The organism is Pseudomonas sp. MH9.3, from assembly GCF_034354675.1.
GTDB lineage: Bacteria > Pseudomonadota > Gammaproteobacteria > Pseudomonadales > Pseudomonadaceae > Aquipseudomonas.
In genome coordinates, this window is sequence record NZ_CP133785.1 from 3,551,921 (window position 1) to 3,609,591 (window position 57,671).

45 protein-coding genes (2 of these 45 running past the window's edge) are annotated in these 57,671 nt (G+C 62.6%); 20 read left to right on the top strand and 25 right to left on the bottom strand.

The genetic code is table 11. The annotated features are described in order from the left end of the window. A protein-coding gene (locus RHM60_RS15825) for an aminoacyl-tRNA deacylase and HDOD domain-containing protein (RefSeq protein WP_231422304.1) crosses the window boundary here: on the top strand, nt 1-266 show its 3' end. It extends 1,135 nt beyond the left edge of the window; the window shows 266 of its 1,401 coding nt (coding positions 1,136-1,401); its start codon lies beyond the left edge, outside the window; its stop codon occupies nt 264-266. A gap of 130 nt (nt 267-396) precedes the next feature. Here RHM60_RS15825 and RHM60_RS15830 read toward each other — a convergent pair whose 3' ends face one another. The 13 genes from RHM60_RS15830 to tagH form a co-directional block, all read right to left on the bottom strand. Next, a complete protein-coding gene (locus RHM60_RS15830) occupies nt 397-771 on the bottom strand; it encodes a hypothetical protein (protein WP_057006710.1) in 375 nt (124 codons plus the stop codon). Between the two features lie 124 nt (nt 772-895). After that, nucleotides 896-1,825, bottom strand: coding sequence for a type VI secretion system-associated lipoprotein TagQ (gene tagQ / locus RHM60_RS15835; RefSeq protein ID WP_231422303.1), 930 nt, complete (start codon nt 1,823-1,825; stop codon nt 896-898). Nucleotides 1,826-1,908: 83 nt separating this feature from the next. After that, nucleotides 1,909-3,621, bottom strand: coding sequence for a formylglycine-generating enzyme family protein (locus tag RHM60_RS15840; RefSeq protein WP_322212184.1), 1,713 nt, complete (start codon nt 3,619-3,621; stop codon nt 1,909-1,911). Next, on the bottom strand, nt 3,614-4,798 hold the full coding sequence (locus RHM60_RS15845) for an ABC transporter permease (protein ID WP_231422301.1): 1,185 nt from the start codon (nt 4,796-4,798) through the stop codon (nt 3,614-3,616). The genes RHM60_RS15840 and RHM60_RS15845 overlap by 8 nt, the downstream gene beginning before the upstream one ends. Further along, nucleotides 4,798-5,502, bottom strand: coding sequence for an ABC transporter ATP-binding protein (locus RHM60_RS15850; RefSeq protein WP_231422300.1), 705 nt, complete (start codon nt 5,500-5,502; stop codon nt 4,798-4,800). Before RHM60_RS15850 ends, RHM60_RS15845 begins: the two co-directional genes overlap by 1 nt. Beyond that, entirely contained in the window at nt 5,502-8,474 is a 2,973-nt protein-coding gene (locus RHM60_RS15855) for a serine/threonine-protein kinase (protein ID WP_322212185.1), read from the bottom strand. The genes RHM60_RS15850 and RHM60_RS15855 overlap by 1 nt, the downstream gene beginning before the upstream one ends. Next, nucleotides 8,471-9,190, bottom strand: a complete 720-nt coding sequence (locus RHM60_RS15860) for a PP2C family protein-serine/threonine phosphatase (protein ID WP_231422298.1) — start codon at nt 9,188-9,190, stop codon at nt 8,471-8,473. The genes RHM60_RS15855 and RHM60_RS15860 overlap by 4 nt, the downstream gene beginning before the upstream one ends. Further along, on the bottom strand, nt 9,191-9,844 hold the full coding sequence (tagF, locus tag RHM60_RS15865) for a type VI secretion system-associated protein TagF (RefSeq protein WP_322212186.1): 654 nt from the start codon (nt 9,842-9,844) through the stop codon (nt 9,191-9,193). It abuts the gene before it with no gap. Then, complete coding sequence (gene tssM / locus RHM60_RS15870; protein ID WP_231422296.1) at nt 9,841-13,341, bottom strand: type VI secretion system membrane subunit TssM; 3,501 nt, start codon at nt 13,339-13,341, stop codon at nt 9,841-9,843. The genes tagF and tssM overlap by 4 nt, the downstream gene beginning before the upstream one ends. After that, nucleotides 13,338-14,627 (bottom strand): DotU family type VI secretion system protein, encoded by a 1,290-nt coding sequence (locus tag RHM60_RS15875; RefSeq protein WP_231422295.1) that lies wholly within the window; start codon nt 14,625-14,627, stop codon nt 13,338-13,340. The genes tssM and RHM60_RS15875 overlap by 4 nt, the downstream gene beginning before the upstream one ends. A 6-nt stretch (nt 14,628-14,633) precedes the next feature. Continuing rightward, nucleotides 14,634-15,968: a type VI secretion system baseplate subunit TssK gene (gene tssK, locus RHM60_RS15880; protein WP_231422294.1), complete on the bottom strand. Its 1,335-nt coding sequence runs from the start codon at nt 15,966-15,968 to the stop codon at nt 14,634-14,636. 18 nt (nt 15,969-15,986) lie between these two features. Continuing rightward, nucleotides 15,987-16,496: a type VI secretion system lipoprotein TssJ gene (gene tssJ / locus RHM60_RS15885; protein ID WP_231422293.1), complete on the bottom strand. Its 510-nt coding sequence runs from the start codon at nt 16,494-16,496 to the stop codon at nt 15,987-15,989. 55 nt (nt 16,497-16,551) lie between these two features. After that, the gene (gene tagH, locus RHM60_RS15890; RefSeq protein ID WP_231422292.1) at nt 16,552-17,853 is read right to left on the bottom strand and encodes a type VI secretion system-associated FHA domain protein TagH; all 1,302 of its coding nucleotides are present in this window, start codon (nt 17,851-17,853) and stop codon (nt 16,552-16,554) included. 393 nt (nt 17,854-18,246) lie between these two features. On the opposite strand from tagH, the gene tssA reads away from it, so the two are divergent. The 14 genes from tssA to RHM60_RS15960 all read left to right on the top strand — a co-directional run bounded on the left by tssA (nt 18,247) and on the right by RHM60_RS15960 (nt 40,483). Continuing rightward, nucleotides 18,247-19,266, top strand: a complete 1,020-nt coding sequence (tssA, locus tag RHM60_RS15895) for a type VI secretion system protein TssA (protein WP_231422291.1) — start codon at nt 18,247-18,249, stop codon at nt 19,264-19,266. A 54-nt stretch (nt 19,267-19,320) separates the two neighbouring features. Then, entirely contained in the window at nt 19,321-19,827 is a 507-nt protein-coding gene (gene tssB / locus RHM60_RS15900; RefSeq protein WP_003231688.1) for a type VI secretion system contractile sheath small subunit, read from the top strand. Between the two features lie 2 nt (nt 19,828-19,829). Next, nucleotides 19,830-21,326 (top strand): type VI secretion system contractile sheath large subunit, encoded by a 1,497-nt coding sequence (gene tssC / locus RHM60_RS15905; RefSeq protein WP_057006334.1) that lies wholly within the window; start codon nt 19,830-19,832, stop codon nt 21,324-21,326. Nucleotides 21,327-21,497: 171 nt separating this feature from the next. Next, entirely contained in the window at nt 21,498-21,986 is a 489-nt protein-coding gene (locus tag RHM60_RS15910) for an Hcp family type VI secretion system effector (RefSeq protein ID WP_003231692.1), read from the top strand. 78 nt (nt 21,987-22,064) lie between these two features. Next, nucleotides 22,065-22,580 (top strand): type VI secretion system baseplate subunit TssE, encoded by a 516-nt coding sequence (gene tssE / locus RHM60_RS15915; RefSeq protein ID WP_322212187.1) that lies wholly within the window; start codon nt 22,065-22,067, stop codon nt 22,578-22,580. Continuing rightward, nucleotides 22,577-24,436, top strand: a complete 1,860-nt coding sequence (gene tssF / locus RHM60_RS15920) for a type VI secretion system baseplate subunit TssF (protein ID WP_003231700.1) — start codon at nt 22,577-22,579, stop codon at nt 24,434-24,436. The genes tssE and tssF overlap by 4 nt, the downstream gene beginning before the upstream one ends. Next, nucleotides 24,400-25,443 carry a type VI secretion system baseplate subunit TssG gene (tssG, locus tag RHM60_RS15925; RefSeq protein ID WP_322212188.1) on the top strand — a complete coding sequence of 348 codons (1,044 nt, stop codon included), beginning with the start codon at nt 24,400-24,402 and terminating at the stop codon, nt 25,441-25,443. Before tssF ends, tssG begins: the two co-directional genes overlap by 37 nt. Then, entirely contained in the window at nt 25,436-28,087 is a 2,652-nt protein-coding gene (tssH, locus tag RHM60_RS15930; protein WP_322212189.1) for a type VI secretion system ATPase TssH, read from the top strand. The genes tssG and tssH overlap by 8 nt, the downstream gene beginning before the upstream one ends. A 151-nt stretch (nt 28,088-28,238) precedes the next feature. Next, entirely contained in the window at nt 28,239-30,179 is a 1,941-nt protein-coding gene (locus tag RHM60_RS15935; RefSeq protein WP_322212190.1) for a type VI secretion system Vgr family protein, read from the top strand. A 14-nt stretch (nt 30,180-30,193) separates the two neighbouring features. Further along, on the top strand, nt 30,194-30,628 hold the full coding sequence (locus tag RHM60_RS15940) for a DcrB-related protein (protein ID WP_322212191.1): 435 nt from the start codon (nt 30,194-30,196) through the stop codon (nt 30,626-30,628). A gap of 12 nt (nt 30,629-30,640) precedes the next feature. Beyond that, a complete protein-coding gene (locus RHM60_RS15945; protein ID WP_322212192.1) occupies nt 30,641-35,071 on the top strand; it encodes an RHS repeat-associated core domain-containing protein in 4,431 nt (1,476 codons plus the stop codon). 2 nt (nt 35,072-35,073) lie between these two features. Beyond that, nucleotides 35,074-35,352, top strand: a complete 279-nt coding sequence (locus tag RHM60_RS15950; RefSeq protein WP_231422282.1) for a hypothetical protein — start codon at nt 35,074-35,076, stop codon at nt 35,350-35,352. A gap of 67 nt (nt 35,353-35,419) precedes the next feature. Next, nucleotides 35,420-39,814, top strand: a complete 4,395-nt coding sequence (locus tag RHM60_RS15955; protein WP_322212193.1) for an RHS repeat-associated core domain-containing protein — start codon at nt 35,420-35,422, stop codon at nt 39,812-39,814. A 33-nt stretch (nt 39,815-39,847) separates the two neighbouring features. After that, nucleotides 39,848-40,483, top strand: a complete 636-nt coding sequence (locus RHM60_RS15960; protein ID WP_322212194.1) for a hypothetical protein — start codon at nt 39,848-39,850, stop codon at nt 40,481-40,483. 114 nt (nt 40,484-40,597) lie between these two features. On the opposite strand, the gene RHM60_RS15965 is transcribed toward RHM60_RS15960, so the two are convergent. The 4 genes from RHM60_RS15965 to RHM60_RS15980 form a co-directional block, all read right to left on the bottom strand. Beyond that, on the bottom strand, nt 40,598-40,771 hold the full coding sequence (locus tag RHM60_RS15965; RefSeq protein WP_322212195.1) for a hypothetical protein: 174 nt from the start codon (nt 40,769-40,771) through the stop codon (nt 40,598-40,600). 96 nt (nt 40,772-40,867) lie between these two features. Next, complete coding sequence (locus RHM60_RS15970) at nt 40,868-41,143, bottom strand: HU family DNA-binding protein (protein WP_003213368.1); 276 nt, start codon at nt 41,141-41,143, stop codon at nt 40,868-40,870. A 191-nt stretch (nt 41,144-41,334) separates the two neighbouring features. Next, nucleotides 41,335-42,483: an NAD(P)/FAD-dependent oxidoreductase gene (locus RHM60_RS15975; protein ID WP_209986494.1), complete on the bottom strand. Its 1,149-nt coding sequence runs from the start codon at nt 42,481-42,483 to the stop codon at nt 41,335-41,337. Between the two features lie 36 nt (nt 42,484-42,519). Continuing rightward, the gene (locus RHM60_RS15980; RefSeq protein ID WP_003213373.1) at nt 42,520-42,687 is read right to left on the bottom strand and encodes a rubredoxin; all 168 of its coding nucleotides are present in this window, start codon (nt 42,685-42,687) and stop codon (nt 42,520-42,522) included. Between the two features lie 194 nt (nt 42,688-42,881). Here RHM60_RS15980 and RHM60_RS15985 point away from each other — a divergent pair, with 194 nt between their 5' ends. Then, on the top strand, nt 42,882-43,445 hold the full coding sequence (locus RHM60_RS15985; protein ID WP_322212196.1) for a chorismate--pyruvate lyase family protein: 564 nt from the start codon (nt 42,882-42,884) through the stop codon (nt 43,443-43,445). After that, nucleotides 43,445-44,335, top strand: a complete 891-nt coding sequence (gene ubiA, locus RHM60_RS15990; protein ID WP_322212197.1) for a 4-hydroxybenzoate octaprenyltransferase — start codon at nt 43,445-43,447, stop codon at nt 44,333-44,335. The genes RHM60_RS15985 and ubiA overlap by 1 nt, the downstream gene beginning before the upstream one ends. 120 nt (nt 44,336-44,455) lie before the next feature. Here ubiA and RHM60_RS15995 read toward each other — a convergent pair whose 3' ends face one another. Further along, the gene (locus RHM60_RS15995) at nt 44,456-44,833 is read right to left on the bottom strand and encodes a hypothetical protein (protein ID WP_209986504.1); all 378 of its coding nucleotides are present in this window, start codon (nt 44,831-44,833) and stop codon (nt 44,456-44,458) included. Nucleotides 44,834-44,988: 155 nt separating this feature from the next. Here RHM60_RS15995 and phoB point away from each other — a divergent pair, with 155 nt between their 5' ends. The 3 genes from phoB to RHM60_RS16010 all read left to right on the top strand — a co-directional run bounded on the left by phoB (nt 44,989) and on the right by RHM60_RS16010 (nt 48,666). Further along, on the top strand, nt 44,989-45,678 hold the full coding sequence (phoB, locus tag RHM60_RS16000; protein ID WP_003231714.1) for a phosphate regulon transcriptional regulator PhoB: 690 nt from the start codon (nt 44,989-44,991) through the stop codon (nt 45,676-45,678). A 91-nt stretch (nt 45,679-45,769) separates the two neighbouring features. Next, a complete protein-coding gene (gene phoR, locus RHM60_RS16005) occupies nt 45,770-47,056 on the top strand; it encodes a phosphate regulon sensor histidine kinase PhoR (RefSeq protein WP_231422327.1) in 1,287 nt (428 codons plus the stop codon). Between the two features lie 269 nt (nt 47,057-47,325). Beyond that, the gene (locus RHM60_RS16010; protein WP_057006318.1) at nt 47,326-48,666 is read left to right on the top strand and encodes a hemolysin family protein; all 1,341 of its coding nucleotides are present in this window, start codon (nt 47,326-47,328) and stop codon (nt 48,664-48,666) included. 321 nt (nt 48,667-48,987) lie between these two features. Here the strand turns inward: RHM60_RS16010 and RHM60_RS16015 are convergent, their stop codons facing one another. From RHM60_RS16015 to RHM60_RS16045, 7 genes are all read right to left on the bottom strand, one after another. Continuing rightward, nucleotides 48,988-49,884: a response regulator gene (locus tag RHM60_RS16015; protein ID WP_322212198.1), complete on the bottom strand. Its 897-nt coding sequence runs from the start codon at nt 49,882-49,884 to the stop codon at nt 48,988-48,990. Between the two features lie 170 nt (nt 49,885-50,054). Continuing rightward, nucleotides 50,055-50,816, bottom strand: a complete 762-nt coding sequence (gene phoU / locus RHM60_RS16020) for a phosphate signaling complex protein PhoU (protein WP_057006316.1) — start codon at nt 50,814-50,816, stop codon at nt 50,055-50,057. A gap of 115 nt (nt 50,817-50,931) precedes the next feature. Continuing rightward, nucleotides 50,932-51,765: a phosphate ABC transporter ATP-binding protein PstB gene (gene pstB / locus RHM60_RS16025; protein WP_003231719.1), complete on the bottom strand. Its 834-nt coding sequence runs from the start codon at nt 51,763-51,765 to the stop codon at nt 50,932-50,934. Between the two features lie 93 nt (nt 51,766-51,858). Next, nucleotides 51,859-53,529 carry a phosphate ABC transporter permease PstA gene (gene pstA, locus RHM60_RS16030; RefSeq protein ID WP_322212199.1) on the bottom strand — a complete coding sequence of 557 codons (1,671 nt, stop codon included), beginning with the start codon at nt 53,527-53,529 and terminating at the stop codon, nt 51,859-51,861. Nucleotides 53,530-53,544: 15 nt separating this feature from the next. Continuing rightward, nucleotides 53,545-55,578 carry an ABC transporter permease subunit gene (locus tag RHM60_RS16035; protein ID WP_322214630.1) on the bottom strand — a complete coding sequence of 678 codons (2,034 nt, stop codon included), beginning with the start codon at nt 55,576-55,578 and terminating at the stop codon, nt 53,545-53,547. A gap of 484 nt (nt 55,579-56,062) precedes the next feature. Continuing rightward, entirely contained in the window at nt 56,063-57,049 is a 987-nt protein-coding gene (locus RHM60_RS16040) for a phosphate ABC transporter substrate-binding protein PstS (RefSeq protein WP_015886581.1), read from the bottom strand. A gap of 166 nt (nt 57,050-57,215) precedes the next feature. Next, on the bottom strand, nt 57,216-57,671 hold the 3' portion of the coding sequence (locus RHM60_RS16045; protein WP_322212200.1) for an MFS transporter. It continues 834 nt past the right edge of the window; 456 of the gene's 1,290 nt are visible here — the last part of the coding sequence; the start codon falls outside the window, past its right edge; it ends in the stop codon at nt 57,216-57,218.

Consider the following 57,671-nt stretch of genomic DNA (forward strand, 5'->3'; position numbering starts at 1 on the left):
ACATGCCGGACGAACTGTCCACCGCGCTGCGCTTTCAGCACGATCCAGCCTATGACGGTCAGTACGCCGAATACCCGAATCTGGTGTGCCTGGCCGTGCGCCTGCTGCGCAGCCGGGGCGTAGGCTCCGGGCCGGATGAAGCGATTCCGGATGCGCTGCTGGCGCGGCTCGGGCTGAGCCGCGAAAAGGCGGAAGAGGTGGTGGGCAAGGTGCTGGATGCCGAGGTGCTGCTGCGTGAGCTGGCATCCCAGTTCAGCCAGGGATAACTCTGCCGACTTTCAGATAGCTATCGGGAGCAAGCCCCCTCCCACAGTCGACCGGGTTCCAGCTTTGGAATACGGCCCCCTGTGGGAGCTGGCTTGCCTGCGATGAATTCAACTCGATCTGTCCGAAACCCTACTTCTTTTTCTTCGGCCTCAAATACTTGGTCAGCCCCTGAAACCAGATCACCAGCGCCGGGTTGCCCTTGATCTGGATCGACTTGTCCTGAATCCCCGTCATAAACGCCAGCTGCTTGTTCTTCGCCTGCATCGTGGCAAAGCCGTAGGCGGCATCCTTGAACGCAATCGCAAACGCCGGCGCGGGGTGCACGCCCGAGCGGCTGGTGATGCGCTGGTCTTTGACGATGAAGTGACGGGCAACCTTGCCGTCGAGGGTTTGCAACTGGAAGGCCAGGTCTTTATCGCCCAGCTGTTGCTGGAAGGCAGGATTGGTGCGGCTGGCTTTGCCCATCATCAGGCCCAGCACCCACAGCAGGAGACGAAATTTCATGCACACGGCCTCGGTGTAATTATTGAGTGGCCGCAGCAGTTTAACGATTTGCCAAAAGAACGCCACCGATCTGCCGCAATAGCGGAAGATCGGCTGGCGTTTGACGCTTATAGCAGCATGTTGCTTAAACAGCCGGGCAAGGCACTGGTGCCCAATCGGCCAGGTTCGGATCGCGGCATGTGCCTTCAATCTGGGTTTTACCGGCGTTGGCCACCTGCTTGCTTTCAGCCTGCTTGGTCTGCACGGACTGGATGCTCTTCTCGGTGGTCACGGCTTCCTTCGGCACCACCGGCAGCGGAGGACGCTTGGTCACGGCTTTGCCGCCGGTTTTTTTCTTGCCTGAGGCCGCCGCAGGGGCCGTCGTATCGGCGGTCGCCACCGTCACCACGTCGTTACGCTGCACTCCCACTTGCTGCAGGTCTTTTTCGTAGGCCTGGGTGTAGTTGTTCAGGTCTTCACTGGCCTTGCCGTTGACCGCAACGATCAGGTCATTGGATTCCTTCAGGCCCGAGACGATTTCCGCCAGGCGCTTGCGGCCTTCGGTGTCGTTGACGGTCTTGGCCTTGCGGTCGGCCACCAGCTTGGTGAATGCGCTCTGGTAGCACTGTTGCGAAGCCTTGGCATAGGCGGTGCTGCGGTCGATGTCGGCGGCGCTTTTGTTGAAGTCGGTCGAGTACGACGCGATGCGCTGGTTGTCATCGCTGATCTGCTTCTGGCGCTCGGTGTAGTAACCCGCTGCGCCCCCGGCCAGGGCGCCACCCGCTGCGCCGATGGCGGCGTTACGACCACGCTTTTCCTTGTCGCCGGTCAGGGCGCCCAGCAGTGCACCGCCGGCGGCGCCGATGGCTGCACCGGTAACGACTGACCGCGTCATATTCGAGTCGGTGGCACGCAAGTGCTGCACCGGCTCGTAGCAGTTGGGGTAGTACTCGACCTTGGTGGTGGACGCGACTTTGCCGGCCGGCGACGTGGCGCAACCGGTGAGGACTGTGCTGAAACCGGCCGCGATCAGCAGCAGGTGACGCTTGGAGACCGCCTTACGGGAAAAAAGCATAGGTTGTGTTCTCTTTTAAGTTTGACATGCCCAGCACGGCCCAACGCCGTCTGAGTCCCTTCCAAGCTCGCGGCAACCAACGGTCAAGACCGCTGACCGCTCGCTGCGAGCAATTCCTTCAAGATCGCCGCCGGATCGGCCCGCTGTTGCTTGCGGTAGTTGCCGACATGGCGAACGAACAGTGTCGCGCGCGTCACCAGGCTCTTGCCGAGCACTGGCTTGCGATCCAACTCTTCCTTGATCCGTTGAAACTGCGCCTGGATCACCGCATCGGTGTAGCGCGTGCCGGTCGCCAGGTTATCGATGTAGATCGCCACCGCGCCGTCGAGGGCGCTGCGGCCGTTGGTGATCGCCATGGCCAACAGCTCGGCGCTGGCGGTGTCCTTGTTGTCCAGCGCCTGCTGACGGCTCTTCTGCAGGTTGGCCAGGCGGATGTTGTAGTTGCCGATGGTCTCGGCCACCAGCGCCGCCGACTGAATCAGGTTGCCCGCCGCTTGCTCGCGTTGCTGGGCGATCAGCGAGACGTTGCGCTTGAGCTCTTCATTGACCAGCCCCAGCTCGGCTTGCAGCTTGGGATCGACGCTGGTGGCGATGATGCTGTCCAGGCGCTTGGTCGGGTCCTGGGCGTCGTCGATGGCGTCGGTCAGCGAAGCCAGTCGGCCTTCTTTCTGCCACTGCGCAAACAGTTCCTTGTAGCGAGAACGCGGCGCCGACAGCGCGCCAATCGCCACGCGAAAACCCGTGGTCTCGTTGCTTTGCTCGGTGCCGTCGGCGGCAAACAGCGGGTATTCGCGGCGCATGCCGGTAAACAGCGTGCCCTCGCCTTCCAGGTAGTTGCCGCCCTTGACCACAAAGCCGCCATAGGTACCTTGGCGGCGGCCGGCGTGCACCAGTTGGAAGGATTCCTGGACCATTTCTGCCGCGTTGCCGATCACATCGAACAGACCGATGGGGTTGGGCAACTTTGTGCCGATGGGCATCAGCCGCGCAGCCTGGCCGGTGCCGCCGGCAACCTGATTGAACACCGCCCAATCGGCCAGCGGGCCATCGCTTTCGCTGCCTTCCAGGCGACGCGGAAACAGCCGCCCTTCCAGGTCCTGGCGACTCACCGCCTGGCCACCGCGTGCGGCGAACTCCCATTCCACTTCGGTCGGCAGCCGCACAAAGCCCAGGCCGCCGTCCTCGGCCGAGGTGCCGCGACCGCTCACCGGCAGCAGGTCTCGGTGGTATTTCATCAGCCAGGCGCTGTACACCGCCGAGAAGCGCTCGGCCTCAAAGCGCGACAGCTTCACCTTGGGCAAACGCCCGGCCATGCCGCTGGGCGCATCGCACGCAGGCGCCGGCTCGCCACTGGCCAGGGACTGCGCCTGGGCCATGACCTGGGCGTATTGGCGCGCGGTCACTTCGTACTTGCCGATGAAGTAGAGCATCGGCTTGAGCGGGGTCTTGGCGTCGGTCTTGGGCATCAAGGGCGCGATGACCTTGTTCCAACCCTGCGGCAAATCCTTGAGGGTGAACTGGCCGTTGATGAAGTCGCGGCGGTAGCCGGAGATAAACGACTGCTGGTAGCCGGCCTCGCCTTCGGCAAAGGGATAGCCGAGGCTGATCTCGCGGTCGTCCAGGGTGCCCTGGGCCAGCACGTAGGCGTAGCGGAACACCATGTTGCCGTCGCAGGGCAGCGGCAGGCTGACGTCGTCCGGCAACGGTTTTGGATTGTCGAGCTTGTCGCTTGCCTCATCGGCCCAGGCCAGCGAGGCCAGGCTCAGCGCCACGCAGGCGCCCAGTAACTTATACATCTCTGATTCCTTCAGAAGCCTGGATACGTGCCACTCGCCAACCGCCACAGGCCGCCGCCACGGCGCTTACGCCGAGCACGGCCACCAGTGCCAAGCCGTAATGCCGCGCCAGCAAGTAGCTGGCATGCTCGCCCGGCACCTGCACGAACAACCGATTCAAACCTGTCTCGGCCAGGCCATACAGCCCGGCACTGAGTACGGCGGCAATGCCTGCGCTGTACAGCGCCTGCACCATCACAAACAACAACAGCGCGGCGGTGGAAAACCCCAACAGGCGCAGTACCGACAATTCGCGCCGCTTACGCGCCACCGCCGCCAACGCACCGGCAAGAATCGCCGCAAACGCACCCGCCAGGGCCAACCCGGCGATGATCCAGAATACGATCGACAGGTTGCGGCTCAACGACTGCACCTGGGCAATGGTGTTCGCCTGGGTCGATACCAACAGGTTCTGCCCGGCGAAATACACCCGCAGCGACTCCACATCGGCGAGGCTGCGCGCGTACAGGCGGAACGCCGGATACACCCGCTGCTCGACTGCACTCACCTCATCACCCGGCCAACCCAATGCCGGCACCGCGCGGCCATCGCGGTAATCTTCCGCCGCTTCGAGCAAGGTCAGGTCGGCGAACAGACCGTCACGGGTGAATGCCTCCAGCGGCAACACCGCCAGCACCTGCACCCGTGTGCGCTGTTCTTCCACACGCCCCGCTACCTGACGTGCGAAGCGAGTTTCCAACAGATCCCCCGGCCGCGCCGCGAGCCTTTCGGCAGCGGTATGGCTCAACACGATCTGGCCCACACCTTTCGGGATTGGCAAACCATCCAACAATGGATCACCCGCTGCGGTCGGCAGCATTTCCAGCACCAGCGCGCCCACCTGCGCCGTCGCCGCAATCTGCCGCGTACGCGGGATGGCAAATGAAACATCGGGGCGCTGGCCGAGTTGCTCGATCAATGCGCTGCTGAATCGACCGCCACCCAGCGGAATAATTTCACGGGTGGAGGGGTCCGTCTCCAGGCGTTCGGTCAAACTGCTGACCAGTCCAAATTTCAGGCCGAACAACACCAGCAACGGCGCGATCACCGCCACCAGCGCCAGCACTGAACAGGCCGACAGCCAGGCGTCCCTGCGGTAGTCCTGCCAGGCGAGCGAGGCCACCAGAGCGATGCGCATCAGCAGGCCTCCCCGAGGGTTGCGGTGACGCCGCCATCGGCATCGCGCCGGCAACTGATGCGCCGCACCGGCAAGCCGCTGGCGCGGGCCAGCGGTTCGTCATGGGTGGCGATCACGCAGGCGGCGCGCTGTTCACGGGCCCGGTCCAGCAGCGCCTGCATCACCCGCTCGGCGTTCAGCGGGTCAAGCGAAGCGGTCGGCTCGTCCGCCAGCACCAATTGCGGCGCATGGGCCAGGGCGCGGGCGCAGCTCACCCGTTGGCGCTGGCCCACCGACAGCGCGGCCGGCGGCTTGCCCATCTGGTCGCTGATGCCCAGTTGCTCGGCCAACCGCGCCACGCTGCCGTCGTCCTCGAGCCCCAGCAGTTGCCGGGGCAAGGCGATATTGCCGCGCACATCGAGAAACCCGAGCAGGCCGCCGGTTTGCAGCACATAGCCCAGGTGACGGCTGCGCAGCGCGGCCAGGGCCGATTGCCGATCGGCGCGCCACAACCCGCCGATGTCCTGTTGATAAAATTGAAACTGGCCCACCTGGTCCGGCGCCAGCACCAGCGCCAGCAGGTCCAGCAAGGTGCTTTTGCCACAGCCACTGGGGCCCACAATCGCCACCTGCTCACCGGCGCGCAACGCCAGCGCCGGAATCAACAGGCTGTAGCGCTGGCTGCCGACGCCCCGGCTCTTGTGCACCGCGCAAAGGTTCAACATCACGGCAGCGTCGACAAAGGCACGCGGTACAACGCGTCGCCCGGCTCGGCATCGCCGAATCGAACCCAGTTCGCCACGTCATTGTGGAAGGTTTCGTAGAGGCGGATTTTCGAATCCAGCTCGTCGATAAAGTCTTCCTGCTCGGCCACGCTCAACGACAACCACAGGTCCTGAGTCATGTTCAGCGACTTGCTGCGATACGGCAGGCCCTCAAGGTATTCACCCAGAATGCCGCCGTCGGCCAGGTTGCCGCCCTTGCGCAAGGCTTGCGGGTCGCGGCTCATGTAGGCCGAAGCACTGGCGATTTCCTGGAAGAAGTCCCTGGGCGAGGTTTGGGTCTTGCGTGCGGCATCGACGATCAGTTTCAGCGACTGCTGCAAGTCGTTGAGCTGCAACTTGGTCAGCATCACGCACACCTGGAACGCCGGCAGCGCCGGGTTGGTGAGGTCACGGTCGGCGGTCCAGGCGCTCACCAGTTGCGGTGCCTGGCTCGCGGCCTTGCGGCCAAGGAAATCCATGTGCATCGCATAACCGACCGCTGCCGACTTGTCCGCCAGACTCGGCGCAGCGCTCAACAACGGCACCGGCTGCGGCGTGTTGCTGCGCACTTGGTGCACCAGGTTGGCGAACACCGTGCCGATCTCATCGACCCGCTCGCCCAGTTTGCGCACATCACCACCGGGCACCGGCGTATACAGGTCGCCGATCTGCGGGTTGGCGTCGGCTGTAAGGATGCGGTACTGGCTCTCGGCACCGGCATGGGTTTTCTTGCCAACATCGGTGCGCAGGTGCAGGGCGTAGACCTTGATCTGCTTGCCCAACGCGGCCTGGCGCACTTCGGCTTCGTTCATCTGGGTGGCGGCGAACGGATCGTTCTTGCGCAGCGCGCCCGCATCGGTCACCAGCAGGATGATGCGCCCGCCGTAACCGGACCAGTCCATGCCTTCCACTGCCTGCATCACCCCGGCAAACGCGTCTTCGTTGAACGAATGGCTCGACACAGTGGAGGCCTTGACCTGGCGCGCCATGTCGAGAAACCGCTGCGGGTCGCGGCCCTGATCGAGGCTGATCAGGGTCTTGGCCACGTATTCCAGGCCAGGGGTTTTCTTGATGCTGTTGCGAAAGCCCACCAGGCCAAAGCTGACGCTGTCCAGCTCGCCGCGCTCGGCGATGCGGGTTTGCAACTCGTGCACCACGTCGCGAATCTGGTCGATGTAGGGCTGCATCGACACGGTCGTATCCACCACCATCACCACCGCGGTGCGGAAAGCATCGGCCTTGATTGCAGGCGCGGCGGGCCTCGCCACGGCGCTGCTGCCGGGGTCGATGGACGCCACGTTGAGCAACTGCACCGGCTGGCCGTTTTCGTCGAAGCTCTCTTTGGAATCGAAGATCGGTAACAGGTAGAACTGGTTCTGCGGCACGGCGCTGGCGGCCGGTTCAAGAGCCAGCACCTGTTGATTGTCGTCGCTGTTTTTCTGCGCCCTGGCCAGTGCACTTTTCGCGGCGGACGGGTCCGCCAGCAGCTTTTCCACCTCGCCGGGCTGGCGCAGGAACATCACCGGCGCACGGCCCGAACGTTCGGTGAACTTGAGCACCAGGCTCTGTTTCCAGTCGCTGACCTGGGAGGCCGGCAACCAACCGTCGCTGCGTCCATCGGTGGCGGCGCCAACGCGCACCCAGGGCTGGCCGCCGGCCGTCTTGCGCTGGTACACGTAGAGCACGGAGAATGCCGGGAGCGCCTTGCCGGACGCACCGCCGGCGTCGCTTGCAAGCGTTGCCCCGGGCTTGCTGAGCACGCGCTGGAACAGGGTTTTCTTGCCGGCCATCAACAGCGGGCGCTGGCCGCCATCCACCTCGGCCACCGCCGCAGGTGCCGTGACGGCCTCGGGCACTGCGGCCGCTGGCGGCGTAGCCGGCTCATCGTTGCCGCTCAACCACCAGAAGCTCGCGCCGCCAATGGCCAGCGCCACGGCAACCGCCACGGCGGCCAGGGCCAACACCGGCCCACGGCGCTGCTCGGACACCGCGCGATGCTGGGTCGGCGTCACCACCGGCTGACGCACCGCTTGCGGCTGCGGCTTGGCAGTCGGGATCTCGATGGATTCGGGCGTGATGCCCGCCAGGTCGAAACTCATCGGCATCGGCAACGGCCGCACCAGGGTGGCCTCCGGGGAATCCATCGGCAGTTGATCGAGCGCAACCAGCAACGCCGCCGCATCCGCGAACCGCTCGGCCGGGTCCTTGGCCAGCAGCTTGCGCAGCACACCCTGATAACGCCCGTGGTGCACCGGCAATTCCGGCAGCGGTTCGGTGAGGTGCGCCAGCGCCGTGGAGAGTGCGTCGGTGCCGTTGTAGGGCAGCTTGCCAACGAGGATTTCGTAGAGCACTACGCCCAGCGCGTACAGGTCGGCGCGGCCATCGATCTCCTGGCCCCGCGCCTGCTCCGGGCTCATGTAGCTCGGCGTGCCCACGGCAAACCCGGCCTGGGTGAACTGGGTGCGGTCGTCGAGGGACTTGGCGATGCCGAAGTCCGACAATACCGCTGTGCCATCGGCGCGAAACAGGATATTCGCCGGCTTGACGTCGCGGTGCACCAGACCCTGGGCATGGGCATACCCCAGCGCCGAGGCAATCTGGCGGATCAGCGTCACCCCTTGCTCCGGCGTCATGCCGGCGGCGATGCGCTCCTTGAGCGTGCCGTTGGGCAGGTATTCCATGGCCATGTAATACAGCTCACCGACATTGCCGATGTCATGGATGGTTACCGTGTGCGGGTGCGACAGCCGCGCCAGGGTCTTGCCCTCGCGCAGGAAGCGCTCGCAGAAACTCGGGTCGGCCGCCAGTGCGGCCGCCATCACTTTCAGGGCGACCTTGCGCTCCAGCGAACGCTGGGTCGCCAAGTACACGCTGGCCATGGCGCCTTCGCCGATCTCGCCGTCGATGTCGTAACCCGGGATCAGGATGTTCATGCCGATACCTTCACGACGATGGCGGTGATGTTGTCCGGCGCGCCCCGGTTGAGCCCCAGGTGCACCAGGCTGCGCACGATTTCATCGGGTGCGTTGTGGCCGAGTACTTCGCGGATTTCATGGTCTTCGACGGTCTTGGTCAGGCCGTCGCTGCACAACAGGTAACTGTCGCCGGGAGCGATCAGCAGCTCCACCGCCGCCAGGTTCAACTGGGCCTCCACGCCCACGGCGCGGGTGACGATATTGGCGCGCGGGTGCGTGCGGGCATCGGCTTCGCTGAGCAGGCCGCTGTCCTGCAGGTCCTGCACGTAGCTGTGGTCGCGGGAGATGCTGTCGAGCACGCCGTCGCGCAGGCGATACAGGCGACTGTCGCCGGCCCACAGGCACACGCCGCGCAGGCCACGGGCGGCGAGCAGCACCACGGTGCTGCCCATCAGGCTGACGCCACGGTTGACGGTTTCTTCGCGCACGGCCGTGTTGATGCGGACCAAGTCGTTGCGCAGCGCCGCTGTGTATTCGTCGAGGGACCGGCCCATCGCCACACTGCGCAGGCTGTCGACGATCAGGCTGCTGACATAGTCCCCCGCCGCGTGCCCGCCCATGCCGTCGGCCACCACCCACAGGCGGTTTTCCGGCAGGTCCAGGCACGCGTCTTCATTGACCTGGCGCACCATGCCCACATGGCTTTTGCTCGCGGATTTGTACGTCGACCCCATCTACACCACACCTTCTTGTCCGAGCAAAAACTGCGCAAAATCGTCGGTGGCAGGCAAGCCCTGGCACCGTAATAAACCGGGGGCGGTCCGCTGCGAACCACGGCCCCACCACAGGCTGGCACCCTCGCAGGCCTGTTCGGCCAGCGCGGCCAGTCGCCCGTGGGGCGAGGTCGCGGCCACCCGTTGCAGGCCGGCGAAACGGCTGTCGACCGCACGCGGTTCGGTCGCCGGCACGCCAAGCCGGTCGAGCCCGGCATTGAAACCTTCGAAGGTGGCGCCGGCATCCAGGGTGCTCAGCAACAGTTCTTCGGCCTGTTCGAACCAGGCATCCGGCCCACCCACCAGCGAGGCCGGGTTGGTGTCGTGATCGAGCAAGGCCACCACCGCCAGCGGGAAATAGCGCCCCACCCGATCAATGCTGGGCATCACCACACCCGCCGCTGCATCCGGCCCGCACACGCCCGGCGCCAGCACAAAGCGCCACAGCGGGCTCACCAGGTAGACGTTGAGCCAGTCGCCGCCCAGGCTGTTCTGGCTCGCGAGCAGGCCCGCCGCCAGCCAGCTATCCCACGGGCCGACAAAACTCTGGGGCAAGGCGCGGCTGACAAAATCGCCACGGCTGGCCAACTTGCCGTAGAAGCCCAGGGTGGTCATAGCCGCTCCGGCAGGCTGAAGCCACTGAGTACGCGGCTTTTGAACGGGTTGAACGCACTGTTGGCACGCAGTTCGTAGGCGATGCTCGCACCGTCCACCCGCAGGCGCAGGTTGAAACGGTCCGGCGAGTTGCCGGCGGTAAGGTCCGATTGCTCCAGCAGGCGGAACCACGCCCACGGGCCGTCCAGCGTCACACCGGAGCGGCCACTGGCCGACGGCGGCATGATGGAAATGCGCACCACGCCAATGCTGCCGGGGTTCGGCCATTGCATCGCCACCGGGCGACTCGGACCGTGGTCGTAGCTCAATTGCTGGCCGTCGAGGTCGAGCAGGAATTGGGTGATCGTAGGGTCCATCGACACCGGCTTGAGTTCAAAGCGCACGATGGGCTGGGTGCCCCCCGCTCTAAAGAACGCGTCACGAATCGCCGCCGCACGCTGGAAGGTTTGCAGCACGCCCGGGGCAATCCCGAGTTTCTGCGCCGCGCCCGGCTGCCAGCGCCAGGTCTGGCTCGACGTGTCCACATAAGGCTGCAGGTACTTGCGAAAGTAGTTGTCCATCACCCCGCCCACGCCGAAGAACTGGCCGAAGTCATCCAGGGTCGCGTCGCGCGCGCTGCCCGGCGACATCGGATAGCGCCCGGCCAACGACTGGCGGTACACATTGACCACTTCGCTGGCCCAGGCCGCGTTCAGTTGATTACGCACCCCACCCATCATGCTGTTGGTAGTGGAGTTGACCACCGACTTGACCATGCCCTGCACCAGCGGCGGCTGGCGTTCGGCATTCAGGCTGACCCGCGTGGCCGCAGCAGCGGCCTGGTTTTTGGCCTCGCCGAGCAGCGCATCGCCGCTGGCGCCGACCATCGCACTGACCTGCACATACAGCGCGTTCATGTCCGCGAGCAGGCCGTCGATGGCAGCGGGTTCGCCTTCGTTCTTGCTGACGATGCTGTTGAGTTCAGCAAAATGCGCGGTTACCGGATCATCCACTGCCGCCGGGGTATTGGCGGTCGGTTGTTCCTGGCCGAGCAGGCTGCCCAGGCGCTCCTTGAGCTTGTCGACGCCGCCTTCCACCGGCACGCCCTTGGCCACCAGTTGACGCTCTTCGGCTTGCAGATCGGTTTCCCTGGCCACCGCCACCAGCAGTTTTTTCAGTGGCGATGTCGGCCCGGAGATCACCCGCAGCACATCGGCCGCCTGGGCCACGCTGGTGATCGGCACGAAGTCGATGTCCGCGAGCAACGCATCCCACTGGCGCTGGTAATCCTGGAAGTACAGACGGCGCACATCGGCGGCCAGGCTCACCACATTCTGTTGATCGGCCGGTTCATTGCCCAGTACCCATTGCTCTTCCGCCAGGGTGCCGGTCTGGTTGAGGCTGCTCAGCAGGAACGCCTGGCGATAACCCTTGGCGGTAAAAAAGCCGCTCAATGGCTCGCCCAACGGCTTGCCGCTCTTGCGGCTGAACACCAGCGCGGCATCCCGCCCGGCCGCCTCGTTGAGGCGAAAGTCAGGGATGCCGTCGGGCAGTTTCTGGCGCTTGACCCGGTCATACACGCGCTGGGCCACCGGCAGTTGCTGCAACTGGCGACGCAAGTCGTCGATCAGGCGCGGGTCCAGTCGCGCATTCGGCGGATGGCGGTCGAACAGCGCCTGCAAATGCCCGGCCAGCGCCTGGCGCTGATCGGCCGGCAGGTCCCGTGGCAGGTTGCGGTCCCAGTCCAGCGCGATCCAGGCCTTGATGAAGTCCGGATCGTAATGCTCGCTGTCAGCCAGCATCAGGTAGGCCTTGAGGCCTTCGTACAGGAAGTCCGAATTGCCGCCGCCGTGCAGTTGCTCTTCGATGCGCGTCACCAGACGGGGCGCAAACACGGCGATCAACAGCTTGCGGTAGACACTGGCGGATTCGGCTCCGAGCATGTCGCCCTGATACAGCCCCAAGCCTTCGGACCAACTGGGCGAGTCGCCCGCCAGGTTCTTCACCGCATTGAGCAGCGGCAGTACGGCGAGCACGTCACGCTGTGCCGGACTGAGGTTCTGCACGGTCTGGCCCAGGGGCTCGACCTTCTGGTCGACCTGGGCGATATAGGCCTGGTTGGCGCGATAACTCACCCACCACACAGCGCTGACCACAACGACCAGCGCCACGGTGGCCGCGAGAACGCCGCGCGCCAGCCATTTGCGCCGCCGCTCGACCTTCGGGTTCACGCCAACCAGTCCACGCTCGGCAAACGCCACGGCGGTAAAGAGTTTTTCGATGAAGTAGCTGCGCCCGGTGCCGCTCTGACGTGCCAGGTGCTGGCGGTCCAGGTTCATGCTCTGGGCCATCGCACCGATCAGGCGATCGATCGGGCTGCCTTCCTGAGTGCCGCTGGTGAAGTAAACGCCGCGCAACAGCACGCGCTCTTCGAACGCATTGGGCTTGAACACGCCTTCGAGGAAGCTTTGCAGGCAATCCTTCAGCGCACCGAACTGCTGTGGGAAGCCGTAGATCAGGTCGCGCCGCGCCGGGTCGCGCTCCTGTTGCAGGCGCTCCACCAGACGCTCGTTGAGACGCTGTTCCAGGCCGGCAAATTCGCTCTGCAGATGGGCCAGCGGGCTGTCGCTGTTTTTCCCCTCGTCCAGGGCAAAGGTCATGCCCCACACCTGGGCGCGTTCTTCCTTGCTCAGGTTGTCGAAGAACTCCATGAAGCCCGGCACCAGGTCGAGCTTGGTCAGCATCAGGTAGATCGGGAAGCGCACGCCCAACTGGGTGTACAGCTCCTGGATACGCAGACGGATTGCCGCGGCGTGGGCGGCGCGCTCGGCGTCGGTTCCGAGCAGCAAATCCGACAGACTGATGGCGATGAACGCACCGTCGATGGGGCGACGCGAGCGCTGTTTTTTCAGCAGGTCGAGAAAGCCCAGCCAGGCGGCCTTGTCCACCGTCGAGTTGCTGTCCTGGGTGGTGTAGCGGCCGGCGGTGTCGAGCAGTACCGCCTGATCGGTAAACCACCAGTCGCAATTGCGCGTGCCGCCGACCCCACGTACCGCACCGGCGCCGAGCTGGGCGGCCAGCGGAAAATGCAGGCCGGAATTGACCAGCGCGGTGGTCTTGCCCGACCCCGGCGGCCCGATGATCACGTACCACGGCAGCTCGTAGAGGTTGCGCCGCTCATCACCGCCCAGCTTGGCTTTTTTCAGCAACGCCAGGGCTTCGTCCATGCGCTGGCGCAGGGTCGACAATTCTTCGGCAGTGGCCACGCTGTTAGGGTCCGCCGGGGTGTCGGCAGCGAGGCTGCGCAGCACTTCGGCAGCCTGGCGGCGGGCCTGGATGATGCGCCACACGCGGTAGGCGACCCACACCGCAAACACCAGGATGATCAGCGCCCAGCGCCGGCCTTCGGGCACCAGCACGTCGAGCAACGGTCCGACGAACCAGATGATCAGGCTCAGGGCGATCAGGCCCAGCAGCGGGATCACCCAGCGAATCATGAAACTGAAAAACGCCTTCACTCGACGCCCTCCGCCAATACGGTGATTTCAACCCGGCGATTGCGGGCACGGCCTTCTGCGGTCGCGTTGGTCGCCAGCGGTTCGGTGTCACTGCGGCCTTCGGCACTGAAGCGCTCGGCCTGGCCGGTCTTGGCGGCGAGAATCTCCAGCACCGACTTGGCCCGTGCTTCGGACAAGGCCCAGTTGGACGGGAAGCGCAGCGTGGCAATCGGGCGGTTGTCGCTGTGGCCGGTAACACGCACCTGGCCCTTGACCTTGCGGATGGCGTCAGCGATGCGCAGCATCAACGGCTGGTAGTTGTCGACGATACTCGCGCTGGCCGAGGCGAACAGCTCGTCACCCTTGATCGTCACCACGGAGCGGTCGACCTTGTCCTCCACCGCAACGCGACCGGCCTTGATGTCTTCGGCCAGAAAGCCCGCCAGGCGCGGCCGTTCGATGACTTTGGGCTGCGCCACCGGACGGTCGATGGCCTGCACCGGGATCTCGCCCAGGGCGTGGATGTTCTTGAACACTGGCTCTGCGTCCGAGGCCAGCTTCAGGCGCAAGCCGAACAGCAAGGCCAGCAGCAGCGCCAGGCCAATGGCCACGGCGATCCACGGCGGCATGAACTGCGCCAGGCGATCGCGCGCCACGGTCACGCCGCGCCAGTGCGGCGACAGCTCGCGCTCATGCTCGCCACGGGCACTGCGAATCGCTGCGGCGGTGCGCTCACGTAGCGCTTCGAGCTGGCTGCGACCGTCGTTCATCACGCGGTAGCGACCTTCGAAACCCAGACACAGACACAAGTACAGCAGCTCCAGCAGGTACAGGCGTTCCCGTGGGCTTTGCAGGCAATGGTCGAGCAACTGGAAAACCTTTTCGCCGCCCCAGGCTTCGTTGTGCACGGTGATCAGCAAACTCTGTTTGCCCCAGTCGCTGGTGCTGCCCCACGGCGTGCTGAGCACGGCTTCATCGAGGGCGGTGCACAGCGCGTAACGCGCCAGCAGCACTTCGTTGCGCGGGGTGCCGGCGGCTTCAGCGCGCTCTTCGAACTGGCGCAGGTAGGCCAGCAACTGCGCGCGCAGACTGGCCGGCGCCGGGTGGGCGATCGTGTTGCGCAGGCGCGTCAGCAGCGCCAACAGCGGGCCGGCAGCACTTTCCAGTGGGTTGAGGCCCTGGCTTTTACCGGTGAGGATCGGCGCCGCCGGCATTGCCAACGGGGCAGGCTCGGCACGCGCAGGTTCCGGCGCGCGGCCTCCCGGGCGCGGCATGAACTGGGTGCGGTCATCGTCATTGGGATGCATCGCGGTTTATCCTCGAATCGCCCAGAAGGCCAGGTTCAAGCCCGGGAACTGCCCGGCGATATGAAAGGCGAACCCACCGGAATTACCCAGTTGCTGCCAGTGTTCGCTGCCACGGTCCAGCTCGTAGTAGGTGGAGCCTGCGTGGTACGGCAGTTGGCGCGGCGCCACCGGCAGGGGCAGCAGGCCGATGCCCGGCAGTTGCAGGTTGACCAGGTCGCGGATGTGCTCCACCGAACCGACCTTGCTCTGCTGGCCGAAGCGCGCGCGCAGGGTTTCGCCGGGCACATCGGCGCGCACCACGAGGATGAAGCTGGCGCTGTCGAGCAGGGTCTTGTCCGCCAGCATGGCAACATGCACGCCGTAGGCTTTCTCGACAATCGGGATCGGCGTGGCCTTGCTGTCGATCAGCATCGACAGCGCTTCACGCAGCGCCGCCATTACCGGGGCGAAGCTCAGAGCCAGGTCGTCGTGCTGGTAGTGCGGGTATTCCTGGGGACGTCGACCCGAGGTGGCAAAGGTGGAGAATTCACCGGCCAGACTCACCAGTTCGCTGAAGAACCGCTCCGGGTGCAGCGGGCTCAGTTGGGTCAGGTGCTGGATCAGCGGCTGCGCACGGTTGACCAGTTGCAGCAGCATGAAATCGGCAATCTCCGAGGCGCCGCCAGCGCCCGAAGCCACCACGCGTCCGGCCAGGGCTTCGCCGCGCTGGTGCAGCAGGCCGAGCAATTCACTGCGAAACGCGCTCAGCGGTTTGCTGGCGGCCACGTCCAGCACCGGCGGGATGTAGGTGTCGTCGAGCACCAAGGCGCGGTCGGCGCGTTTTTCCTTGATGCGCACCAGGCCCACGGCGGCGTAGTCGCTGATGCCATCTTCGGCGATGAGCAGGCGCAAGGCTCGCGCGCCCACCGCCACGGGTGTGCGGTTTTCGAACGGTGCGTTATCGTCGCGCACTTCGCGCACCTGGCTCACGTAACGCGCTGCTTCCAGCGCTTCGCCCGCCTCCACCGTGTCCCGCGCACCGGCACGCTTGAGCGGCAAGGCCAGGTACACCAGGCCGTCGCGCAGGTTGTCGTCGATGTTCAGCGGGCTTGGCGCCAGGTCATCCTGAGGAATATTGAACGGCGTGCCATCGGGCAACAGGCCCCGCGCCGAGACAATCGCCAGCTTGCCCTGGGCCAGCAGGCCCTGGTCGATCAGCAGCTCGGAAAAGCCCCAGGCGCCGGCAGACAGCGGGCGGCTGCGAGCATCAATCAGGTTCTCGAGGTAACGGTCATGCTGCTGGAAGTGCTGCGTTCCGATGAACATGCCTTCCGACCAGACCACGCGATTGTTCCAGGACATGGGAGCTCCGATGATTTCTTATTGGGCAGGGCTGGAGGGGGGAGCCACGACGTCGGCGCGCACGGCACGTACATCGAGGCTGATCTGGTATTCGGTATTCTGGCGCGGCGGCACGTTGATCACCGTGCGCCATTGCGCGCGGTCCAGTTCGCGATAGCCCACCAGCAGGCAGACCTGGCGCGTGGCGGGGTCGAGGTTGCGCCGGATGCTCAGTTGCTGGCCGGGCTGCACCATCACTTCGTCCTGGTCCAGCAGGTCGAGGCCGAGGGTGGACTGCGCGCGGTCGGCCAGGGCGAAGTAGTCGGAGCGGGCGAAGGTGGCGGCGTTTTTCAGTTCGAAAATGCGCACCCGTACCGGCGCGGCCTGGCCATTGGCGCCGGGGTTGAGCCCGGCAATGGCGTGAAAATGCAACGTGATGGCGGCGCTGTTCGCGTCGGCTTCAGCCGCGCTTTCGGGCCTGGCCGCATCCTTCGCACACGCCGTCAGCAGCAGCGCGGTGGCGGCTGCGAGTAAAAACCTGAAAATCATCCTGTGTCCTCAATGACGTACTTGGCTATCCGTTGAATCCTGGGTCGCGTCGGGGTCAGCGACGCTGTCGTGCGCTGTGCTCCTCGTAGGCCCGGCTGAACTCGCGGCCGAACAGGTCCTGGAAATCTTCCTGGGCCTCGCGGGAAATATTGCTGTAGAGCTCGGTGAACTGCTGCCAGTACTGGGCCTGACGCGAACCATTGAAAAGACTCGACAGCCCGCCGGGCTTGCCCATGCGCTCTTCCAACTGCGCCGGCTCAAAGCGCGCCAGCAAGTGCTTGATCGCCGCTTCCACGCCGGCCATCACCGCCAACTGGTGCGCGCGCAGGTCATCGAAACTCTCGCGCACGGCCACATCCGGCGCCATGAACGCCTGGTTGCCATGACGCAGCAACAGCAGTAACGCTTCGTCGGCATTCGGGGCAAATTTCAACGGATTGTTTTCGGCGGGCTGGATCATGGTCTGCTGCATGCGGAACTCGCCCTTGAGGCTCGCGCGGGCACGCAACACGTCTATCAGGCCTTCGACCATCAGCCGGTAGCTGCGGCCGATGCTCTCCATCTGGGCGCTGGCGGCGGCGTTGTCCAGGCGCAGCGCGTCAAGGCCGGCACCGCGCAGGAAGGCTTGCAGAAGGTCGGGCTGGGGCGGAGTTTCGGCCACGGGGAGCACAGGCTCGACCACAGGTGGCGCCGCGATAATGGGTGCGCGGGGCGGCACATCGCCGAGCAGGTCCCAGTCTTCGGGAATCACTGCAGCCGACGCCCCTGCCGGTTCGACAAGCGGCGCAACGACGGGCGCGGGTGGGCGGAAATCGTGTTGCTCGGACGGCACATGATCGGCCAGGGTCGGCGGTGGTACGGCGGCGGGGGAGAGAAAGTCGAACAGGTCCGGCAGGGTGTCCATCGACGAGGCGCCCTGAAACTGCGGTGCAATCGCAGGCGTGGCCTTGGGCGTGTTCGCGACGGCGCCCATCAGCGACTCGAAGCTGTTCGGCGAGTCACCGGCAAAGGCTTGGCTTTCAATGGCTTGCACATTGAAATCGATGCGCGCCTGGATTTCGTAATCACCAATGCGGATCAACTCGCCGTCCTGTAACGGCTCGCTGTTACCGCGCCGCATACGAATGCCGGCGTTAACCAACTCCACACCATTGGTGCTGTTATCGGTTAAATAATAACGGCCATCCTTGTATTGAATAACGCAATGTTGTGAAGAGACCAGGCGCTCTGGATCGGGCAATACCCAGTCATTTTCCGAACTGCGGCCGATCGCCATCGAGCCCTGATTAATGGACTTTTCGGGGCACTGCCCAGGGGTGATCTTGTGATAACTAGTGATAGTCAAACACAGCGACATCTTGCCTCCTTGCTGATACTTCGCCGCGCAGTCGATTCCCGGGGCAGCGTTTCCCGAGATTCACCTTCAGGTCGCGCAACCGACCTTCGGAACCTGCTTTTGTCAGCATGATCGCTGATCTTAACCGGGCTCTGTGACAAAAATCCTGCGGGGGTGCTTCACTCGACCCGCCAGTCGCGCAAGTTGTTAAACACCGCACATCTGTCACAGAGGGCGAATAGCTTACCTTGACAAGGCGTAACTACTACACCAAAAATGCACAACTTCTTGCATAGATGTGATGTCACATTAGTGGCATTCGATTTATATGACAAAGAAACCATGCAAAGTTCCTCGCGTAACTAATGCATGAATTGCTCGCCTTCCAGCGGGCTGATAGGGAGATCAATTTCAGTGGATGTGCCGTTGCTGCTCACCGCCGTTTCCGCGAACTCGCCGTGTGGCGAAGACATGGAATATGACGCGCAATTTCTCCAACTGGAACGTGATGCCAAGGGCCAGCCCGAGCGCAGCATGGGCGATTCCATCCTGCCCGCCGAACCCCCGGAATGGCGTAGCATCCAGCAGCAAAGTCTCGACTTGCTGCAGCGCAGCAAAGACCTGCGCATCACCCACTTTCTGCTGCAAAGCGCCCTCGCCCTCCAGGGTGTCTCGGGGCTGGCCGACGTCCTCACGCTGATCGATGCGCTGCTGCGCCAATACTGGGCCGAGCTGCATCCGCGCCTGGATGCCGACGACGACAACGACCCGACCGTGCGCATCAACGCGCTCTCCGGCCTGGCCAGCGACACCACCGTCCGCCTGCTGCGCGAAAGCATCCTCACGCGCTCGCGCACCTTCGGCCCGGTGACCCTGCGCGCCGCGCTCAATGCCAGCGGCCTGCTGAGCTTCCCCGATGAGCAACTCGGCGCGCAGCAACTCAACGCTGCGTTCCTCGACAGCGATCCCGACCAGCTGCAAGCCACCCGCGACGCCCTGAACGCGGCGCGTGCCGCCTGCGAAGCCATCGAACAACAGGTCAACGATCAGGTCGGTTCCGCCCAGGGCGTGGACCTCAGCGCCTTGAAGCAGCCGCTCAAACAGGCGTTACACCTGCTCAATCAAGCGGTGCCCGGCACCGACAGCAGCCGCGAACCCGAGGCCGTCAGTGACGACAATGCCCCCTCGGTCGACTTCGCCGCAGCCCCGGCCGCACCGCGTCCGGCTGGCGATATCGCCAGTCGCGATGACGTGCTGCGCAGCCTCGACAAGATCCTTGCGTATTACACCCGGCACGAGCCTTCAAGCCCGCTGCCGGTGCTGTTGAATCGCGCAAAGAATCTGGTGCACGCCGATTTCGCGGCCATCGTGCGCAATCTGATTCCCGACGGCATGTCCCAATTTGAAAACCTGCGCGGCCCGGACGGCGAGTAAGCCGCTTGACTGAGCAGTAACAACACCGTCGCTCAAGCGACCAGGAGCAGCAACGTGGCGAAGCAAAGTTCTCAGAAGTTCATCGCGCGCAACCGCGCGCCTCGGGTGCAGATCGAGTACGACGTCGAGCTTTACGGCGCCGAGAAAAAGGTCCAGCTGCCCTTCGTGATGGGCGTGATGGCCGACCTCGCCGGCAAGCCTGCCGAGCCTCTGGCGGCAGTCGCCGACCGCAAGTTCCTTGAAGTGGACGTCGACAACTTCGACTCGCGCCTCAAGGCCATGCAGCCGCGCGTAGCGTTCCATGTCCCCAACGAACTGACCGGCGAAGGCAACCTGAGCCTGGACATCACCTTCGAAAGCATGGACGACTTCAGCCCCGCCGCCGTGGCACGCAAGGTCGACTCGCTGAACCAGCTGCTCGAAGCGCGCACCCAACTGGCCAACCTGCTGACCTACATGGACGGCAAGACCGGCGCTGAAGAAATCATCATGAAGGCGATCAAGGACCCGGCACTGCTCCAGGCACTTGCCAGCGCGCCGAAGCCTGCAGGGGATCAGTAATCATGACCGACACTACCGTTCGCGAAGGCGCGCTCAACCTGGGCGCCACCGAAGAAACCAGCGAGTTCGCATCCCTGCTGATGCAGGAATTCAAGCCCAAGACCGAGCGTGCCCGCGAAGCCGTGGAAACCGCCGTGCGCACCCTGGCCGAACAGGCCCTGGCGCAAACCGATCTGGTGTCCAACGACGCGATCAAGTCGATCGAATCGATCATCGCCGCCATCGACGCCAAGCTCACCGCCCAGGTCAACCAGATCATCCACCACCAGGACTTCCAGCAACTGGAAAGCGCCTGGCGGGGTCTGCACTACCTGGTCAACAACACCGAGAGCGATGAGCAGCTGAAGATTCGCGTGCTCAACATCTCCAAGCCCGAACTGCACAAGACCTTGAAGAAATTCAAGGGCACCGCGTGGGACCAGAGCCCGATTTTCAAGAAGATGTACGAAGAGGAATACGGTCAGTTCGGCGGCGAACCTTATGGCTGCCTGGTAGGCGACTACTACTTCGACCAGTCGCCACCGGACGTGGAGCTGCTGGGCGAGCTGTCGAAAGTCTGCGCCGCCATGCACTCGCCATTCATCGCTGCGGCCTCGCCGACCGTGATGGGCATGGGCTCGTGGCAGGAGCTGTCGAACCCGCGCGACCTGACCAAGATCTTCACCACCCCGGAATACGCCGGCTGGCGCTCGCTGCGTGAATCGGAAGACTCGCGCTACATCGGCCTGACCATGCCGCGCTTCCTCGCGCGCCTGCCGTACGGCGCCAAGACCGACCCGGTGGAGGCCTTCGCCTTCGAAGAAAACACCGACGGCGCCGACAGCTCCAAGTACACCTGGGCCAACGCCGCGTACGCGATGGCGGTGAACATCAACCGTTCGTTCAAACACTACGGCTGGTGCTCGCGCATCCGTGGCATCGAGTCCGGCGGCGAAGTGGAAAACCTGCCGGCGCACACGTTCCCGACTGACGACGGTGGCGTGGACATGAAGTGCCCGACCGAAATCGCCATCAGCGACCGCCGTGAAGCGGAACTGGCCAAAAACGGTTTCATGCCGCTGCTGCACAAGAAAAATACCGACTTCGCCGCATTCATCGGCGCCCAGTCGCTGCAAAAACCGGCCGAATACGACGACCCGGACGCCACCGCCAACGCCAACCTCGCCGCGCGCCTGCCGTACCTGTTCGCCACCTGCCGTTTCGCGCACTACTTGAAGTGCATCGTGCGCGACAAGGTCGGCTCCTTCAAAGAGAAGGACGAGATGCAGCGCTGGTTGCAGGACTGGATTCTCAACTACGTCGACGGCGACCCTGCGCACTCCACCGAAACCACCAAGGCCCAGCACCCGTTGGCTGCCGCCGAAGTGATCGTGGAAGACGTCGAGGGCAACCCGGGTTACTACAACTCCAGGTTCTACCTGCGCCCGCACTACCAGCTTGAAGGGCTGACGGTGTCGTTGCGCCTGGTCTCGAAGCTGCCTTCGGCGAAAAGCGCTTGACCCAACGTTGAGCTAGCTCTTCTGTGGGAGGGGCTTGCTCCCGATGGCATCACCTCGATCGGCCTGACAGACCGAGTTGCCTGCATCGGGGGCAAGCCACCTCCCACAGAGAAGCACTGCCCCTTTCGGGGCATAACAAATTCAGTGGCCTGGGCCACACAGGGAGAAAACATGGCTGTTGATATTTTCATCAAGATCGGCGACATCAAGGGCGAGTCCATGGACAAGGCCCACAAGGACGAAATCGACGTGCTGAACTGGAGCTGGGGCATGGCTCAGTCCGGCAACATGCACGTGGGCGGTGGCGGAGGCGCCGGCAAGGTGAATATCCAGGACCTGTCGCTGACCAAGTACGTCGACAAGGCGTCACCTAACCTGATGATGCACTGCGCCAGCGGCAAGCACATCGACAAGGTCAAGCTGACCGTGCGCAAGGCCGGTGGCGAGAGCCAGGTCGAGTACATGGTGATCAACCTGGAAGAAGTGCTGGTCACGTCCCTGAGCACCGGCGGTTCGGGCAGCGATGATCGCCTGACCGAGAACGTCACGCTGAACTTCGCCCAGGTGCTGGTCGACTACCAGCCACAGAAAGCCGACGGCACCAAAGACGGCGGCCCGATCAAGTTCGGCTGGAACATCCGGTCCAACACCAAGCGTTGATAGCCTTTGTGGCCGCGGCCTCGCGCTGCGGCCCAAAGGTTTTTGTTCCTCTCGCAACCCGTCCGTGGAGCTGCTTTGGTGGTAACTGAAATCGCTTCCCGCGACCGTCTGCAACCGTCCCTGCTGGACCGGTTGACCGACGACGACCCAACCAATCCCAAGGAAAGCGCCGACAAACGCGTGCTGTCCCTGACCCAATTAAAAGCCTCGGTGCTGCGCGACCTGGCGTGGCTGCTCAACACCACGTCGTTGCTGGATGCCGATGCCACGCTGCACACCCCGGCCGGTACGTCGGTGGTCAATTACGGCCTGCCGGCGCTGGCGGGCAACAGCGTTTCCAGCTTGGATATCAAGGCGCTCGAAGCCCTGATCTACCAGGCGATTGCCACCTTTGAGCCACGTATCTTGCGCCACACCCTGCGCGTCAAGGCGCGGGTCGGGCATGGCGAGATGAACCACAACGCGCTGAGTTTCGAGATCGAAGGCGACCTGTGGGCGCAGCCGGTGCCGTTGCGCCTGCTGCTGCAAACCGACCTCGATCTTGAATCCGGCCATGTGCGTGTGGTCAACGCCGACCAGCGGAGACGCCCATGAACCCGCGCCTGCTGGAGCTGTACAACCAGGAACTGCACCACGTGCGCGAAAGCGCCGCCGAGTTCGCCCGGGAATACCCGAAGATCGCCAGTCGGCTGACGTTGTCCGGTATGGACTGCGCCGACCCGTACGTCGAACGCCTGCTCGAAGGCTTTGCCTACCTCACGGCCCGCGTGCAGCTCAAGCTCGACGCCGAGTACCCGACCTTCACCCACAACCTGTTGGAAATCGCTTACCCCCACTATCTGGCACCAACGCCGTCGATGACCGTGGTGCAGCTGCAGACCGACCCCGACGAAGGCTCTCTGGCCAGCGGCTTTCCCCTGCCTCGCGACACCGTATTGCGCGCCGCACTGGGCCGCGAAACCCAGACCTGCTGCGAGTACCGCACTGCGCACCCGGTGACGTTGTGGCCGCTGCAGGTGAGCAACGCCGAGTACTTCGGCAACCCCGCCGCCGTACTCGGCCGCCTGGCTGCCAGCGAGCCGAAAGCCAAGGCCGGCCTGCGCCTGACCCTGCGCACCGGCGCCGAACTGCCGTTCAACAGCCTCGACCTGGACAACCTGCCGCTGTACCTCAGCGGTGCCGACGAGCAACCGTTCCGCCTCTACGAACAATTGCTCGGCAATGCCTGCGCCGTGTTTGCGCGCAAGCCGGGTGGCGACTGGGTCGAGCGCCTGCCCAAAGATGCGCTGCGCTCGCGAGGCTTTGACGATGCCGACGCGGCAATGCCGGTGGTGGCGCGTGCGTTTCAGGGCTATCGCCTGCTGCAGGAATACTTCGCCCTGCCCCATCGCTTTCTGTTCGTCGAGTTCGCCGAACTGAGCCGCGCAGTCAAACGCTGCGACGGCCAGGAGCTGGAGCTGATCGTGCTGTTCGACCGTCACGAGCCGAGCCTGGAAGGCAGTGTCGGTGCGGCGCAGTTCCTGCCGTTCTGCACGCCGGCGATCAACCTGTTCCCCAAGCGCGTGGACCGCATCCATTTGTCCGACCGCGTCAACGAACACCACGTGATCGCCGACCGCACGCGGCCGATGGACTTCGAGATTCACTCCTTGAGCGGCATCACCGGCCACGGTACCGGGCCGGAGCAACCGTTCCTGCCGTTTTACGCGGTGCGCGATCCGTCGCGCTACGGCCGTGATCAGGCGTACTACACGGTGCGCCGCGAGCCCCGTGTATTGTCCAGCGACCAGCGCCGCAACGGCCCGCGCTCCACCTACGTGGGCAGCGAAACCTTCGTCAGCCTGGTGGACAGCCGCCAGGCGCCTTATGGCCACGACTTGCGTCAACTGGGCGTGACCGCGCTGTGCACCAACCGCGACCTGCCGCTGTTCATGAGCGTGGGCAACGGCAAGACTGACTTCACCCTCGCCGACAGCGCGCCGGTGTTGGCCGTGCGTTGCGTGGCCGGGCCAAGCCGTCCGCGCGCCAGCCACGCCCACGATGCCAAGGCGTGGCGGCTGATCAGCCAGCTGTCGCTCAATTATCTGTCCCTGAGCGAGCAAGGCCAGGGCGCCGGCGCCTTGCGCGAACTTCTGCGTCTGTATGGCGACAGCAACGACGCCGCCCTGCCATTGCAGATCGAAGGCCTGCGCGAGGTCAGCAGCAAAGCCGTGACCCGGCGCTTGCCGATGCCCGGCCCGATTGTGTTCGGGCGCGGCCTGGAGATCACCCTTGAATTCGATGAAAACGCGTTTCGCGGCACCGGCGTGTTCCTGCTCGGTGCGGTGCTCGAACGCTTCCTGGCACGCTACGTGTCGATCAACAGTTTTACCGAGACGGTGATCCGTACCACCGAACGCGGCGAGATCATGCGATGGAAAGCCACGCCCGGACGGCGTCCGACCCTGTGAGTACCCTGGAGGCGATGCACCAGGCGCCCTGGGAATATGACTTCTTCCAGGCGCTGCGGCGTATCGAGTGCGAATCGCCGGACCTGCCGCGCCTGGGCCATTCCCTGCGCCTGGCGGACGACCCGCTGCGCCTCGGGCAACAGGCCGCTTGCACCTTCGCCCCGGCCACTTTGGCCTCGGTCGACCCCGGCGGCGACGGCAAACCGGCACGGCTCGAACAGTTCTTCTTCGGCCTCGGCGGCCCCAACGGCCCGCTGCCGCTGCACATCACCGAGTACGTACGCGAGCGTCAGCGCAACAACGCCGACAGCACCAGCAAGCAGTTCCTGGATGTGTTCCATCATCGTCTGCTGAGCCTGTTTTACCGGGCCTGGGCCGAGGCGCGGCCGACGGTCAGCCACGACCGCCCGGACGATGACTACTGGTCCGCGCGCCTGGCGGCGTTAAGCGGACGAGGCATGCCGAGCCTGTTGAATCAGGGGCTGATCCCCGACACGGCGAAGCTGCATTACAGCGGCCACCTGTCAGCGCAAACCCGCTACCCGGACGGTTTGAAAGCCATCCTCAGCGAGTATTTCGGCCTGCCGGTGGAAATCGAGGAATACGTCGGCCAATGGCTGGAGCTGCCCGAGCGCAGCCGTGTGGGTGTCAGCGCCAACCAGTTGGGCGTGGATTTCTGCCTGGGCAGTCATGTGTGGGACCGCCAGCATAAATTCCGCATCCGCCTGGGCCCGCTCACGCTCCAGGACTACATGGGCATGCTCCCAGGCGGTCAGCCGTTCAACGAGCTGGTGGCCTGGGTGGCCGAGTACCTGGGCCATGAACTGGACTGGGACTTGAACCTGATTCTGCAACAACCCGAAGTTCCGAAACTGCAGCTTAACGGCCAGTTCCGCCTGGGCTTCAACACCTGGCTCGGCCAACCCGAGCGAGACGCCAACGACCTAATCCTGGCCCGGCATTACGCCGACCACGCCACCACCTCAAGGAATCCAGAGCATGGGTGAAATCAGTCGCGCCGCACTGTTCGGCAAACTCAACAGCGTGGCCTACAAGGCCATCGAAGCCGCCACGGTGTTCTGCAAACTGCGGGGCAACCCGTACGTGGAACTGGCCCACTGGTTTCACCAGTTGCTGCAACTGCAGGACTCGGACCTGCACCGAATCATCCGCCAGTTCAACGTGGAGCCGGCACGCCTGGCCCGCGACCTCACCGAAGCCCTGGACCGCCTGCCGCGCGGCTCGACCTCGATCACCGACCTGTCCTCCCACGTGGAAGAAGCCGTGGAACGCGGCTGGGTCTACGGCAGCCTGATGTTCGGCGAAAGCCAGGTGCGCACCGGCTACCTGGTGCTGGGCATTCTGAAGACGCCAAGCCTGCGCCACGCGCTGCTGGGCTTGTCGTCGGAGTTCGACAAGATCAAGGCCGAAGCCCTGAGCGAGCGGTTTGACGAGTACGTCGGCGATTCGCCCGAGAATGCCTTGAGTGCCAGCGATGGCTTCAACGCCGGCGTGCCGGGCGAAGCCAGCGGTGCCATGGCGCCGAGCGCGATGGGCAAGCAGGAAGCCCTCAAGCGCTTCACCGTCGACCTGACCGAACAGGCGCGCAGCGGCAAGCTCGACCCTATCGTCGGGCGTGACGAAGAGATCCGCCAACTGGTGGACATCCTCATGCGCCGCCGCCAGAACAACCCGATCCTCACCGGTGAAGCCGGCGTGGGCAAGACTGCCGTGGTCGAAGGTTTCGCCCTGCGCATCGTCGCCGGCGACGTGCCGCCCGCGCTCAAAGACGTGGAGCTGCGCAGCCTTGACGTCGGCCTGCTGCAAGCCGGCGCGAGCATGAAAGGCGAGTTTGAACAGCGCCTGCGCCAGGTCATCGAAGACGTGCAGGCCTCGCCCAAGCCGATCATCCTGTTTATCGACGAAGCCCACACCCTGGTGGGTGCCGGTGGCGCTGCCGGCACGGGTGATGCGGCCAACCTGCTCAAGCCCGCCCTAGCCCGTGGCACCCTGCGCACCGTGGCCGCCACCACCTGGGCCGAGTACAAAAAGCACATCGAGAAAGACCCGGCCCTGACCCGCCGTTTCCAGGTGGTACAGGTGGCCGAACCGTCGGAAGACAAGGCGCTGCTGATGATGCGTGGCGTGGCCTCGACCATGGAAAAACACCACCAGGTGCAGATCCTCGACGAAGCCCTGGAAGCCTCGGTGAAGCTCTCGCACCGCTACATTCCGGCACGCCAGTTGCCGGACAAATCCGTGAGCCTGCTGGACACCGCCTGCGCCCGCGTCGCCATCAGCCTGCACGCGGTACCGGCCGAAGTCGACGACAGCCGCCGTCGTATCGAGGCGCTGGAAACCGAGCTGCAAATCATCGCCCGCGAGCATGCCATCGGCATCGACATCGGCGCGCGCCAGAGCAACAGCGAAGCCTTGCTGAGTGCCGAACGCGAGCGTCTGGCGACCCTGGAAAGCCGCTGGGCCGAAGAGAAAACCCTGGTGGACGAGCTGCTGGCGACCCGCGCGACCCTGCGTGAAAAAGCTGGCGTGGTGGACAGCGGCAACGACCAGTTGCGTGCACAGTTGGTCGACCTGCAACAGCGCCTCACCGCCCTTCAAGGCGAAACCCCGCTGATCCTGCCGACCGTGGACTACCAGGCCGTGGCCTCGGTGGTCGCCGACTGGACCGGCATCCCGGTGGGCCGCATGGCGCGCAACGAGCTGGAGACGGTGCTCAACCTCGACCAGCACCTGAAAAAACGCATCATCGGCCAGGACCACGCCTTGCAGATGATCGCCAAGCGCATCCAGACCTCCCGCGCCGGCCTCGACAACCCGAGCAAGCCGATTGGCGTGTTCATGCTCGCCGGCACCTCCGGCGTGGGCAAGACCGAAACCGCCCTGGCCCTGGCCGAAGCCATGTACGGCGGCGAGCAGAACGTGATCACCATCAACATGAGCGAGTTCCAGGAAGCCCATACCGTGTCCACACTCAAGGGCGCGCCACCGGGCTATATCGGCTACGGCGAAGGCGGCGTGCTGACCGAAGCGGTGCGACGCAAACCCTACAGCGTGGTGCTGCTGGACGAGGTGGAAAAAGCCCATCCGGACGTGCATGAGATCTTCTTCCAGGTCTTCGACAAGGGCGTGATGGAAGACGGCGAAGGCCGCGTGATCGACTTCAAGAACACCCTGATCCTGCTGACCACCAACGCCGGCACCGAGTTGATTTCCCGGGTCTGCAAAGACCCGGCGAACATCCCCGAACCCGAGGAAATCGCCAAGGCCCTGCGCCAGCCGCTGCTGGAGATCTTCCCGCCGGCGCTGCTCGGCCGCCTGGTGACCATCCCGTACTACCCGCTGAGCGACGAGATGCTCAAGGCGATCACCCGCCTGCAGCTGGGCCGCATCAAGAAGCGCGTGGAAAACACCCACAAAGTCGCCTTCGACTACGACGACGCGGTGGTCGACCTGATCGTCTCGCGCTGTACCGAAACCGAGAGCGGCGGACGCATGATCGACACCATCCTCACCAACAGTTTGCTGCCGGACATGAGCCGTGAGTTCCTCACGCGCATCCTTGAAGGCAAGGCGCTGGCGGGGGTGCGGATCAGCAGTCGGGATAACGAATTGCACTATCAGTTTGGCTGACAGAGTGCGGTTAAAACTGTGGGAGGGGGCTTGCTCCCGATAGCGGTGAATCAGTCACTCCATGTATCAACTGACGCACTGCAATCGGGAGCAAGCCCCCTCCCATACTTGATCCGGTTTCTTCAGTTATTCAGTTATTACAGGACAACCGATGCTATTCAACCAAGCCTCACGCCTGGCCAGGATCACCAGCCCCCTCGGGCCGGATGTGCTGCTGCTCAATGAAATGGGCGGCGGTGAAGAGCTGGGAAGGCTGTTCAACTATGAGCTGCAACTGACGTCACTGGACGCCAACATCGACCTCAACCAGTTGCTCGGCAAACCGATGAGCGTGGGCGTGCAACTGGCGGACGGCGGTGAGCGACACTTCCACGGCATCGTCGCGCGCTGCAGCCAGAACATCGACCAGGGCCAGTTCGCCAGTTACCAGGTGACGTTGCGCCCATGGCTCTGGTTGCTGAGCCGTACCTCGGACTGTCGGATTTTCCAGAACCTGAGCATCCCGCAGATCATCAAGCAGGTGTTTCGCGACCTGGGTTTTTCCGACTTCGAAGACGCCCTGAGCCGGCCGTACCGCGAGTGGGAATACTGCGTGCAGTACCGCGAGACCAGCTTTGATTTCGTCAGCCGCCTGATGGAACAGGAAGGGATCTACTACTTCTTCCGCCATGAACAGGGCCGCCACGTGCTGGTGCTGGCCGACGCCTATGGCGCCCACACCACGGTGCCCGGCTACGCATCAATTCCGTACTACCCCAAAGACGAGCAGCAGCGCGAGCGCGACCACATGCACAACTGGCACCTCGCCCAGGAAGTGCAGCCGGGCTCGCTGGAGCTTAACGACTACGACTTCCAGCGCCCCAGCGCCAGCATCGACGTGCGTTCGGCGATGCCACGCCCGCACGCCGCCGGCGACTACCCGTTGTACGACTACCCCGGCACTTACGTGCAAAGCGCCGATGGCGAACACTACGCGCGCACCCGCATCGAGGCGCTGCAAACCCTGCACGAGCAGATCGAGTTCGCCGGCAATGCCCGGGGCCTGGGGTCAGGCCATCTGTTCAGCCTCACCGGCTTCAGCCGCCAGGACCAGAACCGCGAATACCTGATCGTCGGCTGCCGCTATTACATCACCCAGGAAAGCCTGGAAAGCGGCGGCGGCTCGGGTTCGGCGCAATTCGAAAGCAGCCTGACCTGCATCGCCGCCCAGCAAAGCTTCCGCCCGCTGGCCAACACCCATCGGCCCATCGTCAAAGGCCCGCAGACGGCGCTGGTGGTCGGCCCCAAGGGCGAGGAAATCTGGACCGACCAGTACGGCCGCGTGAAGGTGCATTTCTACTGGGACCGTCATGACCAGTCCAACGAGAACAGCTCGTGCTGGATTCGTGTGTCGCAGTCCTGGGCCGGCAAGAACTGGGGCTCGATGCAGGTTCCACGCATCGGCCAGGAAGTGATCGTGAGCTTTCTGGAAGGTGACCCGGACCGCCCGATCATCACCGGGCGGGTGTACAACGCCGAGCAGACGGTGCCTTACGACCTGCCGGAGAATGCCACCCAGAGCGGCATGAAAAGCCGTTCGAGCAAGGGCGGCACACCGGCCAACTTCAATGAAATCCGCATGGAGGACAAGAAGGGGCTGGAGCAGTTGTATATCCATGCCGAGCGCAATCAGGACATGGTGGTGGAGGTGGACGAGAGCCACTCGGTGGGGCATGACCGCAACAAGAGCATCGGCCACAACGAGACAGTGACCATCGGCAACAACCGACTGCGCATCGTCAAACAGGAAGACATTCTTTCGGTCGGCCAAAAGAAGACCGACAGCATTAGCCAGAGCTACGTGATCGAAGTGGGTGAAAACCTGCGTCTGGTCTGCGGCGAAAGCGTCCTGGAGCTGAACGCCAGCGGTCAGATCAACCTCACCGGCGTGCAAATCAGCTTCTACGCCAGCGGCGACGCAGAGTTCAACACCGGCGGCGTGCTGCACCTGAACAACGGCGGCGGCGCTGGCGCAACACCTGATGGCCAGGGCGTTAAAGCCGCTATCGATGCCAATATCAAAGCCGCCTTCCCCGCCCCCAAAAGCTCCTGACGAGACTGCTTGCCATGACGTACCGCATCAACGAATTCCAGTTTCAACTGCCGGCCGCCGAGTTGCAGGACGCGACGATCAACATCCTCAAGTTCCCCGAGCTGGGCACCTCCCTGATCGTCAGCCGCAGCTTGCTGGCCGATGGCGAAACCCTGCACAGCAACTTCAACGAGCAACTCCAGCGCCTGGAAAAACAGGTGCAGAATTTGCGTTATCAGCCGGGCGTCGACGTGCGCCTGGGTGCGGCGCAGGAAGTCGAAGGCATCGAACTGCGCAGCCAGTTCAACAAGGGCAATGACAAGGTGTTCCAGTATCAACTGGCACTGGTGATTCCGGGCACGCGCAAGATGCTTGCCTTGAGTTATGTGAAGGCGGACGCGCTTGGGGATGCTGAGGCGGCGCATTGGGCATTGATCAAGAGTTCGCTGTCGTTCGACGTGCCACAGTGACGAAACCTCTGGATGTCTGACGCTCTGCTATGGGCCGCACGGTTGGGGGATGGCTTGTCCCATACCTCTGTGATGGCCGATATCCTTGGCGGCGTGCTCGAAGTCGCCGCTAACGTGGCGATCACGGCGTTGGCCACGGCTGCCGTAGTAGCGGCCACCGGGATCACCGTCGCGACAGGTGGGCTTGGCGCGTGCGTATTGGGCGCCGTCGTCGGCGTTATTGTCGGCGTCGCCATGAGCAAGACCGGAGCTGACAAAGGGCTGAGCGCCATGTGCGAGGGTATCGGCAACGCGCTGTTCCCTCCCGCAGTCATGGCAACGATCATCAGCGGGTCGACAAATACCCTGATCAACTCAATACCTGCGGCGCGAGCTGCCGGGGCCATACCCTCCCACGTCGCCCCGGCGGGCACCGAAAACCAAGCGCCTGACCCCGCGTCTGACGATGCAGAAGAACCAGGCTACCTGGATATGGCCAAAGGTTTTTTCTCCCAGATGTGGCGCCCCACTGTCGCCACACCCGCACCAGGTGCCGTTCCCAAACCCCTGGATCTGGTGACCTGCACCAAACATCCACCGATGCCACCGCAGTTTCTTGCAGAAGGATCTGAAAAGGTTACGGTCAACGGCCAGCCGGCTGTGCGCAGCGGCGACCGCAGCACGTGTGATGCCACGGTTGTGTCAGCGGGACCTATTTCGCCAAACGTGACCATCGGCGGTGGTTCAGTGGTGGTACGCGAGATTCGTAGCGGCAAGACGCCGGGAGTGGGCCTGGCTGTGACCGCACTGATGATGCTCAAGGGTGGCAAGGGCAAATTTCTAAGTAATCTGCCCTGCATGCTGCTGGCGGGCGTCAACTCATTTGTCGTCAGTCAGGCCATGGGCGCCTTGGCCAATGCGGCCATGGGCTCATCCAACCCGGTGCATGCCAGCACCGGGGCCAAGGTGCTGGGCGGCCCGCAAGAGCTGGACTTTGCCCTGCCCGGCATCATGCCGATCGATTGGCAGCGGTTCTACAACAGCCGGGACGAACGCCGCGATGGTCTGTTCGGGTCTGGCTGGAGCGTTTCCTACGAGGTCAGCGTCCAGCGTCTCCCCCACCCTGAGGGGGGTGAGCAACTGCTATACATCGACGAGCAGGGCCGGCGCATAAACATGGGGTTCATTCCCTTGGGCGGCGCGCTGTTCAGTGCTGACGAGGGGCTGAGCGTGCGACGCCACCTCAGTGGCCAACTGCTGATCGAAAGTGCTGATGGCTTGTATCGACTGTTTGAACCAGCGCCGCAGGATACTTCGCTGCTACGCCTGAGCCAACTGGGCGATCGCAATGACAACCGTATTTACCTGGACTATGACGACAACGGACGGCTGCGGCAGCTGCGAGACACCTTCGATCTGGTTAAGGTCGAACTGAATTACGACGCCACCTGGCCAAGCCGTGTCAGTCATATCGAGCGGCTGTACCCTGATCAGCGCCGTGAAGTACTGATGCATTACGCCTACGACAGCTGCGGCGACCTGGCAGCCGTGCGACAGTCCGACGGGCAGGTGAAACGCCGGTTTGTCTATGACTCCGGCCGGCGCATGACCGAGCATCAATTACCTACCGGGCTGCGCTGTTTCTACCAGTGGGCGTGGGTGGATGAGCGCGAATGGCGCGTGGTTCGGCACTGGACGGATAGCGGCGACACCTACAGATTCGACTATGAGCTGGACAACGGTATCACCCGTATCATCGACGGGTTGGAGCGCGTCAGCACCCGCCACTGGGATGCACGGCACCAGATCATCAAGTCCATCGATGCTCTGGGACGTACCTGGGCGTTCCAATGGAATGCTGAAAGCCAACTGCTGGGCGCGACCGACCCAAGCGGTGGGCAATACCAGTTCAGCTACGATGAAGCCGGTAATCTGAGCGAGACCACCGACCCACTGGGGCGCAGTGAGTCAACCCTTTGGCTGGAACATTGGGCGCTGCCGCTGGTGGAGACCGACGCCGCCGGCAACGCCTGGCAGTACCGGTATGACTCACGTGGCAATTGCATCGGCGAAACCGATCCGCTGGGCCACGTGACGACTTATCGTCACGACGCTCACGGACAAGTCCTGGAAATTATCGACGCGCGCGGTGCAAGCAAGAGCTTGCGCTGGACGCCTTTGGGTCAACTCAGCGAGCACACCGACTGTTCGGGCCTGACGACCCGCTTGAGTTACTGCAAGCGTGGGCTGCTGCTCAGCAGTACCGACGCCCTTGGCGAGCGCACGAGCTTCGCTTATGACGATCAGGGGCGACTGACCAGCAAACAGTTGCCAGATGGCCGCAGTGAGCACTATCAGCGTGACGCCAGTGGGCAATTGGTCGGCTACAGCGACCCCGCCGGGCACACCACGCACTTCCAACACTCGCCAAGCGGACGGTTGCGCCAGCGTACGGACGCCCACGGCCGCCGTGTGGAGCTGAGTCATGATGCCTACGGTCGCCTGCTGAACCTGACCAACGAGAACGGCGAGCGCTATCGCTTCGACTGGGACGCCGGTGATCGACTGACCCTGGAGCAGCGCCTGGACGGCACGCTCAAGCGCTATGCCTACGATCCGCTGGATAATGTCACTTGCGTGGAGACGGTTGCTTCAACTGGTGCCGAAGGCTCCATCACTCACGACCTGGAGCGAGACGCTGCCGGGCGACTGATCACGAAAACCACCGCAGACGGGCGCACAGAATATAGCTATGACGAACAGGATCAGGTCACAGCCATCCACTTCACCGGCCATGACGGCGGGCAACAAAGCCTGGAGTTCGGGTATGACGCCCTCGGCCAGCTGATTTTTGAACAGAGTACCGGCGGCCGCCTGGAACACCACTACGACGAGCTGGGCAACCTGATACAGACGCAGCTTCCCGATGGACGCTGGCTCAACCGATTGCGCTACGGAAGTGGGCACCTGCATCAGATAAACCTGGATGGCCAGGTGATCAGTGATTTCGAGCGCGACCGGCTGCACCGCGAAGTGCTGCGTACCCAGGGACGTGTCAGCACCCGCAGCGAGTACGATCGTTGCGGTCGGATTCGTGTTCGCCAGCGTCGGCAACAGGGGCAGTCGGTACTGCTGCCAGCGGTACAAACCCGATACGGCTATGACACCAGCGATCAATTGGTGGAACGCGTCGCCAGCCAGCCAGGCGCAACGCACCGCCAACTTCTGCATTACGACGCTACCGGACGCATTCTCGCCAGCCAGGACAACCTTCAGGGCCAGCGGGAAGTCTTCGCCTTTGATCCAGCCGCCAATTTATTGGACGGCACGGGACGCGTGGCCCACAACCAGTTACTGAGCTATCGCGACAAGCGCTACCGTTACGATGGTTTTGGCCGGGTAGTTGAAAAACGCAGCGCTCGGCGCGGCTCCCAGCGCTTGAGCTATGACGCAGAGCAACGCCTGGCCCAGGTACACAATGACGATGGTTCTGTGGTCAAGATGACTTACGACCCGCTGGGTCGACGCATCGCCAAGACCACCTTCGACCGCCAGGGTACGCAGCAGAGCCAGACCCGTTTCACTTGGGATGCGATGCAACTGCTGCAGGAGCACCAAGGCCCGCAGACCAGTCTCTATCTCTATGCCGATGAGGGTTATGAGCCCCTGGCCAGGATTGATGGTCTGGGTGACCAGCAAAAGGTGCGCTACTACCACAACGACCTCAACGGTCTGCCAGAGCAACTCTCGGAAAGCGACGGCCATGAGGTATGGAAGGCGAGTTACGAAGTCTGGGGCAATACCGTCGAGGAAGTACGCGAACTCTATTTCGTCGAAGAGCAGAACCTACGGTTCCAGGGCCAGTACCTGGACCGGGAGACTGGACTGCACTACAACACCCTGCGCTTTTATGACCCCGATATCGGGCGCTTCACTACACCCGATCCAATTGGTCTGGCAGGCGGACTTAATCTCTACCAATACGCGCCCAACCCGGTCAGCTGGATCGACCCCTTGGGCCTGATGAAATGCTCAAGCCCACCCAAAGGCCGCAAGGTCAATCGCACGGTGTATCGATTCGAGGAGCCTGGACGCATCGGTACGACCTGGCAGGCACATAAGTGGAATGTGGAGTCCCGACACCGATACACGGCCAAGGGACTGGGTGGCGTGTATGGCGCCAACTCGCGCAAGACCGCATTGGGCGAAGTCACCCATTGGGGTGTGGACCTGTCCTCACGAGTACTGGTCAGCAAAAAGGTGCAGTTAAACAACGTGCTGGACCTGACGCGCGCCGACGTGCGCAAACAATTAGGTGTATCACTCAAAAGCATTACGGGTGACAAATACACCGAAACTCACCAGATCGGCAGTTGGGCGAAAGCCAATGGCTATGATGGGATTCTTGCCCCATCCGCGCGAAACCCGACCGGCAGCAACTTAATATCATTTGCAGGGTTCTGATCATGCCACTTGAAGATGAATACCCCGGCGATGCCGATTGGCAAAGTACGGTAGAGCTGTACAAGGAAGACTATCTCGACGAAGACGCGCACACCCTTGCGCAAGCACTGGGCGGCGACCTGGACTTGGCCGTTGTGCTGCGTGGCAGGCGTGGGCTCAAGGAAGGGCTGTGGTGGATCGAGCGCAAAGTTCCTGCCCTCGACAACGTACGGCCTGTCGACTGCCTTGAGGATCCGCGGCTGATCAAGCGCCTGCGAACAGCTTTGATGAGCATGCCGTAACCACACGGGGGCAGCTGACTGACGATGGAAAGTCTCGATAGAATTGACACGTCCCTGGACACCGCGCATGTCTGACGCACTGTGGGCGGCCCGAATGGGCGATGCGCTGTCCCACACCTCGATGATGGCGGACATCCTCGGCGGGGTGCTGGAGGTGGCGGCCAATATCGCGATCACCGCCGTAGCGACCGCCGCCGTGGTTGCGGCCACTGGCATTACCGTGGCCACCGGCGGCCTCGGCTGCTTTTTGCTGGGCGCGGTGGTGGGCACGATTGTCGGGCTGGCCATGAGCAAGACCGGAGCCGACAAAGGCTTAACGAATTTATGCGATAGCTTCAGCAACGCCCTGTTTCCACCCACGGTGCAGGCCAACATTCTCACCGGCTCCACCGACACCCTGACCAACAACATTCCGGCCGCGCGAGCAGCAGGAGCAATCAGCTCCCATGTCGCGCCGGCCGGTACCGAGCTGGAAGAGCCCGAAACGGAGCCAGAAGCCAGCTACCTGGACATGGCCGAGGGTTTCTTCTCACAGATGTGGCGTCCGACTGTCGCTACACCGGCGCCCGGCGCTGTGCCCAAGCCACTGGACCTGGTGGTGTGCATGAAGCACCCGCCAATGCCGCCGCAGTTTCTGGCCGAGGGTTCGGACAAAGTCACGATCAATGGTCAGCCGGCGGTACGCAGCGGTGACCGCAGTACGTGCGATGCCACCGTGGTGTCCTCCGGGCTGATCTCGTCGAACGTGACCATTGGCGGCGGCTCGGTGGTGGTGCGCGAGATTCGCAGCGGCAAGACGCCGGGCGTGGGGCTGGCGGTGACGGCGCTGTTGATGCTCAAGGGCGGCAAGGGCAAGTTCTTCAGCAAGCTGCCGTGCATGCTGATCAGCGGTGCGACGTCGATGGCCGTCAGCAGCGCGATGGGTGCGATGGCGAATGCGGCGATGGGCTCGTCGAACCCCGTCCACGCCGCCACTGGCGCGAAAGTGCTGGGCGATGTCGAGGAACTGGACTTCGTGCTGCCCGGCATCCTGCCAATTACCTGGCAACGGGTCTACAACAGCCGCGATGAACGCGCGGGCAGCTTGTTGGGTGCTGGCTGGAGCGTGGCTTATGAAGTGTGCGTCGAAATTCTGCCCCATCCTGAGGGTGGTGAAACGCTGATCTACACCGACGAGCAGGGCCGAGCAATCGACATGGGCTCGATTCCTTTGGGCGGCGCGGTATTCAGCGCCGGTGAAGGGCTCGCGGTGCGCCGCCATCTCAATGGGCAGTTGCTGATCGAAAGCGACGATGGCCTGTACCGGTTGTTCGAGCCGTCTGCCAACCCCGCGCGGCTGCGTCTGAGCCAACTCGGCGACCGCAATGACAACCGTATTCATATCGACTACGACGAAGCTGGGCATCTGCTACGACTGCGCGATACGTTCGATCTGGTGCAGGTTGAGCTGGTTCGTGAACAGGGCCAATTGGCGCGCATCGAACGTTTGTATCCCGATCAGCGTCGTGAAGTGCTGGTCAGCTACGGCTATGACATGGCCGGGAGCCTGGCTGAAGTACGCGACGCGACCGGCCAGGTACAGCGGCGTTTTGCCTACGACAACGGCCTGCGGATGGTGGAGCATCAACTGCCCACCGGGTTGCGCTGTTTTTATGAGTGGGCCTGTATTGAAAACCTGGAATGGCGTGTGGTCCGACATTGGACCGATGAGGGCGACGCTTACCAGTTCGACTATGACTTGCAGGCTGGTCTCACGCGTATCACCGACGGTTTGCAGCGGGTCAGCACCCGTTTGTGGAACACGCAGCACCAGATCATTCAGTACAGCGACAACCTCGGCCAGACTTGGCTGTTTGAGTGGAGCGACGAACGCCAATTGCTCAGCGCCACCGATCCGCAAGGCGGGCGCTATGAATACAGCTATGACGAGACCGGTAACCTGATCGGCGAGAGCGACCCGTTGGGGCGCAGTGATTCGACGTTGTGGCTGGAGCATTGGGCCTTGCCACTGGTGGAAACCGACGCGGCCGACAACAGCTGGCAGTATCGCTACGACGCGCGTGGCAACTGCGTCGCCGAAACCGATCCGCTGGGCTACGTCACCCGCTACCGCTATGACGACCACGGCCAGCCGGTGGAAATCATCGACGCCACCGGCAAAAGCAAAAAGCTGCGCTGGAACCCGTTCGGGCAGTTGGTGGAACACGTTGATTGCTCGGGCTATCCAACCCGCTTTGGCTACGACACGCGCGGCAACTTGCAGGTGATCACTGACGCCCTCGGCGAGCGCACCTTGTTCAGCTATGACGCCCAGGGCCGCCTGCTCAGCAGCCAACTGCCGGACGGACGCACCGAGCAATACCAGCGCGACGTCAGCGGGCAACTGCTGGGTTACACCGACCCGGCCGGGCACACCACGCTTTATCAGCACAACCGTCGCGGCCAGGTCCGCCAGCGTACCGACGCCCACGGCCGACAGGTGCAGTTCGGCTATGACAGCTATGGGCGGCTGCAAGCGCTGATCAACGAGAACGGTGAGCGCTACCGATTCGCCTGGGATGCCGGGGATCGGCTGACAGAACAGCAGGATCTCGACGGCAGCGCCAAGCGTTACAGCTACGACCCACTGAATAATGTGATTGCGGTGACCGCTATTCCCGCCCCGCAGGGCAGTGGCCTGGCGGTAGTCCCGCAAACCCCGCCAGCTCCTATCGTGCATGAGCTGGAACGCGACTCGGTTGGCCGACTGATCGCCAAGACCACCGACGATGGCCGTACCGAGTACGCCTACGATGCGGTCGATCAGCTCACGGCGGTCACCTTCACGGATCTGCAAGGCAACGCCCAAACCCTGGGCTTCGCCTACGACGCCCTCGGCCAACTGCTGGTCGAACAGCGTTCAGCCGGCAACCTGCAACACCACTACGACGAACTCGGCAACCTGATCCAGAGCCAACTGCCCGACGGTCGCTGGCTCAATCGCCTGTACTACGGCAGCGGCCATCTGCACCAGATCAACCTTGACGGCCAGGTGATCAGCGACTTCGAACGCGACCGCCTGCACCGCGAGGTACTGCGCACACAGGGCCAGCTCAGCACCCGCAGCGAATACGACCGCAGCGGCCGACTGCGCTCACGCCAGCGCCGTCACGCCAACCAGCCGTCCCTGCTGCCCGCTGCGGCGCAAAAACAGTTCGACTATGACCCTGCCGACAACCTGATCGGCAAACTCGACCAGCAACCCGCCGCACAACATCGCCAACTGCTGCATTACGACGCCACCGGCCGCATCATCGCCAGCCAGGACAGCCTGCACGGCCAGCGCGAAACCTTCGCCTACGACGCCGCCGCCAACCTGCTCGACGGCCCGCAGGCAGGTGCCGGACTGGTGGTGCATAACAAACTGCTGACCTATCAGGACAAGCGTTATCGCTACGATGCGTTTGGCCGGATGATCGAGAAACGCAGCGCCAAGCGCGGTGTGCAGCGGTTTGCATATGACGCTGAAAGCCGGCTGATAGAAGTGCGCAACGAAGATGGCCGCGTGGTCAGGATGACCTATGACCCGCTGGGGCGCAGGATTGAAAAAACCGAGCACGGCAGTGATGGGTATCCGTTGGGGGAGACGCGATTTACGTGGGATGGCCTGCGGTTGTTGCAGGAGCATAAACACAGCCAGACGAGTCTTTATGTTTATGAAGATGACGGCGGATATGAGCCTCTGGCTCGTGTCGATGGCGTTGGGTCGCTGCAAAAAATTCGCTATTACCACAACGACCTGAATGGGTTGCCGGAACAGCTGACCGAGGCGGAGGGCCATGAGGTCTGGTGCGCAACGTATCGGGTGTGGGGCAACACGCTGGAGGAAGTGCGCCAACCTTATTACATTGAGGAGCAGAACCTGCGATTCCAGGGGCAGTACCTGGACCGGGAGACGGGGCTGCATTTCAATACGTTCAGGTTTTATGATCCGGATGTGGGAAGGTTTACTACGCCGGATCCGATTGGGTTGGCGGGGGGGATCAATACCTACCTCTATGCCGACAATCCCTTTGGCTGGATCGATCCATTAGGTCTCACGTGTGGAGGCAGTGGAAAAGTCCACGGCAACAGCCATTCGAGCAAAAATCCTAATCACGTCTACGTCATCGTTGATACAAAAACAGGACGAATGATGAAGCCGGGGATCAGCGGGCGTCCGCTAAATAAAAATGGTACATCACCGCGTGCCAACCAACAGGTCAATGCGCTGAACAAGCCTCAAGCTGGGCGCTACAAGGCAGTGATCGTCGAAAAAAACAAGACACGACTTCAAGCCAAAGCTACTGAGCAAAAGATCACGGACAAACATGCGGCGAGAAATAACGGCGACATGCCTTCACCGATCCACAAAAACCCGTTACCACAGGTTGACACAAGAGATGGCTACCTTAAATTGTACGGCATGCCTGATAACCGTTAGTTTTTCGAAGTGAGCACCGCAATGAATTTGAACATGCTTACTCTGCAAGAAAGTGATGCGTCCGCTCTGACAGACGGTGTTCGCATACGCCAACTGAGTCATCATATTACTCAGATATTCATGACATTACTGCCCAAGGTCGAAATAAACGGCAGCAGTAAAATAGTTGTTTCACTTGGCCCACGCGGCGACGAAGATCTATTTGATAACGTCCTAGGCGTGACAAACATTTTTATAGAGGACTTTGATTTCAAAAAATTTCTCTCTCTGGACCGCCTCAACCAGGACAAAAAACTACTGGAAGAGTTACGACTGGCACTTGTTGCTATTGCAATACGGAAAGATAGTAACAGCGCATCTGTGGAGATCATAAACTCAACTGCTGAAGCGGTGTCAGAACTGCAGTTTGAGCTAGAAACTCCGATTAAAAAGCTGTCAAAAATCAGCAAAGACAAAAAACGCAAAATAAATATTTACAGACTGCTTAATGCGCAAGTGGGTGAAGGCTGGTATTACGAAGAAAACAGCCCGACAGCGAATAAAATCTGGATGCATGAGCTTCCCGGCTTTATTGACCGAAGCGACCTCTTTAAAAGTTCGGAAATCAATGAAAACTCTTACCAAATCAAAAATCGCTTTGGCAAAGTAGTTTTTGAAATCGCGCTCTAATGAAGACCAAAGGTATTTCGACGAAAAATTGATTGGCCCATATTTTGATGACAATAAAAAACGTTCCACACCATCACCAAAGTTTGTTGATTAGCAGTTAAGCGAGGTGGACATTTAGAATTTATAGTTAAATAAATTCATCCCCTTTATCCCTTCACCGACTTGCAAGGCAACGGCCAAGCCCTGGGTTTCGCCTACGACGCTGTCGGTCAGTTGCTTGGCGAACAGAGTGCCGGCGGCAACCTGCAACACCACTACGACGAACTCGGCAACCTGATCCAGAGCCAACTGCTGTTTTTACGCAGCAAAAATGGGCACCCGACCCAGTCGGCGTGCCCATTTTTTTCCGTACCACCCCGCCTCCCTTCGAGGCAGTACTGCCCGTTACGGATTAACACTGTCCTTCAACGACTTGCCCGGCTTGAACGCAACGGTGTTGCTCGCCTTGATTTTCACCGGCTCGCCGGTCTGCGGGTTTTTGCCGGTGCGGGCGCCGCGGTGGCGTTGCAGGAAGGTGCCGAAACCAACGAGGGTGACGCTGTCCTTGCGGTGCAGGGCGCCGGTGATTTCTTCGAGGACGGCGTTGAGCACGCGGTTGGCCTGTTCTTTGGTCAGGTCCGCTTTTTCAGCGATGGCGGCTGCGAGTTCTGGTTTACGCATAGATGAAGCCTCTTTGACGGTTTTTTGTTGTTATGTCCGTGCCACTCTCTGGCGGAACGGCGCCCAAAGCGCCGCAGGCTCTACTCTGCGGCAGACGGGAGTGAGGATGGCATGCCCACAGACGCCGCGCCAGCCTCGCGGCGACCTTTCTCTAGGCAAAAACGTGCTTATTCCGACAGAACGACAGGCATTTACGCCAGCAAAGGCGGGAGTTCCTTGTTGAGCGCCAGTTTTTCCATCACGGCGCTGCCGGTCAGCGCGTAACCCAGCAGGCGGCCACTGGCGTCGCGGCACAGGGCCTTGATGTTGGCGCCCTCGCCTTCGACACTCCACACGCCTTCGGTACCCCGTGGCGGTGGCGACACCACCAGTGGGCAAACCGGGGTTTTCACCGTAACCGGCATTGGCCCATAGCTGACCGCCGTGGCATTGCCGGCCAGGGTCTGGGCCAGGGCGCGGGCGCAGGTCATGAGGGGCATCACGTACAGCAGGTTCAGGCCATCGACCTCGGCGCAGTCGCCCAGGGCATAGATATTGGCATGGGAGGTCTTGAGGTGGCGGTCCACCATGATTCCACGGTTGATCTGCAGGCCGGCGGCGGCGGCGAGGTCGACGCGCGGGCGCAGGCCGATGGCCGAGACCACCAGGTCGCACGGGATCACCTTGCCGTCCGACAAGTGGGCCTCAAGACCATCCGCCGTGCGTTGCAGGCGGTTGAGCACCGGGCCCAGGTGGAAACGCGCGCCCAGGCCTTCCAGGCCGGCCTGTACCGCAGCGGCCGCCGCAGGGTGCAGCAAAGTCGGCATGACTTGTTCGCACGGCGCCACCAGGTCGATTTCATAGCCGCCGAGGATCAGGTCGTTGGCGAATTCACAGCCAATCAGGCCGGCGCCGAGCACCAGCACGCGACGTTTGCCCGCAGCGGCGGCGCGAAAGCGGGCGTAGTCCTCGAGGTCGTTGATCGGAAAAATCAGCTCAGCCGCATCGCCTTCGACCGGCACGCGCACGGTTTCGGCGCCCCAGGCCAGGATCAGGTCGCGGTAGGTCACCGCTTCCTCGCCGATCCACAGGCGTTTGTGGCCGGGGTCAATGCCGCTGATGCGGGTGTGGGTGCGCACTTCGGCCTTGAGTTGCTCGGCCATGGCGCCCGGTTCAGCCATGCTCAGGCCATCGGCTTCCTTGTTCTTGCCAAAGCCGGTGGAGAGCATGGGCTTGGAGTAGGAGCGCCCGTCATCGGCGGTGATCAGCAGCAACGGGGTTTCGCTGTCGAGCTTGCGAAACTCCCGGGCCACGTTGTAACCGGCCAGTCCTGTGCCGATGATCACGACAGGTGCGTTCATTCCTTTCTCCTTGTAATACATTTCTCAAACTTCGAATCAGCCGATTTCGATCATTTCGAAATCCATCTTGCCCACGCCGCAGTCCGGGCACAGCCAGTCTTCCGGGACGTCCTGCCACAGGGTGCCCGGCGCGATTCCGTCATCCGGCCAGCCGTCCTTTTCGTCGTAGATCAGGCCGCAGACTACACATTGCCACTTCTTCATTACTTGCTTCCTCAGGGTCCAGGCATTTTGGCCGGCGGTCCATATTCTGCATTGCCGCACGGCTCAGGGCGTTTTGTACTGACAGGGGCCGCCGGATGCAAGCACGTTCGGCGCAAACGGCCAGTTCAGCCCGGCAAAAGGTCGGGACGCCATGATAAGCTCGGCGCCTCTTTTACTGCCCATACTGACTCGCCGTGCCGCACTCAATCGCCCTTTCCGATGCTTGCCAATGGCTGCCCCAGAGCCTTCTGCGCCCGACACCCGCGCCCCTGATCCTCGATTGGCTGTTCGACGAAGGCTCGCTCACGCGGCGGCTGACAGGGTTTTCCAACGACACGTTCAGCGTGACGCCGCTGGTCGAAGGCTGGCAAGCGCTGCGGGACGACGAATGCGCGGCGCTGGGCCTGCCGCCAGCCACGCTCGGCTGGGTGCGGGAGGTGTACCTGCGCGGGCACGGCCAGCCGTGGGTATTTGCCCGCAGCGTAGCGTCGCGCAGTGCGTTGCAGGGGGACGGCTTGCACATGGATGCGCTGGGCAGCCGCTCGCTGGGTGAGTTGTTGTTCTGTGACCACGCGTTTACCCGCCAGTCCATTGAAGTCTGCCATTACCCACGCCAGTGGCTGCCCATGCCGGACCAGGCCGACAGACTGTGGGCACGCCGCTCGCGCTTTGATCGCGGGGCATTGAGCGTGCTGGTGGCGGAAACCTTCCTGCCCGGCTTCTGGCAGGCGCTGCATGACCATCCGGAGAGTTGCTGATGTATCAACGTGTGCTCAAGTCCCTGAATCGCCTGAACCCCAGGGCCTGGGATTTCATTCAGTTGACGCGCATGGACAAGCCCATCGGCATCTACCTGCTGCTGTGGCCGACACTGTGGGCGCTGTGGATCGCCGGCAAGGGCGCGCCGTCGCTGCTCAATATCGTGATTTTCGTGCTCGGCGTGGTGCTCACCCGTGCGGGCGGCTGCGTGATCAACGACTGGGCCGACCGCAAGGTCGACGGCCATGTGAAGCGCACCGAACAACGCCCGCTGGTCAGCGGCAGGATCAGCTCGAAAGAGGCACTGGTGTTTTTTGCGCTGCTGATGGGCATCAGTTTCCTGCTGGTGCTGCTGACCAATGCCAGCACCATCCTGCTGTCCCTCGGCGGCCTGGCGCTGGCGGCAAGCTATCCGTTCATGAAGCGCTACACCTATTACCCGCAGGTGGTGCTGGGCGCGGCGTTTTCCTGGGGCATGCCGATGGCGTTTACCGCCGAAACCGGCCACCTGCCGGCCATCGCCTGGCTGCTGTATATCGCCAACCTGCTGTGGACGGTGGGGTATGACACCTATTATGCAATGACCGACCGCGACGACGATGTGAGGATCGGGGTGAAATCCACGGCGATTCTGTTTGGCGATGCCGATCGTGTGATCATTCTCACCCTGCAGGGCCTGTCGCTGGTGTGCCTGTTGCTGGCCGGCGCGCGGTTCGAACTGGGCGGCTGGTTCCAGTTGGGGCTGCTGGCGGCGGCGGGCTGTTTTGTGTGGGAGTTCTGGTACACGCGGGACAGGGACCGCATGAAATGCTTCAAGGCGTTTTTGCACAACCACTGGGCGGGATTGGCGATTTTTGTGGGGATTGTGCTGGATTACGCGGTTCGCTGAGGTGTTTGCGGCGACGGTTCGGAGGCCATCGCGAGCAAGCCTCCTTCCACATTTGAATGCATTCACAGATCAAAATGTGGGAGGGGGCTTGCTCCCGATGCGCTCACCAGCGGCGCAGTCTCAAGGTTTGATGACGTGCCAGACGCCACCCTTGCCATCACCGGTCTTTTCCCCGGCCTTGGTGTCACCCTTGAACGTGTACACCGGCTTGCCCTTGTAGGCCCACTGGCTGGTCTGATCGTCACGGGTGATGACCGTCCAGTCGCCGGCCTTGGTGTCGGTGGATTCCGCCTTCAGCGGCGGCCAGTTGATTGCGCACTGGTCCTTGCACGCGGATTTGCCATCGGCATCCTTGTCGAAGGTGTAGAGGGTCAGGCCCTTGTGGTCCACCAGCAGACCGTCTTTGGTCATTGCAGGCTCTGCTGCGGATGCCAGGCCAGGCAGCGCCAGTGCAGCCGATACCAGCAGGGCTTTCCAGGAAACAGTGCGGTACGTCATCGGAACCTTCCTCTTGTGGTTGTCAGGATTCGGACCCAAAGGGTAGTCCAGAGTGCCGTGAATTGCCCAGGCGAAGAAATTACTGTCACACGACTGCAATAATTCCGTTATCTAATGCGGCGCAAGACAGTTAAATGACAAGAGGATTTTCGAGCATGGTTGGCAGGAGCATTCTGATCGTCGACGACGAAGCGCCCATCCGCGAGATGATCGCCGTTGCGTTGGAAATGGCCGGCTACGACTGCCTGGAGGCGGAAAACTCCCAGCAGGCCCATGCCATTATCGTCGACCGCAAGCCGGACCTGATCCTGCTGGACTGGATGCTGCCCGGTACCTCCGGCATCGAACTGGCCCGCCGCCTCAAGCGTGACGAGCTGACCGGTGACATCCCGATCATCATGCTCACCGCCAAGGGCGAAGAGGACAACAAGATCCAGGGCCTGGAAGTGGGCGCGGATGACTACATCACCAAGCCGTTTTCCCCACGCGAGCTGGTCGCGCGCCTGAAGGCCGTACTGCGTCGCGCCGGGCCGACCGATGGTGAAGCGCCAATCGAAGTCGGCGGCCTTATCCTGGACCCGATCAGCCACCGTGTGACCATCGACGGCACACCGGCGGAGATGGGGCCCACCGAATACCGCCTGCTGCAGTTCTTCATGACGCACCAGGAACGTGCCTACACCCGTGGCCAGTTGCTGGACCAGGTGTGGGGCGGCAATGTGTACGTGGAAGAGCGTACCGTGGACGTGCATATCCGCCGCCTGCGCAAAGCCTTGGGCGATGCCTACGAGAATCTGGTACAAACCGTGCGCGGTACCGGCTATCGGTTTTCCACCAAGGGCTGAGCCCCGCCTCTGACTTAAGCGCCTGACTTAACCGCTGACAAGGACGCATGTTCAAGTGAATCAAAACTGGCATGGCACCCTGATCCGCCACATGCTGCTGCTGATCACCGCCTGCCTGCTGGTGGGCCTGATCAGCGGTTATTACGGCTGGAGCCTGGCGGTGGGTATCGCCCTGTATCTGGGCTGGACCCTCAAGCAATTGCTGCGTCTGCACGAATGGCTGCGCCAGCACAAACCCGACGAAGCGCCCCCCGACGGCTACGGCCTGTGGGGTGAGGTGTTCGACAGCATCTACCACCTGCAACGCCGCGACCAACGGGTGCGCGGGCGCCTGCAGGCGGTGATCGACCGAGTGCAGGAGTCCACCGCCGCGCTCAAGGATGCGGTGATCATGCTCGACAGCGACGGCAACCTGGAATGGTGGAACCGCGCCGCCGAGACCCTGCTGGGCCTCAAGACGCCCCAGGACAGCGGTCAGCCGGTCACCAACCTGGTGCGCCACCCGCGCTTCAAGGAATATTTCGAGCAGGACAACTTCGAAGAAGCCTTGGAAATCCCCTCGCCCACCAACGACCGGGTGCGCATCCAGCTGTACCTGACGCGTTACGGCAACAATGAACACCTGATGCTGGTGCGCGATGTCACGCGCATCCACCAGATGGAACAGATGCGCAAGGACTTCGTTGCCAACGTTTCCCACGAACTGCGCACGCCGTTGACGGTGATCTGCGGCTACCTGGAGACGCTGCTGGACAACGTCGACGGGATCAACCCGCGCTGGACCCGCGCCTTGCAACAGATGCAGCAGCAGGGTTCGCGCATGCAGACCCTGCTCAACGATTTGCTGTTGCTGGCCAAGCTGGAAGCCACCGACTACCCCTCGGATAACCATCCGGTGGTGGTGAAAAGCCTGTTGCACACCATCAAGAACGACGCCCAGGCCCTCTCCGGCGAGCGCGGGCAGCAGATCAGCCTGGAAGCCGACCCGTCGATCCTGCTCAAGGGCAGCGAAGGCGAGTTGCGCAGTGCATTTTCCAACCTGGTGTTCAACGCCGTGAAGTACACCCAGGACAAGGGCAACATCCGCGTCCGCTGGTGGGCCGACGAACACGGCGCGCACCTGAGCGTGCAGGACTCCGGCATCGGCATCGACGCCAAGCACCTGCCGCGCCTGACCGAGCGTTTCTACCGCGTCGACTCCAGCCGCAACTCCAATACCGGCGGCACCGGCCTGGGCCTGGCCATCGTCAAGCATGTGCTGCTGCGCCATCGCGCACGCCTGGAAATCAGCAGCGTGCTGGGGCATGGCAGCACGTTCACCTGCCATTTTCCGCCGACGCAGGTGACGCGTTCGCCCCTGGTCGACGAAGACCTGTAACCCAAGAACACTGTAGATCCCCTGTGGGAGGGGGCTTGCTCCCGATAGCGGTGGATCAGCCAGCCTGTGTGGCTCTGACCCACCGCTATCGGGAGCAAGCCCCCTCCCACATTGGAATTGTGTTGCCCTGGAAGCGGTATTCCAGAGCCCGCGCGCCAGCGGGTACTAGGCAAGCGCCCCGCCAGCCGCTACATTGGCCGCCTTGCGCCTGCCTTTCGGGGCCTGCCTGCCATCCCTAATTGAACACACGGAACCCGCAAAACCCCATCATGGACCCTTCCCCTGGTATCACCTTCGCCACACTCTTCGCCGATTTCGGCATGATTCTTTTTGCTCTGGTCCTGGTACTGCTCAACGGTTTCTTCGTTGCCGCGGAATTTGCCATGGTCAAGCTGCGCTCCACCCGGGTGGAGGCCATCGCCCACACCAACGGCTGGCGCGGGCAGATCCTGCGCACCGTGCACAGCCAGCTCGACGCCTACCTGTCGGCCTGTCAGCTGGGTATCACCCTCGCCTCCCTCGGCCTGGGCTGGGTCGGTGAGCCGGCGTTTGCGCATATCCTCGAGCCCTTGCTGGGTGCCGCAGGCGTCGAATCGCCGGAAGTGATCAAGGGTGTGTCGTTCTTTGCCGCCTTCTTTGTGATTTCCTACCTGCACATCGTGGTCGGCGAGCTGGCGCCCAAATCCTGGGCGATTCGCAAGCCCGAGCTGCTGTCGCTGTGGACGGCAGTGCCGCTCTACCTGTTCTACTGGGCGATGTACCCGGCGATTTACCTGCTCAACGCCAGCGCCAACGCTATCCTGCGTATCGCAGGCCAGGGCGAGCCTGGCCCGCACCATGAGCACCATTACAGCCGTGAAGAACTCAAGCTGATCCTGCACTCCAGCCGTGGCCAGGACCCAAGCGACCAAGGCATGCGCGTACTGGCCTCGGCCGTGGAGATGGGCGAGCTGGAGGTGGTCGACTGGGCCAACTCCCGGGAAGACCTGGTAACCCTGGACTTCAATGCCCCGCTCAAGGAAATCCTCGCGCTGTTTCGCCGCCACAAATTCAGCCGCTACCCGGTGTATGACGCCGAGCGCAATGAATTCGTCGGCCTGCTGCACATCAAGGACCTGCTGCTGGAGCTGGCGGCGCTCGATCACATCCCCGAGTCATTCAACCTGGCCGAGCTGACGCGTCCGCTGGAGCGCGTGTCGCGACACATGCCGTTGTCGCAGTTGCTGGAGCAATTCCGCAAGGGCGGCGCGCACTTCGCCCTGGTGGAAGAAGCCGACGGCAACATTATCGGCTACCTCACCATGGAGGATGTGCTGGAAGTGCTGGTGGGCGATATCCAGGATGAACACCGCAAGGCCGAGCGCGGCATCCTGGCCTACCAGCCGGGCAAACTGCTGGTGCGCGGCGACACCCCGCTGTTCAAGGTCGAACGCCTGCTGGGCGTGGACCTGGACCACATCGAAGCCGAAACCCTGGCCGGCCTGATCTACGACACCTTGAAACGGGTGCCGGAAGAAGAAGAAGTGCTGGAGGTGGAAGGCCTGCGGATCATCATCAAGAAGATGAAAGGGCCGAAGATCGTGCTGGCCAAGGTTGTGATGCTGGATTGAATCTTGTGTAGCGAGGGGCGAGCGGGCTTGCCCTAATGCCGTTCAGTTAAGCGCAGATTCCCTGTGGCGAGCAGGCTTGTCCTGCGTTGGGCTGCGCAGCAGCCCCAAGACCAGACGCTGAGCCGTATCAGGTACACCGCGTTTTGCTCGATGGGGGGCGCTTCGCACCCCAACGCGGGGCAAGCCCGCTCGCCACAATAAGCCCACAAAATTTCCTTAACTGAACGGCATTAGGGCTTGCCACAGAGAGGTGGTCGGCTGGAAATACTCATGCGCGGCGCTTGATGATGAGAGAGAGCAAGCCCCTCCCACATGGGAAGATCAGGCACCCGGCACAAAATGCTTCTGCGCCGTGCCGCGCGCGATCAGGCGGGAGATGTAGTCGAGCTTCTGCGCGTCCTGGTCGATGAACCGGAAGGTCAGTTGCAGCCAGTCGCTGTCGGGCCTGGGCTCGAAGGCGGCGATGGCGTGCAGGTAGCCGTTGAGGCGCGCGACTTCGGCGTTGTCGCCCTGCTCAAGGTCGAGCACGGCGCTTTCCAGCACCTGGGGCAGTACTTCGCCGCGACGCACCACCAGCAGCGCCTCCTTGATGCTCAGGGCCTTGATCACGCACTGCTGGGTGCCGCTGGACAGACGCAACTGGCCCTGGCCACGACCGCTGGCAGGCGAAGCAGCCGGGGCGGCCGGCGGTGGGGTGTTGAGCAGGCCTTTGCTCGGCGCCGCCACCGGAGCCGCCCGGACGGCTTCGGGCTTGCCGCCGGTGAGGGCGCTCAGGGAATCGTTGCCGAAGGCCGAGCTCATCCTGGTCGGTGCGCTGGCGATCAGCGCGTCGAGGCGGCCCACTTTGTGCAGCGCCTGACGCACCTTGCTCAGCAACTGTTCGTTGGTAAACGGCTTGCTGACGTAGCCGGAAACACCGGCCTGGATCGCCTGCACCACGTTTTCCTTGTCGCCACGGCTGGTCACCATCACGAAGGGCATGGCCTTCAGGTGTTCCTGTTCGCGGCACCAGGTCAGCAACTCCAGGCCGGACATCTCCGGCATTTCCCAGTCGCACAACACCAGGTCGTAGGCTTCGCGCATCAGGATGGATTGCGCCTTTTTGCCGTTTACCGCGTCTTCAAGCTTGATCCCCGGGAAGTAATTGCGCAGGCACTTCTTCACCAGGTCGCGAATAAACGAGGCGTCATCCACCACCAATACACTGACTTTACTCATCGACCCTTCATCCTTTAAAAACCTTGGCTGGCAGCACGCCTGACTGATGGCATTTTGCCAAAACTCTGCAATTACGTTCGGACTTTATTTCGCCTTTGGCGCAATAACATTCAACTGGCCCCAAACGAAAACGCCCGGCCAATGGCCGGGCGTTAATTTCACGGGCAACCTTACTTATCGTCAGGTTCGCCCGGAACATTAGGCATTTGATCGGCAGTGCCCTCAACTTCGGCCTTCATGCGCTTGAGGCCCATGTGCCGTACGTCGGTGCCGCGCACCAGGTAAATCACCAATTCAGAGATATTGCGCGCGTGATCGCCGATGCGTTCCAGCGAACGCAGCACCCAGATAATGTTCAGGACCCGCGAGATAGAGCGTGGGTCTTCCATCATGTAGGTGGCCAGCTCGCGCAGGGCCGTCTTGTATTCGCGGTCGATGATCTTGTCGTACTGCGCCACCGACAGCGCCAGATCGGCATCGAAGCGGGCAAATGCGTCGAGGGCATCGCGCACCATGTTGCGCACCTGATCGCCAATGTGGCGCACTTCCACGTAGCCGCGCGGCGCTTCGCCTTCTTCGCACAGCTGGATGGCCCGGCGCGCGATCTTGGTGGCTTCGTCGCCGATGCGCTCAAGGTCGATCACCGACTTGGAAATACTGATGATCAGACGCAGGTCGGAGGCCGCCGGCTGGCGACGGGCGAGAATGCGCAGGCATTCCTCGTCGATGTTGCGTTCCATCTGGTTGATCTGGTCGTCGATCTCGCGCACTTGCTGGGCCAGGCCCGAGTCGGCCTCGATCAGCGCGGTGACCGCATCGTTGACTTGCTTCTCTACCAGCCCGCCCATCGCCAGGAGGTGACTGCGCACTTCCTCAAGCTCGGCGTTGAACTGCGCGGAGATGTGATGGGTGAGGCCTTCTTTGCTAATCATGGGTTTGCTCCGCAAACGCTGTAAGCCACAAGCTACAAGCTGCAAGTTGATAGGTGTCGTTGCATTGAACTGCTCTTACTTGCCGCTTGAAGCTTGCGGCTCGCAGCTGCTCCAACTAGCCATACCGTCCCGTAATATAGTCCTCGGTCTGCTTCTTCGCCGGATTGGTGAACAGGGTGTCGGTGTCGCCGAATTCCACCAGCTTGCCCATGTACATGAACGCGGTGTAGTCGGAAACCCGTGCCGCCTGCTGCATGTTGTGGGTCACGATGACGATGGTGAATTTGGATTTGAGTTCGTAGATCAGCTCTTCGACTTTCAGCGTGGAGATCGGGTCGAGGGCCGAGCAGGGTTCGTCGAGCAGCAGCACTTCCGGCTCCACGGCGATGGTACGTGCGATCACCAGACGCTGCTGCTGGCCGCCGGACAAGCCGAGTGCCGATTCGTGCAGGCGATCCTTGACCTCGTCCCACAGTGCCGCGCCCTTGAGCGCCCACTCCACCGCTTCGTCGAGGACGCGCTTCTTGTTGATGCCCTGAATGCGCAGGCCGTACACCACGTTTTCGTAGATGGTCTTGGGAAACGGGTTGGGCTTCTGGAACACCATGCCGACGCGACGACGCAGCTCGGCCACGTCTTCGCCCTTGCGATAGATGTTGGTGCCGTAGAGGTTGATCGCGCCTTCCACACGGCAGCCGTCCACCAGGTCGTTCATGCGGTTGAAGGTGCGCAGCAGCGTGGACTTGCCGCAGCCGGACGGGCCGATGAAGGCGGTCACGCGCTGCTTGGGGATGTTCATGCTGACGTCGAACAGCGCCTGCTTTTCACCGTAGTACAGGCTCAGGCCGGGCACTTCGATGGCCACGGTTTCCTGGGCCAGGCTCAGGCTCTGCTTGTCGCGACCCAGGGCGGACATGTTGATGCCGTGGGATTGGGTTTCATGTTGCATGGTCTCACTCCGTTCGTAGCTGCCAGCGTCTAGCTGCAAGCTGCAAGATTTGAGCAAAAGCGGCTTGTAGCTTGCCGCTTGTGGCTAATGGCTTTAGCTGTCCAACGCTTTGTACTTCTCGCGCAGGTGGTTACGGATCCACACCGCCGACAGGTTGAGCGTGGCGATCACCAGCACCAGCAACAGCGCAGTGGCGTACACCAGCGGGCGTGCCGCTTCGACGTTGGGGCTCTGGAAGCCAACGTCGTAGATATGAAAGCCCAGGTGCATGATCTTCTGGTCCAGGTGCAGGTACGGGTAGTTGCCGTCCACCGGCAGCGACGGCGCCAGTTTCACTACGCCCACCAGCATCAGCGGCGCCACTTCGCCAGCGGCGCGGGCCACGGCGAGGATCATGCCGGTCATCATGGCCGGGCTGGCCATTGGCAGCACGATCTTCCACAGCGTTTCCGCCTTGGTTGCACCCAGCGCCAGAGAGCCTTCACGCACGGTACGCGGAATGCGCGCCAGGCCTTCTTCGGTGGCCACGATCACCACCGGCACTGCCAGCAGCGCCAGTGTCAGCGAGGCCCACAGCAGGCCCGGCGTGCCGAAGGTGGGTGCCGGCAGGGCTTCGGCGAAGAACAGGCGGTCCACCGAGCCACCCAGCACATACACGAAGAAGCCCAGGCCGAACACGCCATAGACGATGGCCGGGACGCCCGCCAGGTTGTTCACGGCGATGCGGATAACCCGCGTCAGGGTGTTCTGCTTGGCATATTCGCGCAGGTACACCGCCGCCAGTACGCCGAACGGCGTCACGATCATCGCCATGATCAGCGTCATCATCACGGTGCCGAAAATCGCCGGGAAGATCCCGCCTTCAGTGTTGGCTTCCCGTGGGTCATCGCTCAGAAATTCCCAGACCTTGCTGAAGTAGAAGCCGATCTTGGTCAGCGTGCCCATCGCGTTCGGCTGGTAGGCGTGCACCACCTTGCCGATGCCAATTTCAATTTCCTTGCCATTGCCGTCGCGCGCCGTCAGCGCATCGCGGTTGAACTGGGCATGCAGGTCAGCCAGACGCGCCTCGATATCCTGATAACGCGCGTTCAGCTCAGCGCGGTCAGCCTCCATGTCGGCCTGGGCGGCGGCGTCGAGCTTGCCTTCCAGTTCCAGCTTGCGACCGTGCAGGCGGATGCGTTCGAGACCGGCGTTGATCGCACCAATGTCGGATTTCTCCAGCGTCTTGAGCTGAGCGGCCAGTGCGTTCACACGGTCGACGCGGGCTTGCAGCTCCGGCCACGCAGCCTCGCCTTCGGCGATCACCTTGCCGTCCTGTTTGACGTTGACCAGAGTGCCGTAGAAATTGCCCCACTCACGACGCTCAATGGTCATGAGGTTCTTCGGCGTGGTCTGGTCCTTCAACCATTCGCCGACAATCCAGGTGAAGTCATTGCCGTTGAGGTCACGGTTGCCGACCTTGATCAGCTCACGGGTCATGAACTCCGGGCCCGCATCGGGCACCGGCAGGCCCGCGCTTTTCAGGCGTTCGCGCGGTACTTCTTCCTTCTGCACCACTTCGCCGATGACGATATGGTTTTCCTGGCCCGGCACGTTGTAGCTGGCCTGGATCAGGTCGGCCGGCCAGAAGTGACCCAGGCCACGCACCGCAATCACGGCCAGCAAACCCAGGGTCATGATGACCGCGATGGACACCGCGCCACCGCTGATCCAGACGCCGGGGGCGCCGCTCTTGAACCATCCGTTCAGGGAGTTCTGTTTCACAGACTTCTACCTTTCTTAAAGCGACGAGTATTTCTTGCGCAGACGCTGACGGATCAGCTCGGCGAGGGTGTTCATGACGAAGGTGAACAGCAGCAGCACCAGCGCCGAGAGGAACAGCACGCGGTAGTGACTGCCGCCCACTTCCGACTCCGGCATTTCTACCGCGACGTTGGCCGCCAGCGTGCGCAGGCCTTCGAACAGGTTCATCTCCATCACCGGGGTGTTGCCGGTGGCCATCAGCACGATCATGGTCTCGCCCACGGCGCGGCCCATGCCGATCATCAGCGCCGAGAAAATCCCCGGGCTGGCGGTCAGGATCACCACGCGTGTCATGGTCTGCCACGGCGTGGCGCCCAGCGCCAGCGAGCCCAGGGTCAGGCCGCGCGGCACGCTGAACACGGCGTCTTCGGCGATGGAGTAGATGTTCGGGATCACCGCAAAACCCATCGCCAGGCCCACCACCAGTGCGTTGCGCTGGTCGTAGGTAATGCCCAGGTCGTGGGAGATCCACATGCGCATGTCACCGCCGAAGAACCAGGTTTCCAGGTACGGGCTCATGTACAGCGACAGCCAGCCCACAAACAGGATCACCGGGATCAGGATCGCGCTTTCCCAGCCATCGGGAACCCGCAGGCGGATCGACTCAGGCAGGCGGCTGAACACGAAACCGGCCACCAGGATGCCAATCGGCAGCAGCATCAGCAGGCTGAAAATCCCCGGCAGATGCCCCTCCACATACGGCGCGAGAAACAGACCGGCGAAGAAGCCAAGGATCACCGTCGGCATGGCTTCCATCAACTCGATCACCGGCTTGACCTTGCGGCGCAGGCTCGGCGCCATGAAGTAGGCGGTGTAGATCGCTGCGGCCACCGCCAGCGGCGCGGCCAGCAGCATGGCGTAGAACGCTGCCTTCAGGGTGCCGAAGGTCAGCGGTGCGAGGCTCATCTTGGGTTCGAAATCGGTATTGGCGGCGGTCGATTGCCAGACGTATTTGGGCTCGTCGTAGTTCTCGTACCAGACCTTGCTCCACAGCGCGCTCCATGAAACCTCGGGGTGCGGGTTGTCGAGTAGCAACGGTTGCAGCTTGCCACCGGCCTCAACGATCACCCGGTTGGCCCGAGGCGACAGGCCGTACACGCCCTGGCCGTCGACCACCGGATCGACCAGCAGGGTGCGGTGCGCGGTGCTGTGGAATACGCCGAACTGGCCGGAAGCATCCAGCGCGGTGAAGCCCTTGCGACGCTCTTCGGCGCTGATTTCCACAATGGGCGAGGTGCCCATCTGGAACGTGCGGATCTGCTTCAGGCGCTGCTCGCCATCCGGGTCGCGGGCCATGAACCACTGGGCCAGGCCACCCTTGGAGTTACCGACGATCAGCGAGATACCGCCTACCAGCTGAGTGCTGGCGGTGATTTCGGCGTTGCCGTCTTCGAGCAATTTGTAGCGACCGTTGAGGTTTTTGTCGCGCAGGCTGAACACATCGGCCAGGGCGCGGCCGTTAATCACGTACAGCCATTGCTGGCGCGGGTCGATGAAGATCGCCTTCACCGGCTCGGTCATCTGCGGCAGCTCGATGCGCTTCTGCTCGCTGGTGACTTCGCCGGTCATCATGTTTTCTTCGCGGCTCAGGGACAGCACGTTCAGGAACGAGCCGGCGGAACCGGCCAGCACCAGCGTGGAGTCGGTGGCGTTGAGGGCCACGTGCTCCAGCGGGCGACCGGCGTCATCCAATACGATCGGCGTTTCGCCGTACGGGTATTCGATGGCAGGGGTGATGGTTTTCTTGCCGTCCGGGTAGGACACCTTATAGGTGTGGCGGAACACCAGAGACTGACCGTTGGACAGGCCGAGCACCACCAGCGGGCTGCCGGGCTGGTCTTCACCGATGGATGCCACGCTGGCACCGGCCGGCAGCGGCAGGTCGACACGCTTGAGTTCTGCGCCGGTGGTGATGTCAAAGAACAGCGCCTGGCCCTTGTCGGAAACCCGCATGGCCACCTGGTTCTGTTCCTCAAGGGAAATCATCAGCGGCTTGCCCGCGTCCTGGATCCAGGCCGGGGTGAGTGCGTCTTCTCTGGTCAGCGAGGCGCCCTGGAACAGCGGTGCCACTACATAGGCAAGAAAGAAGAAAATCAGCGTGATGGCGCCGAGGACGGCGAGACCGCCGACCAACACGTACCAGCGGGTCAGGCGGTCCTTGAGCGCGCGAATGCGGCGCTTGCGTTGCAGCTCAGGCGTATTGAAATCAATGCGCTTGGGGGGGGAAGTCGTCGTCATGGTGGAATTGGCCAGATCATTCATGCGCACACCCTAGCGGTCCTGTATGACAGAAAGATGACAATGCGGTGACGCAGGAAATCCGCCGCGCAGCGGGGCTGGCAGCGGATAAAAGAATTTTTGGTGCAGGCCGCTTGTGTGGGAGCCGGGCTTGCCCGCGATGGCATCAACACGGTTCAACGTTAAACCGCGTCGCCAGCATCGCGGGCAGCCCGCTCCCACAGAGAAGCGTGCATCTACACCCGGTATTACGGGCTTAGTTGCCTTCTTTCAGACCCAGGTCAGCCAGTGCCTTGGCGGCAACCTTGGCTGGCAGTGGGATGTAGCCGTCTTTCACGACAACTTCCTGGCCCTGCTTCGACAGTACCAGCTTCACGAACTCGGCTTCCAGCGGTGCCAGCGGCTTGTTCGGGGCTTTGTTGACGTAAACGTAGAGGAAACGCGACAGCGGGTACTTGCCGTTCAGGGCGTTTTCTTCGGTGTCTTCGATGAAGTCCGTGCTGCCCTTCTTGGCCAGAGCCACGGTTTTCACGCTGGCGGTCTTGTAGCCGATGCCCGAGTAACCGATGCCGTTGAGCGAAGAACTGATCGACTGCACAACCGAAGCCGAGCCAGGCTGTTCGTTCACGTTAGGCTTGTAGTCGCCTTTGCACAGGGCTTCTTCCTTGAAGTAGCCGTAGGTGCCGGAGACCGAGTTACGACCGAACAGTTGCACCGGCTTGTTGGCCAGGTCGCCGGTCACACCCAGGTCGCCCCAGGTTTTCACGTCGGCTTTGGCACCGCACAGGCGAGTCGACGAGAAGATCGCGTCGACCTGTTCCATGGTCAGGTGCTGGATCGGGTTGTCCTTGTGCACGAACACAGCCAGGGCATCCACGGCCACCGGAATAGCGGTGGGCTTGTAGCCGTACTTCTGCTCGAAGGCAGCCAGCTCGGTGTCCTTCATCTTGCGGCTCATCGGGCCCAGGTTGGAGGTGCCTTCAGTCAGCGCAGGGGGTGCAGTGGCGGAGCCGGCAGCTTGAATCTGGATGTTGACGTTCGGGTATTCCTTCTTATAACCCTCGGCCCACAGGGTCATCAGGTTAGCCAGGGTATCGGAACCGACGCTGGACAGGTTGCCCGACACACCAGTGGTCTTAACATAAGCCGGGATTGCCGGGTCAACACCAGCGGCCACCGCGTTGGCGGTCGCAACGCCAGCAGCGACAAAAGTCATTGCCGCCATCAAACGCTTCAGTTTCATGCCTTGCTCCTAGCAGATAGGGATAGTTGGATCGGGGCCAAGTATCGAGAGGCCGTGTGAACACTCTATGTCGAGAATATGACAGTTAGATGAAAGGCCACTATCGCAAGCAAGGGGGGACTTGAGCGTCCCAAGGGGATTCCCACGCAAGCGTGGGACCCATCAATCAGCGTCCACGCTTCCAGAGGTACCCGCCCACCAGCGCGCCCATCACACACAGCGCGGCAACATAGTAGGCAGGACCCATCGGGCTTTCCTTCATCAGCAACGACACCGCCAGCGGCGTCAGCCCGCCGAAGATGGCGTAGGCCACGTTGTAGGAAAACGACAACCCGCTGAAACGCACCACCGGCGGGAAGGCTTTGACCATGACGTAAGGCACCACACCGATCACGCCGACAAACAGGCCGGTCAGGGTGTACAGCGGGAAGAGCCAGTTCGGGTGCTCGATGAGGCTGTGGTACAGCGTCCACGACGTCGCCAGCAGCAGCAGGCAACCGCTGATCAGCACGCGCCCGGCACCGAAGCGGTCGGCCAGTGCGCCGGAAGCGATGCAACCCAGGCTCAGGGTTACGATGGCCAGGCTGTTGGCCTGCAGCGCAACTGTCGGGCTGAAGTGGTA

What these genes read in the sequence shown, in the direction of transcription:
- RHM60_RS15845 (WP_231422301.1), bottom strand. Translation starts at nt 4,798, where the DNA reads ATGCGCATCGCTCTGGTGGCCTCGCTCGCCTGGCAGGACTACCGCAGG.
- tssF (WP_003231700.1), top strand. Translation starts at nt 22,577, where the DNA reads ATGAACCCGCGCCTGCTGGAGCTGTACAACCAGGAACTGCACCACGTG.
- RHM60_RS15955 (WP_322212193.1), top strand. Translation starts at nt 35,420, where the DNA reads ATGTCTGACGCACTGTGGGCGGCCCGAATGGGCGATGCGCTGTCCCAC.
- RHM60_RS15970 (WP_003213368.1), bottom strand. Translation starts at nt 41,143, where the DNA reads ATGCGTAAACCAGAACTCGCAGCCGCCATCGCTGAAAAAGCGGACCTG.
- tagH (WP_231422292.1), bottom strand. Translation starts at nt 17,853, where the DNA reads ATGTCGCTGTGTTTGACTATCACTAGTTATCACAAGATCACCCCTGGG.
- RHM60_RS15830 (WP_057006710.1), bottom strand. Translation starts at nt 771, where the DNA reads ATGAAATTTCGTCTCCTGCTGTGGGTGCTGGGCCTGATGATGGGCAAA.
- RHM60_RS15960 (WP_322212194.1), top strand. Translation starts at nt 39,848, where the DNA reads ATGCTTACTCTGCAAGAAAGTGATGCGTCCGCTCTGACAGACGGTGTT.
- RHM60_RS16015 (WP_322212198.1), bottom strand. Translation starts at nt 49,884, where the DNA reads ATGAGTAAAGTCAGTGTATTGGTGGTGGATGACGCCTCGTTTATTCGC.
- RHM60_RS15975 (WP_209986494.1), bottom strand. Translation starts at nt 42,483, where the DNA reads ATGAACGCACCTGTCGTGATCATCGGCACAGGACTGGCCGGTTACAAC.
- tssK (WP_231422294.1), bottom strand. Translation starts at nt 15,968, where the DNA reads ATGTCCTGGAACAATCGCGTGGTCTGGTCGGAAGGCATGTTCATCGGA.
- RHM60_RS15995 (WP_209986504.1), bottom strand. Translation starts at nt 44,833, where the DNA reads ATGACGTACCGCACTGTTTCCTGGAAAGCCCTGCTGGTATCGGCTGCA.
- ubiA (WP_322212197.1), top strand. Translation starts at nt 43,445, where the DNA reads ATGTATCAACGTGTGCTCAAGTCCCTGAATCGCCTGAACCCCAGGGCC.
- RHM60_RS15935 (WP_322212190.1), top strand. Translation starts at nt 28,239, where the DNA reads ATGCTATTCAACCAAGCCTCACGCCTGGCCAGGATCACCAGCCCCCTC.
- RHM60_RS16010 (WP_057006318.1), top strand. Translation starts at nt 47,326, where the DNA reads ATGGACCCTTCCCCTGGTATCACCTTCGCCACACTCTTCGCCGATTTC.
- pstB (WP_003231719.1), bottom strand. Translation starts at nt 51,765, where the DNA reads ATGCAACATGAAACCCAATCCCACGGCATCAACATGTCCGCCCTGGGT.
- tagQ (WP_231422303.1), bottom strand. Translation starts at nt 1,825, where the DNA reads ATGCTTTTTTCCCGTAAGGCGGTCTCCAAGCGTCACCTGCTGCTGATC.
- RHM60_RS16040 (WP_015886581.1), bottom strand. Translation starts at nt 57,049, where the DNA reads ATGAAACTGAAGCGTTTGATGGCGGCAATGACTTTTGTCGCTGCTGGC.
- RHM60_RS15945 (WP_322212192.1), top strand. Translation starts at nt 30,641, where the DNA reads ATGTCTGACGCTCTGCTATGGGCCGCACGGTTGGGGGATGGCTTGTCC.
- tssC (WP_057006334.1), top strand. Translation starts at nt 19,830, where the DNA reads ATGACCGACACTACCGTTCGCGAAGGCGCGCTCAACCTGGGCGCCACC.
- tssG (WP_322212188.1), top strand. Translation starts at nt 24,400, where the DNA reads ATGGAAAGCCACGCCCGGACGGCGTCCGACCCTGTGAGTACCCTGGAG.
- tssH (WP_322212189.1), top strand. Translation starts at nt 25,436, where the DNA reads ATGGGTGAAATCAGTCGCGCCGCACTGTTCGGCAAACTCAACAGCGTG.
- RHM60_RS15850 (WP_231422300.1), bottom strand. Translation starts at nt 5,502, where the DNA reads ATGTTGAACCTTTGCGCGGTGCACAAGAGCCGGGGCGTCGGCAGCCAG.
- RHM60_RS15940 (WP_322212191.1), top strand. Translation starts at nt 30,194, where the DNA reads ATGACGTACCGCATCAACGAATTCCAGTTTCAACTGCCGGCCGCCGAG.
- tssJ (WP_231422293.1), bottom strand. Translation starts at nt 16,496, where the DNA reads ATGATTTTCAGGTTTTTACTCGCAGCCGCCACCGCGCTGCTGCTGACG.
- phoB (WP_003231714.1), top strand. Translation starts at nt 44,989, where the DNA reads ATGGTTGGCAGGAGCATTCTGATCGTCGACGACGAAGCGCCCATCCGC.
- phoU (WP_057006316.1), bottom strand. Translation starts at nt 50,816, where the DNA reads ATGATTAGCAAAGAAGGCCTCACCCATCACATCTCCGCGCAGTTCAAC.
- RHM60_RS15855 (WP_322212185.1), bottom strand. Translation starts at nt 8,474, where the DNA reads ATGAACATCCTGATCCCGGGTTACGACATCGACGGCGAGATCGGCGAA.
- RHM60_RS15910 (WP_003231692.1), top strand. Translation starts at nt 21,498, where the DNA reads ATGGCTGTTGATATTTTCATCAAGATCGGCGACATCAAGGGCGAGTCC.
- RHM60_RS15950 (WP_231422282.1), top strand. Translation starts at nt 35,074, where the DNA reads ATGCCACTTGAAGATGAATACCCCGGCGATGCCGATTGGCAAAGTACG.
- RHM60_RS15860 (WP_231422298.1), bottom strand. Translation starts at nt 9,190, where the DNA reads ATGGGGTCGACGTACAAATCCGCGAGCAAAAGCCATGTGGGCATGGTG.
- RHM60_RS15840 (WP_322212184.1), bottom strand. Translation starts at nt 3,621, where the DNA reads ATGTATAAGTTACTGGGCGCCTGCGTGGCGCTGAGCCTGGCCTCGCTG.
- phoR (WP_231422327.1), top strand. Translation starts at nt 45,770, where the DNA reads ATGCTGCTGCTGATCACCGCCTGCCTGCTGGTGGGCCTGATCAGCGGT.
- RHM60_RS15875 (WP_231422295.1), bottom strand. Translation starts at nt 14,627, where the DNA reads ATGCATCCCAATGACGATGACCGCACCCAGTTCATGCCGCGCCCGGGA.
- tagF (WP_322212186.1), bottom strand. Translation starts at nt 9,844, where the DNA reads ATGACCACCCTGGGCTTCTACGGCAAGTTGGCCAGCCGTGGCGATTTT.
- RHM60_RS15980 (WP_003213373.1), bottom strand. Translation starts at nt 42,687, where the DNA reads ATGAAGAAGTGGCAATGTGTAGTCTGCGGCCTGATCTACGACGAAAAG.